The 57,671-nt window shown below is 38.5% G+C and carries 55 protein-coding genes, 4 pseudogenes and 2 riboswitches; of the genes and pseudogenes, 21 read left to right on the top strand and 38 right to left on the bottom strand.

The window, feature by feature from the left end; all coding sequences use genetic code 11:
- Positions 1-157: 157 nt before the first annotated feature.
- From A5N88_RS17710 to istA (A5N88_RS17700), 4 genes are all read left to right on the top strand, one after another.
- Entirely contained in the window at positions 158-1,108 is a 951-nt protein-coding gene (locus tag A5N88_RS17710; protein WP_066268392.1) for a tyrosine-type recombinase/integrase, read from the top strand.
- Positions 1,109-1,200: 92 nt separating this feature from the next.
- On the top strand, positions 1,201-2,406 hold the full coding sequence (locus A5N88_RS17705; protein ID WP_066268388.1) for a glycosyl hydrolase family 28-related protein: 1,206 nt from the start codon (positions 1,201-1,203) through the stop codon (positions 2,404-2,406).
- Between the two features lie 440 nt (positions 2,407-2,846).
- Positions 2,847-3,017, top strand: coding sequence for a hypothetical protein (locus A5N88_RS25050; RefSeq protein WP_157090711.1), 171 nt, complete (start codon positions 2,847-2,849; stop codon positions 3,015-3,017).
- 803 nt (positions 3,018-3,820) lie between these two features.
- Positions 3,821-4,855: an IS21 family transposase gene (gene istA, locus A5N88_RS17700; RefSeq protein WP_260525569.1), complete on the top strand. Its 1,035-nt coding sequence runs from the start codon at positions 3,821-3,823 to the stop codon at positions 4,853-4,855.
- Here istA (A5N88_RS17700) and istA (A5N88_RS25900) read toward each other — a convergent pair.
- The 20 genes and pseudogenes from istA (A5N88_RS25900) to A5N88_RS17590 all read right to left on the bottom strand — a co-directional run.
- Positions 4,849-5,704, bottom strand: a pseudogene (gene istA, locus A5N88_RS25900) (IS21 family transposase); the annotation flags it as partial. The gene istA (A5N88_RS17700) and the pseudogene istA (A5N88_RS25900) overlap by 7 nt on opposite strands.
- A gap of 148 nt (positions 5,705-5,852) precedes the next feature.
- A pseudogene (gene wecB, locus A5N88_RS17680) lies at positions 5,853-6,461 on the bottom strand (non-hydrolyzing UDP-N-acetylglucosamine 2-epimerase); the annotation flags it as partial.
- Between the two features lie 47 nt (positions 6,462-6,508).
- Entirely contained in the window at positions 6,509-8,059 is a 1,551-nt protein-coding gene (locus A5N88_RS17675; protein ID WP_066268379.1) for a lipopolysaccharide biosynthesis protein, read from the bottom strand.
- A gap of 13 nt (positions 8,060-8,072) precedes the next feature.
- The gene (locus A5N88_RS17670) at positions 8,073-9,101 is read right to left on the bottom strand and encodes a glycosyltransferase family 2 protein (RefSeq protein ID WP_066268378.1); all 1,029 of its coding nucleotides are present in this window, start codon (positions 9,099-9,101) and stop codon (positions 8,073-8,075) included.
- Positions 9,102-9,114: 13 nt separating this feature from the next.
- Positions 9,115-10,308, bottom strand: coding sequence for a CDP-glycerol glycerophosphotransferase family protein (locus A5N88_RS17665; RefSeq protein WP_083953204.1), 1,194 nt, complete (start codon positions 10,306-10,308; stop codon positions 9,115-9,117).
- Complete coding sequence (locus A5N88_RS17660) at positions 10,298-11,353, bottom strand: hypothetical protein (RefSeq protein ID WP_157090709.1); 1,056 nt, start codon at positions 11,351-11,353, stop codon at positions 10,298-10,300. Before A5N88_RS17660 ends, A5N88_RS17665 begins: the two co-directional genes overlap by 11 nt.
- Positions 11,354-11,630: 277 nt before the next feature.
- Positions 11,631-12,821 (bottom strand): glycosyltransferase, encoded by a 1,191-nt coding sequence (locus tag A5N88_RS17655; RefSeq protein ID WP_066268374.1) that lies wholly within the window; start codon positions 12,819-12,821, stop codon positions 11,631-11,633.
- 41 nt (positions 12,822-12,862) lie between these two features.
- Entirely contained in the window at positions 12,863-13,993 is a 1,131-nt protein-coding gene (locus tag A5N88_RS17650) for a glycosyltransferase family 4 protein (RefSeq protein WP_066268373.1), read from the bottom strand.
- Positions 13,994-14,780: 787 nt separating this feature from the next.
- The gene (locus A5N88_RS17645; protein WP_066268371.1) at positions 14,781-15,893 is read right to left on the bottom strand and encodes a glycosyltransferase family 4 protein; all 1,113 of its coding nucleotides are present in this window, start codon (positions 15,891-15,893) and stop codon (positions 14,781-14,783) included.
- Positions 15,894-15,959: 66 nt separating this feature from the next.
- Positions 15,960-16,694, bottom strand: coding sequence for a GNAT family protein (locus A5N88_RS17640; RefSeq protein WP_066268369.1), 735 nt, complete (start codon positions 16,692-16,694; stop codon positions 15,960-15,962).
- Between the two features lie 58 nt (positions 16,695-16,752).
- Positions 16,753-16,971, bottom strand: coding sequence for an acyl carrier protein (locus tag A5N88_RS17635; protein ID WP_066268367.1), 219 nt, complete (start codon positions 16,969-16,971; stop codon positions 16,753-16,755).
- A 52-nt stretch (positions 16,972-17,023) separates the two neighbouring features.
- Positions 17,024-17,437 (bottom strand): VOC family protein, encoded by a 414-nt coding sequence (locus tag A5N88_RS17630; protein WP_066268365.1) that lies wholly within the window; start codon positions 17,435-17,437, stop codon positions 17,024-17,026.
- 13 nt (positions 17,438-17,450) lie between these two features.
- Positions 17,451-19,076 (bottom strand): HAD-IIIC family phosphatase, encoded by a 1,626-nt coding sequence (locus A5N88_RS17625; RefSeq protein WP_066268363.1) that lies wholly within the window; start codon positions 19,074-19,076, stop codon positions 17,451-17,453.
- Positions 19,077-19,111: 35 nt separating this feature from the next.
- Positions 19,112-19,729 (bottom strand): sugar transferase, encoded by a 618-nt coding sequence (locus tag A5N88_RS17620; protein WP_066268358.1) that lies wholly within the window; start codon positions 19,727-19,729, stop codon positions 19,112-19,114.
- A 14-nt stretch (positions 19,730-19,743) separates the two neighbouring features.
- A complete protein-coding gene (locus A5N88_RS17615; protein ID WP_066268357.1) occupies positions 19,744-20,961 on the bottom strand; it encodes a DegT/DnrJ/EryC1/StrS family aminotransferase in 1,218 nt (405 codons plus the stop codon).
- 188 nt (positions 20,962-21,149) lie between these two features.
- Positions 21,150-21,497, bottom strand: a pseudogene (locus A5N88_RS24460) (aldo/keto reductase); the annotation flags it as partial.
- A gap of 106 nt (positions 21,498-21,603) precedes the next feature.
- On the bottom strand, positions 21,604-23,433 hold the full coding sequence (locus tag A5N88_RS17605) for a polysaccharide biosynthesis protein (protein WP_066268352.1): 1,830 nt from the start codon (positions 23,431-23,433) through the stop codon (positions 21,604-21,606).
- Between the two features lie 505 nt (positions 23,434-23,938).
- Entirely contained in the window at positions 23,939-24,706 is a 768-nt protein-coding gene (locus tag A5N88_RS17600; RefSeq protein WP_066268350.1) for a tyrosine-protein phosphatase, read from the bottom strand.
- 173 nt (positions 24,707-24,879) lie between these two features.
- Positions 24,880-25,575: a CpsD/CapB family tyrosine-protein kinase gene (locus tag A5N88_RS17595; protein WP_066268348.1), complete on the bottom strand. Its 696-nt coding sequence runs from the start codon at positions 25,573-25,575 to the stop codon at positions 24,880-24,882.
- Positions 25,565-26,302 carry a YveK family protein gene (locus A5N88_RS17590; RefSeq protein ID WP_066268345.1) on the bottom strand — a complete coding sequence of 246 codons (738 nt, stop codon included), beginning with the start codon at positions 26,300-26,302 and terminating at the stop codon, positions 25,565-25,567. The genes A5N88_RS17595 and A5N88_RS17590 overlap by 11 nt, the downstream gene beginning before the upstream one ends.
- Positions 26,303-26,545: 243 nt before the next feature.
- Between A5N88_RS17590 and A5N88_RS17585 the strand changes: the two genes are divergently transcribed.
- The 7 genes from A5N88_RS17585 (at position 26,546) to A5N88_RS26195 (ending at position 31,228) form a co-directional block, all read left to right on the top strand.
- Entirely contained in the window at positions 26,546-27,340 is a 795-nt protein-coding gene (locus tag A5N88_RS17585) for an SGNH/GDSL hydrolase family protein (protein ID WP_066268343.1), read from the top strand.
- A gap of 486 nt (positions 27,341-27,826) precedes the next feature.
- A complete protein-coding gene (locus A5N88_RS17580; protein ID WP_083953203.1) occupies positions 27,827-28,393 on the top strand; it encodes a DUF2238 domain-containing protein in 567 nt (188 codons plus the stop codon).
- A 70-nt stretch (positions 28,394-28,463) separates the two neighbouring features.
- Positions 28,464-29,027 carry a DUF2238 domain-containing protein gene (locus A5N88_RS17575; protein ID WP_066268340.1) on the top strand — a complete coding sequence of 188 codons (564 nt, stop codon included), beginning with the start codon at positions 28,464-28,466 and terminating at the stop codon, positions 29,025-29,027.
- 184 nt (positions 29,028-29,211) lie between these two features.
- Positions 29,212-29,297, top strand: a riboswitch (cyclic di-GMP riboswitch).
- Positions 29,298-29,339: 42 nt separating this feature from the next.
- Positions 29,340-29,483 (top strand): hypothetical protein, encoded by a 144-nt coding sequence (locus A5N88_RS25030; RefSeq protein ID WP_157090708.1) that lies wholly within the window; start codon positions 29,340-29,342, stop codon positions 29,481-29,483.
- A gap of 154 nt (positions 29,484-29,637) precedes the next feature.
- A complete protein-coding gene (locus A5N88_RS26200) occupies positions 29,638-29,772 on the top strand; it encodes a hypothetical protein (RefSeq protein ID WP_260525568.1) in 135 nt (44 codons plus the stop codon).
- Positions 29,773-30,223: 451 nt separating this feature from the next.
- Complete coding sequence (locus A5N88_RS17570) at positions 30,224-30,997, top strand: SGNH/GDSL hydrolase family protein (RefSeq protein ID WP_066268338.1); 774 nt, start codon at positions 30,224-30,226, stop codon at positions 30,995-30,997.
- A gap of 105 nt (positions 30,998-31,102) precedes the next feature.
- On the top strand, positions 31,103-31,228 hold the full coding sequence (locus A5N88_RS26195) for a hypothetical protein (protein WP_260525567.1): 126 nt from the start codon (positions 31,103-31,105) through the stop codon (positions 31,226-31,228).
- A gap of 43 nt (positions 31,229-31,271) precedes the next feature.
- Here A5N88_RS26195 and A5N88_RS17565 read toward each other — a convergent pair whose 3' ends face one another.
- Positions 31,272-31,748, bottom strand: coding sequence for a GNAT family N-acetyltransferase (locus A5N88_RS17565; protein ID WP_066268336.1), 477 nt, complete (start codon positions 31,746-31,748; stop codon positions 31,272-31,274).
- 181 nt (positions 31,749-31,929) lie between these two features.
- On the opposite strand from A5N88_RS17565, the gene A5N88_RS17560 reads away from it, so the two are divergent.
- The gene (locus tag A5N88_RS17560; protein ID WP_066268334.1) at positions 31,930-33,753 is read left to right on the top strand and encodes an acyltransferase family protein; all 1,824 of its coding nucleotides are present in this window, start codon (positions 31,930-31,932) and stop codon (positions 33,751-33,753) included.
- Between the two features lie 36 nt (positions 33,754-33,789).
- Here the strand turns inward: A5N88_RS17560 and crcB (A5N88_RS17555) are convergent, their stop codons facing one another.
- The 6 genes from crcB (A5N88_RS17555) to A5N88_RS17530 all read right to left on the bottom strand — a co-directional run bounded on the left by crcB (A5N88_RS17555) (position 33,790) and on the right by A5N88_RS17530 (position 37,107).
- The gene (gene crcB / locus A5N88_RS17555; RefSeq protein WP_066270650.1) at positions 33,790-34,149 is read right to left on the bottom strand and encodes a fluoride efflux transporter CrcB; all 360 of its coding nucleotides are present in this window, start codon (positions 34,147-34,149) and stop codon (positions 33,790-33,792) included.
- Entirely contained in the window at positions 34,149-34,556 is a 408-nt protein-coding gene (gene crcB, locus A5N88_RS17550; RefSeq protein ID WP_066268331.1) for a fluoride efflux transporter CrcB, read from the bottom strand. The genes crcB (A5N88_RS17555) and crcB (A5N88_RS17550) overlap by 1 nt, the downstream gene beginning before the upstream one ends.
- A 148-nt stretch (positions 34,557-34,704) precedes the next feature.
- A riboswitch (Fluoride riboswitch) is annotated at positions 34,705-34,764 on the bottom strand.
- Between the two features lie 56 nt (positions 34,765-34,820).
- Positions 34,821-35,261, bottom strand: a complete 441-nt coding sequence (locus tag A5N88_RS17545; RefSeq protein ID WP_066268329.1) for an NUDIX hydrolase — start codon at positions 35,259-35,261, stop codon at positions 34,821-34,823.
- A gap of 307 nt (positions 35,262-35,568) precedes the next feature.
- On the bottom strand, positions 35,569-36,018 hold the full coding sequence (locus tag A5N88_RS17540; RefSeq protein WP_066268328.1) for a spore coat protein: 450 nt from the start codon (positions 36,016-36,018) through the stop codon (positions 35,569-35,571).
- Positions 36,019-36,103: 85 nt separating this feature from the next.
- A complete protein-coding gene (locus A5N88_RS25590; protein WP_066268326.1) occupies positions 36,104-36,409 on the bottom strand; it encodes a hypothetical protein in 306 nt (101 codons plus the stop codon).
- A 191-nt stretch (positions 36,410-36,600) separates the two neighbouring features.
- Positions 36,601-37,107: a sigma-70 family RNA polymerase sigma factor gene (locus A5N88_RS17530; RefSeq protein WP_066268324.1), complete on the bottom strand. Its 507-nt coding sequence runs from the start codon at positions 37,105-37,107 to the stop codon at positions 36,601-36,603.
- Between the two features lie 336 nt (positions 37,108-37,443).
- On the opposite strand from A5N88_RS17530, the gene A5N88_RS17525 reads away from it, so the two are divergent.
- Both A5N88_RS17525 and A5N88_RS17520 read left to right on the top strand, forming a co-directional pair.
- Positions 37,444-37,962: a competence protein ComK gene (locus A5N88_RS17525; RefSeq protein ID WP_066268322.1), complete on the top strand. Its 519-nt coding sequence runs from the start codon at positions 37,444-37,446 to the stop codon at positions 37,960-37,962.
- Positions 37,963-38,577: 615 nt separating this feature from the next.
- The gene (locus A5N88_RS17520) at positions 38,578-38,982 is read left to right on the top strand and encodes a hypothetical protein (RefSeq protein WP_066268321.1); all 405 of its coding nucleotides are present in this window, start codon (positions 38,578-38,580) and stop codon (positions 38,980-38,982) included.
- 190 nt (positions 38,983-39,172) lie between these two features.
- Here the strand turns inward: A5N88_RS17520 and A5N88_RS17515 are convergent, their stop codons facing one another.
- From A5N88_RS17515 to A5N88_RS17500, 3 genes are all read right to left on the bottom strand, one after another.
- On the bottom strand, positions 39,173-40,579 hold the full coding sequence (locus tag A5N88_RS17515) for an amino acid permease (RefSeq protein ID WP_083953202.1): 1,407 nt from the start codon (positions 40,577-40,579) through the stop codon (positions 39,173-39,175).
- Between the two features lie 264 nt (positions 40,580-40,843).
- Positions 40,844-41,284 carry a hypothetical protein gene (locus A5N88_RS17510; protein WP_066268320.1) on the bottom strand — a complete coding sequence of 147 codons (441 nt, stop codon included), beginning with the start codon at positions 41,282-41,284 and terminating at the stop codon, positions 40,844-40,846.
- Between the two features lie 603 nt (positions 41,285-41,887).
- Positions 41,888-42,244: an SCP2 sterol-binding domain-containing protein gene (locus A5N88_RS17500; protein WP_066268315.1), complete on the bottom strand. Its 357-nt coding sequence runs from the start codon at positions 42,242-42,244 to the stop codon at positions 41,888-41,890.
- A gap of 191 nt (positions 42,245-42,435) precedes the next feature.
- Between A5N88_RS17500 and A5N88_RS17495 the strand changes: the two genes are divergently transcribed.
- Both A5N88_RS17495 and A5N88_RS17490 read left to right on the top strand, forming a co-directional pair.
- A complete protein-coding gene (locus A5N88_RS17495) occupies positions 42,436-42,996 on the top strand; it encodes a short-chain dehydrogenase (RefSeq protein WP_066268314.1) in 561 nt (186 codons plus the stop codon).
- 15 nt (positions 42,997-43,011) lie between these two features.
- Positions 43,012-43,785 carry a nucleotidyltransferase domain-containing protein gene (locus A5N88_RS17490; protein WP_066268312.1) on the top strand — a complete coding sequence of 258 codons (774 nt, stop codon included), beginning with the start codon at positions 43,012-43,014 and terminating at the stop codon, positions 43,783-43,785.
- 16 nt (positions 43,786-43,801) lie between these two features.
- Here A5N88_RS17490 and A5N88_RS17485 read toward each other — a convergent pair whose 3' ends face one another.
- Positions 43,802-45,010, bottom strand: coding sequence for an MFS transporter (locus A5N88_RS17485; protein WP_066268310.1), 1,209 nt, complete (start codon positions 45,008-45,010; stop codon positions 43,802-43,804).
- 185 nt (positions 45,011-45,195) lie between these two features.
- Positions 45,196-45,771, bottom strand: coding sequence for a DUF2087 domain-containing protein (locus A5N88_RS17480; protein WP_066268308.1), 576 nt, complete (start codon positions 45,769-45,771; stop codon positions 45,196-45,198).
- Between the two features lie 289 nt (positions 45,772-46,060).
- Between A5N88_RS17480 and A5N88_RS17475 the strand changes: the two genes are divergently transcribed.
- From A5N88_RS17475 to A5N88_RS17455, 5 genes are all read left to right on the top strand, one after another.
- Positions 46,061-46,807, top strand: a complete 747-nt coding sequence (locus A5N88_RS17475) for an SDR family NAD(P)-dependent oxidoreductase (RefSeq protein WP_066268306.1) — start codon at positions 46,061-46,063, stop codon at positions 46,805-46,807.
- A 133-nt stretch (positions 46,808-46,940) separates the two neighbouring features.
- A complete protein-coding gene (locus A5N88_RS17470) occupies positions 46,941-47,546 on the top strand; it encodes a TetR/AcrR family transcriptional regulator (RefSeq protein WP_066268304.1) in 606 nt (201 codons plus the stop codon).
- A complete protein-coding gene (locus tag A5N88_RS17465) occupies positions 47,543-47,839 on the top strand; it encodes a putative quinol monooxygenase (RefSeq protein WP_066268302.1) in 297 nt (98 codons plus the stop codon). Before A5N88_RS17470 ends, A5N88_RS17465 begins: the two co-directional genes overlap by 4 nt.
- A 346-nt stretch (positions 47,840-48,185) precedes the next feature.
- The gene (locus A5N88_RS17460; protein WP_066268300.1) at positions 48,186-49,103 is read left to right on the top strand and encodes a MerR family transcriptional regulator; all 918 of its coding nucleotides are present in this window, start codon (positions 48,186-48,188) and stop codon (positions 49,101-49,103) included.
- Positions 49,104-49,453: 350 nt separating this feature from the next.
- Entirely contained in the window at positions 49,454-49,861 is a 408-nt protein-coding gene (locus A5N88_RS17455; RefSeq protein ID WP_066268298.1) for a DUF2512 family protein, read from the top strand.
- A gap of 137 nt (positions 49,862-49,998) precedes the next feature.
- On the opposite strand, the pseudogene A5N88_RS17450 reads toward A5N88_RS17455, so the two are convergent.
- The 6 genes and pseudogenes from A5N88_RS17450 to A5N88_RS17425 all read right to left on the bottom strand — a co-directional run bounded on the left by A5N88_RS17450 (position 49,999) and on the right by A5N88_RS17425 (position 57,101).
- Positions 49,999-50,872 (bottom strand): annotated as a pseudogene (locus A5N88_RS17450) (aminoglycoside phosphotransferase family protein).
- A 21-nt stretch (positions 50,873-50,893) separates the two neighbouring features.
- The gene (locus A5N88_RS17445; protein ID WP_066268296.1) at positions 50,894-51,880 is read right to left on the bottom strand and encodes a quinone oxidoreductase family protein; all 987 of its coding nucleotides are present in this window, start codon (positions 51,878-51,880) and stop codon (positions 50,894-50,896) included.
- A 278-nt stretch (positions 51,881-52,158) separates the two neighbouring features.
- Complete coding sequence (locus A5N88_RS17440; RefSeq protein ID WP_066268294.1) at positions 52,159-53,412, bottom strand: helix-turn-helix domain-containing protein; 1,254 nt, start codon at positions 53,410-53,412, stop codon at positions 52,159-52,161.
- A gap of 317 nt (positions 53,413-53,729) precedes the next feature.
- Positions 53,730-54,605: an SMP-30/gluconolactonase/LRE family protein gene (locus A5N88_RS17435; RefSeq protein WP_066268291.1), complete on the bottom strand. Its 876-nt coding sequence runs from the start codon at positions 54,603-54,605 to the stop codon at positions 53,730-53,732.
- Between the two features lie 257 nt (positions 54,606-54,862).
- On the bottom strand, positions 54,863-55,219 hold the full coding sequence (locus A5N88_RS17430; protein WP_066268290.1) for a PqqD family protein: 357 nt from the start codon (positions 55,217-55,219) through the stop codon (positions 54,863-54,865).
- Complete coding sequence (locus A5N88_RS17425; protein ID WP_066268288.1) at positions 55,212-57,101, bottom strand: OPT family oligopeptide transporter; 1,890 nt, start codon at positions 57,099-57,101, stop codon at positions 55,212-55,214. Before A5N88_RS17425 ends, A5N88_RS17430 begins: the two co-directional genes overlap by 8 nt.
- Positions 57,102-57,671 lie beyond the last annotated feature (570 nt).

The raw sequence follows: 57,671 nt of genomic DNA, 5'->3' as shown, positions 1-57,671 counted from the left end.
CATAAAATTACAACCTGACTCAGATACAATAAGGGTTTAAGAAACTAGAATTCAAATTTTATAGCAAATTACCAAACAACGATTGTTCAGAACCTTCCCTCTTCCAAAAATGCAGATGTATGTAAACTGTAGTACAAAAATTGGAGGGATCATTGTTATGTTCAACGCCGAAATTTATTATGATAAATATATAGTAGATTGGCTCAAAGGAAAACGATACAGTATCAGTCAGCAAACCTATCAAGTTAATGAGTCCTATATTCGAAATCAAATCATCCCACTGCTGGGTGACTATTCTTTATCCCAACTCAATCCGATGATTCTACAACAATTCATCAACGAACTAATTGATAAAGGACTTGCTAATTCTTCCGTCAAACGCATCTTCAGTATTGTTCATTCTTCATTGGATATGGCAGAGAAGATGCAACTCATCCCCAAAAATTACGCATCTTTCGTTCATAAACCAAAGTTAAGACGAAAAGAACTGCAGGTTTGGGATGTTAGGGAAGTTCAACATTTCCTAACACTCGCATCAAAAGATCCCTATACCTATATGGCTTTTCATCTTGCCCTTCTGACAGGCATGCGGCAAGGTGAAATTTTAGGCCTCCGGTGGATCGATATTGATTTTGAGAATCAATTGTTGTTTGTAAGACAAACCTTAAGTCATGACGGAAAAGAATTTATTCCAGGAGCCAAAACAGCTTCTGGTGTTCGTTCGATTGCATTAGATCAAGACACCATTCAACTTTTGAAACGCCACCTCGAATTAGTGGCTACGGATAAAGATAATAAAGACTATAAAGATGGGGGGTTAGTCGTATGCACAAATTTAGGAGAAAAGATTCCCCCTCGAATGATCATGCGTGTTTGGTATAAATTACTTAGAGATTCTCATCTACCTAAAATTACATTCCATGATCTCAGGCATACCCATGCCTCTTTACTTCTAAAGAACAATGTCCATCCAAAAGTTGTATCTGAACGTTTAGGTCACTCATCCATACAAATTACGCTTGATACCTACTCGCATTTACTGCCGAATATGCAAAAAGAAGCTGCAGGGAAATTCTGGCAAACCTTATTGTCTAATTTCACGAATTAACTTAATTGCAATTCGCAAATAAGAAAAAGATTTGTATAAAAACTCTATAAGAAATCGAGGTTTGATGTATTATTTAATACGAGGTGATTATTTTGAATCGGAGAAAATTCATATTAAACTTCATACTTTGGATTCTAGCTTTCTTTTTTGGGTTCACATTCAAAAAAGAAGATGATATTTTTAATTTCAAAAAAAATTATTCGAATTTGGAAGATATTAATGCACAGTCGACGGAAAATATCCAATACCCTATTTTGGATACAGAAACAGGAGTAACAAGTAAAAATTACCCTTATGGAGATGTAAGAAGATATGGGGCAGTCGGTGATGCATCTAAGGATGATACTCAAGCCTTCCTAAACGCTATTAGTTCTACACCTTCTCGGGGTGGAAAGGTTTTTGTCCCAAAAGCAGAATACAAAATAACTGGAACAATCACGCTTAAAAGTGGAGTTCTATTAGAATTAGACTCCCAGGCGGAAATATGGGTCGATGGAGATTTTCATGGTATTCAATTAGCCCTAAATTCAAGGGTTAACGGTGGCGTTATTACGACTTCTTTGTCAAATTATAGTCATGCGTTAATCTATATACCAAGTACCATATACGCAGGCGTTTCTTATCATGTAACAGGTATTCGAGATATGAGTATTTATGGAAACGGAAGCGGTATTGGAATTTTTTTAGATGCTTCCTCAAATTCAGGGTATTTAGATTCTGTTACTTTTGATAATGTTGCAGTTGCAAAAATAGGAACAGGGATTAAATTGTATACCCCATTAGGATCATCAGCTTGGACAAATGGAAACCAATTTACTAATATTTCTATTCAGGCTTGTAAGACTGATATAGACTTGGAAAATTGCGGGGGTAATATTTTTACAGGGTTACAAATTCAACCGTCTTCAGGAATAGAACAAGTAGGGATTAACCTTGTTAATTCACATCTTAATCAATTTTTAGGGCAACTATGGGACCCTCAAAACTATCCTTCAGGATCAGCTATAAAATGCGATACAACATCCCAAGAAAATTTCTTTTCTGTAGGTTTAGACAGATTTAATGCGAATACAATCACTGACAATTCAACTGGTGGAAATGTGTTTATATCACAAACTGGAATTGCCACTAATTGGCTGGCATTAACTAATACATCTTCACTTCCTACAGCAACGTCGCAATTTAGAGGACGGTTAGCGGTTGTTTTTGGGAATGGTTCAACTACAGCCGATATAGTTTATATCTGTTTGGAATCGGCAACAGGAACTTATTCATGGAAACAGTTAATTAGTGGTTAATTCGTATTAGGATGATTATGCGTAACTAGCATGAGGAGATGAAGCTTTCTCCATTTTCTGTAGTGCAGATTTAGTTGATGGTTGACTAACGGGACTATTTAGTTGCATTTTTGAAAGAATTTGATTTAAGGAGGTTACTATCCAAAAGTCCTATTGAATTGCTTGAGACATTTAGTATCGACCGTTTCCTTATGCACGCTATCGAGAAGGGCTTCTCGTTCCTGAAGAACTGGACACTATTTGAATTAATAACAACCTAACTTACGACTGTAAGTTTAACGTCCATCTCCAACCAACCTGCACTTAATCGAATTGGACGGTTGGTTGGAGATGGAACAAATTGTCTAATGCGAATTATCTTTGTGGTTAATACCCGTTCTGCCCATTTGTCCGATTAGGCTGATTTACACTAACGATTAGCATATAAGAGGAGTGCGATCATGAAGGATCAGAAAAAGTCAGACGAAATAGTAAATCAATGTTTCCGACTTATTGCACCACTATTGGCGATGGGGCTTGATCCTGGAAAAGCTAAACAATTAAAGGGACAAATCTGTCAAACTAGTTATCTCTCTGAAAGGACAAAGGAGATACCTTTCTCGATTCCTTAGAGAAGGCTTTGGAGAATTAAAGCTAACAGGGAAAATGGTCCAAAATAAAAGGGCTATTCCACCTGAGTTCTGAAAATAGACAATTTTACTTCGCAATGAAGAGCCTACTCGAAGTGCGCTCAAATTAACTAAATATTAGATTGGAAAGGATTAGATCAGCCAGGCAAAATTGAAGCGTTCCACTCTTCAAGAGAAGCTGAGCGAAAAATGTTATAATTCACAACAAATGAAACTCTATACCCAGTCGGAAATCGCAACTTGCCACTTTCAAAAGAGGTCTAGTAATTAGTTATGGCTATCGGATTCTAAATTTGGGCCTGATTTACCAATTGAACCGAATGGCTCTAAGAAGCAAGTCTATCTCGACGCCATTATTGATGATGCCATTCGGTACAATCTTCACGGTTAATTTTACCCCACATTTGATTCCGTGAATGTGGAGAATTCCTTACGCATAGCCATTCAGAAATTTAAAGCTCCTGTCGCGGTTTACTTTTCACTTTTGCGTCTGCTCATCGCAAAAGTTAAGCGTGGGAATTTTTCGCCCCTATTATACGCAATTCAACTTTGAATTAGCTAATCACTCTTCTACTATTTTTGAAAGAGAGCAACGTACCCATTCATTCCCACTTGATTATTGCAGACAGAACGAGCCATTAGTGCATACTTTTGAGCCACCTTATGCGGATGAGAAAGCCACCAAGTGCGGAGTAGTGAGCCACTTGTGCTATAGAAATAAAACCTCCATGTATAATTGAGAAGCATGCGTTACCGCATGACAATTCTTTTAGGAAGGTTTTTTTGTGATTTATTGTCGGAAGATTCTAGATCTTCATTTGGAGGGGATGAGTCAGCGTACAATTAGCGCGAGCACGGGTCATTCAAGGAATACGGTAGCTAGTGTGATCCAAACGACAAAAGCAAGAGGGATACAATCACTTAACGACACGATGACGGATGCCTGGCTAAATGATTTTCTGTTTCCTGAGAAACAAGCAGTCGAGAAAGGCTATTACCCGGTGGACTGGGAAAGAGTACACAAAGAACTTCAAAAGAAAAACGTTACATTGAAACTATTGCATTACGAATATGCCACTGAAGCACGCTTGGGAAAGAAGATCCCCTATGCGTACCGTACGTTTACTGAAAAATACGGGAATTATGCAAAGAAATATAAAACGACAATGCCGATACGTCGTAAACCTGGTGAAATTATGGAGGTTGACTGGGCAGGATCTACGCTTACCCTTCAAGACCGGGCCACATGGGAAAAGATACCAGTCTATGTGTTTATCGCTACACTTCCTTACAGTCAATACAGCTATGTTGAGGGGTTTATAGACATGAAGTCTCCGAGTTGGCTTACTGCCCACATTCATGCTTTGGAGTATTTTGAAGGCGTACCTGAGACGATGGTGCCTGACAACCTGAAAACAGGTGTGACCAAACCTCTACGAGGTGAACCAATTTTGCAGGAAGCATATCGAGAGCTAGCTGATTATTATCATACAGTGATAGTTCCAAGTCGTGTCCGCAAACCGAAGGACAAAGCAAGTGTTGAAGGAACAGTTGGCTATATTTCAAGACAGATTATTGCTGCTTTACGCCATTATCCTTTTTTCCATTTGGAAGATTTAAACCACCACATATCCGAAAAGCTTGAAGAGATTAATACTACTGCTTTCCAAAAACGCCCAGGGTCTCGTAGAGAGGTATTTGAGGAAGAGGAGAAGCCCTACCTTCGCCCTCTTCCTCGCACACGTTACAAATTGACGGAATGGAAAACAGCGAAAGTTCAACCGAACTACCACATCCAGGTTGATCGCATGTATTCATAATGCTTCCTTTCACTGTCTCCCTCGGCTTTCTCCCATAGCTCTTTATTTAACTTGTCTAGGTCTATGACATGGAGCCCAGGCAAGAGGAAGTTGTTCCTGACATACTTCACCATTGCTTCTACATGACCTTTCTCATTGCCACTGTTGGGGTTACAGAACTCCGGCTCGAAGCCATAATGCAAAACGAAGTTTTGGAATTCGTCCGTTAATTGCCGTTCGCCATTTGGCAATATCTTTTTCACGGCAGGAGAAAGGTTATCAAACCGAATCGTCTTCGGCACTCCCCCCATATGGTGAAACACTCTTTTCATTCCTTCGAGGAAACATTCCTTATTTTGCGAAGGGAAGACTTGAAAATAAAAGGCATTACTAAAAGGAAAGGATCTACTAAGTATGGCAATACCATCTCTTCTCCTCCGTAAACGAACGGAGCTTCCCCAAAATCCACCTGTGAACTGCCTGGGATGGCCTCAAGAGGAATGGCTGCCTCATCAGCCTCATTAAGGAACTCTATCTTTCTTCTAGAAACATAGTCACGGACCGTACGGTCGGATCCTTCGAACTCATGATGTTCTTTTAACAGTTCCCACATCCTCTTGGCAGTCCTGAGGAACTTCTTTTTCCTTTTAAAGTCTTCCTTAATCCATTCATCAAGAATTCCTTTTACCGGTCCCAGAACAGGAGAAAGCCTAGACTGTCTTTCATAGGTTTTTCGTTGAAATCCTCCATATCCGCATACTTCTTGATGGTTCTTTGATCTTTCCCCATCTTCTTAGCTACACTCGCATAGCCGCAACCTTTATTGTTCACTTCATGTCTGATATAATTAATCTCGGCCACTGCCAACATCTCCTTGAATACCTCCTGCACGAAACTTGTACCAACAGGAAATGTATGAGTATTTGATGATGTTGACAAGTGGTCTTTTAATTTATGCAGCCTCGAGGGGCTGCATAAATTAAATGCCACACCTTACATTTTTATAGTGCCATAAACAGTGAGCTGTTAACAGAATAAGTCTGCTCCCTGCTACCCAATGAAGATATTCACTATCGTACTCATCTTTAACTGTTGTTTTAAGTGCATCTATGGCAGTATTGCCAGTTACATATATAGAAGAGGGTTTTTTACCTTCTTTTAAAAGATTTGCTTTTGACATCTCAGTTGGAGCAAAATTATACTTTGCTAAAATCCCTACAGCTTGGCAATTAAATTCTTCTGGGATGGGGAAAAAATATCATACGTTCTTAGTCCAGCCTCAACATGTCCTATAGGGATTTGTAGGTAAAAACAAGCTAATGATGTTACAAATGTTGTAGAAGTATCGCCATGAACTAAAACTACATCAGGATTTACTTCTTCTAAGACAGCCCTCATTTTTTCTAAAATATTTGTTGTTATTTCGAATAATGTCTGTGTTTTTTTCATAATTGAAAGATCATAATCAGGTTTTAAAAGCCTCCAATACCTGGTCTAACATTTCACTATGCTGACCAGTAACACAGACGTTAGCATCAAGTTGTTTTCTGGATTTCAGTTCTTTAACTAAAGGACACATCTTAATTGCCTCTGGACGTGTCCCGAATACCACCAATACTTTTTTCATCTTAATCTACCAACTTCAAATTAATTTTTTAGAGTATTTATAAATGGCTAAACAACTTCTTTGTCATGTTTGTTTACATTTTTCTTCTTCAATATCATAATTACTAAATTCTTAAATGTAACAAATTCATCTAGCTTCCTAAAAAGTATAAAATAAACAATGTTAGGTACAAAAACACAAAGTATAAATTTCAAAACAAAATCTATATAAATATCTTTAAGAGGAAAAAGTTCCATAATACACCATATTGATACAGCTAATAAAACAGCTATAAATGTATATGAAAAATAGCGATAAAAGTAAAATCTAAGTTTTCTATTAAAAATATATCGATATACTAAATAAGGATCTACTAAAAATGATGTCAGCATAAAACTTATAAAGGTTCCTAATAGTACACCAAAAACACCAAATGTTTTTACAAAAAATAGTGACAAACCAAGATTAAGTAAAGATTCAATTATAGGTTTGTATCTATCTTTATAAAAAAGACCCTTTGTTGTTTTAAACATATTTACTGTCTGTCTCATTCCAACAAGATAAAAATTTAAAACGATAAGAATCATAGTACGTTCATCTAATAGATATTTACTCCCAATCCAAATATTAATAAAAGGATTCATAAGATTAAACAAGAATATACAAATAATTGAGTACAGCCAAAAATTTATTAAAAACATAACCTTAAAAACTTCAAATGACTTTTCTTTTGACTCGACAACTAATAAATTTCCAACACTAGCCGTTAGAGATGTGAAAAACTGAGTTGAAAAAGCTGAAACACTATTTATTAACATTGTATAATTCGAGTAAATTCCTACCATTACAATATTAATAAATTTTGATATAACAAGGTTATCTGTTGAGTTTAGGACTACTCCACCAACCTTATGATACATCATTGCTTTTACATTTTTGTATATTATGTTTTTTTCTTTTTTTGTTAACTTAAGATGCTTGTTCTTTTTCAAGAACGGAAATTTCTTATTTGCAATTATTGAAGATACTATGTTATCTGCATATGAAAATATTATTTGTATTATTAAATAACCAATAAAGTTATGAGTTAATACTAAAAAAATTAATTGAAAAGAATTCACTAAAATAACTGTTAAAGCATCAATATTATTAAGTATAAATGTTTTTTGAATAGCTATAAATAGTGATCTTTTATATGCGAAAAAATAAGTACTAACGGTATTCGAGAGATATAGGATATAAATCAATGTTAAATCAGGTATATATTTATTAGTTGTAATTACATTGTCTAAAAATGGTGCTAAACAAAGCCCAATTAATAATATACATATTCCAATAAGTCTATATGAAGTTCTAAAAAAGTTCATTATTGCAGAAACTTTCTTCTCATCGTTTTCAACGATAGGTTTATAAAGGGAATATATTATAGCATCTCCTATCCCTAAATCTGCCAAACTTAAGACAGTTAAAACGTTAGAAAAAAGTCCATTAATACCAAGATATTCAGTTGCTAATGTATGAATAAAAACAGTTCTGGTTATAAAAGTTAAAAATACACGAAAAACCTGATATGATACACCCGTATAAATATTTTTGACTGAATTTCTTGTTCTAGACATTAGCCATTATCCTTTATTTAATTTTTCTTTTAAAACGTGCAGCAGGACCAAACAATAAATAACTTAAAACCGATAGTTTATATTTAATTAATTTACATAGCAATTTTTCCCTTAGAATTTCAGGTTTTTTTTGAATACCAAACCCTTCCTTAAAACGAAAATCATTTAGAATTTCACTAACCTTCTTTACTCTATCAAGAAAACCTGTTCCATCTATGTTATCAAATAACCTAAATAATGAAACTTTTCCATAATGGTAATAAAGTTCTTTTTCAAATATATCTATAAAATCTTCACTTACTGTACTTTTGATTAATTTATTATGAAAAAGCTTAACAATTTCGATATTTTTAAAATAAAAATTCTCAATCGGCTTATAAATTGTTGAACCATTTCTACATGTTCGTAAATAGCTAATAGAATAATCTTCAACAAAACTTTTTGCATGTATTAAATATTCTAAATTAAATAATGTATCTTCACTTAGAGGTATTTCAGGATGAAATTGAATTGAATTATTGTAAATTAATTCTTTTCTATATGCTTTATTACAAACACTAAATGTGTGAACTCCTTTTGCAAAATAATTAGTTATATATTTCTCATTATTTAAATTAAGTTCTAAAACCGAATTATGATTTCCGTATACAGCTATCGTCTCTTTAGTTTCTAAAATATCCTTCCTTTTAAAAATAATATAATCCGGGTGGTAGGTATCAATAGTTCTACAAATTGATGTTATTGTGTTATCTGAATATTTATCATCTGCATCACAAAACATTATATAGTTCCCCGTTGCATTTTCAAGGCCAATATTACGTGCATTACTGACACCTAAATTTTTTTCAATGTTTACAATTTTAAAATTAAGATGATTTAAAGCCTTATCTTCTAGAACAGCAAGAGTACTGTCTGTTGAACCATCATTAACTATAATCAATTCAAAATTGCCCTTTTGTTTGAGTATAGAATCAAGACAACTCCCTATATGACTTTCACCATTATATACAGGGACAATAATTGATATTTTATCATTTTCCATTTATTTTCACCCTTTAAAGATCTAAAATTGCCCTATAATTACGTTCTCTATTATTTTCATCATTTAAATTAAAAAAGTCTTTTGACCTATTAATATAAAAATCATTCATTACAAAACCATTCTCTTCTATCTTAACAAGATTACTTAATAAATCATTTTCAGTTTTAACAATTGGGCCAAATCCTGTTTCCTCATAAGAAAAATACCCTTCATTATAATGAATTTTTCTATATTCTTCATAGTCAAACTGATAATAAATAATTGGTTTTTGCATATATGCGAAATCAAAATATACACTTGAGTAATCAGTTATCAACAGTTTAGCCTCTTTTAATAATGCTTGAATATCATAGTTATTACGATCCGCAATGATTATTCTTTCATTGTTTGTTTTGAATAAATGTAAATATCTTTGTATCTCATAATGAGGATAAAAAAGTAGTTCTAAATTATTTTTTTCTAAGATAAGTTCTAGTTGATGATTATTAATTAAAGATTGGTAAGTTTTATAGTACGTTGAGTCTATAAAATCCCTCTCCATTTTCTCATCAATAACATCATCAAAATAAACGAATAAATTCATTCTGAATGTAGGCATAAGTAATATTTTATTTCCAGGAGTTAAATCATGTAAATTATCAAATCTTGCCATACCTAAATATTTGACTACTTCATTTGGATGACCGAAATTTTCAAGTACATAATTATATTCAGGATAAGCACCACAAACAAATAAATCTAAATTGGCAAAATCTTTAGTCGCACCTTTTATATAATCTTTAGTTATCCCATGTTGTAAAAATACCACTTTAGCGTTTATATTGAATTTTTTATTCAATATGAAATAAGACTTTTCATTAGGATAACAACCATTAATATGAGTGCTAATATGTCTTTCCGCTAAAAAATAATATAATATATGTTTCAATGAACCAAAATTTATTACATTTCCATAATTCTCTACTTTTATTCTATCTCTACAGTTCTTTTGAATGACATAATAAATTTTAACATCCGGATAATTTTCCCGGATGTATTTAAACATGTGATAGCCATTATCTCGAGCTTCATCGCTACGTTCACTAATCAACCAAATTTTGCTGCCTTTTTTATCAATTAATTGTAGTGAAAAATATATTACAATGTACATAAAACAATGATATACAAAAAACATACCACGTTTTGACAAAAGTTTTTTAATTTTCATTCAAAAGCACCTCAAACTTTTTATCAATCTTGCCAGCTTGCAAAGACATCATTACCAAGAAAAGTTGAATTGGGAAATAATCCATTGCAAATGAATCTAGTGCAAAGTTAGGGATAATAAGCATGAGCAATGGGATAATATTTAATGATATTTTAATTTTATTATTTATCGATGTGCTTATTTTTAATGTTTTATACGTATAAACTAACAATATTAAATATATAATTATACCAATAATACCAATTTGGTATAAAGCTAATATATACATATTATGCGATAGTTCTCCATTAAAAAAACCATTCGCTAAGCCGTTTCCGAAAAACAAAATTTTGAGATGCTCTAAAATATCTTGTAAATAGCCGTTCCAAATTTCTGTACGCCCAGTTGTTAAATCTCCTAGAGAATTACCTTGTCCAACAAATCTTGTCAGGTAAGCATTATAAAAATAATTACCAAATTGATTTAAGATAATGATGCTCAACACCAATATACTAGTTAAATAAATAAATGCGTTGAAAATGTTTTTTCTAATAAGCATAAATACTATCAATATATTTAAAATTAGAATTGTTAAAATATACATTTTTGAAAAAGAAAGTAATCCAAAGACAACTAGACTAATTGTAATAATAATATTTAAAGTTCTTCTTCTTTTAACATAAAAAATAACTAAAATATTTAATGATATAGCCAACAAAACTTGAATGGCATAATAATTAGGATCTATATCCAAACCAGCGAATCTTGTATATAATATACCTCCAGTAGAAACTGTATTAATTCTACCCATACTAAGAATAAAGGAGTTAATGGTAGGTATGATATATCCTAAAACTCTGACAATACTTCCCGCTAAAAGTCCTAAAGAATAGTGAATAAACATATTGGAAATAGATGTATTTGGAGTTACAGATATACAAGATAATATTAATACTAAATACCCTAATACGAATTCAAATATGTGTAAGACCGATTCATCAATACCTTGAAATAGTGAAAATGAAATATAAAATAGAAATAGAACAAAAACTAACATTAGGTCCATTGAGAACCTTTTTTTTCTAATTAAAATATGAAACAACGTCAATATACAATAAATACCAAATAATAGTATTAATAAGGAGGACTGATCTAAATTAAACTTAATGACATATACCCATGAAACGAAAAATAATATATAATTGATCCTTCGATCATTCTCTTCTTTCAACAGCCCATAGGTTACTAAAATTAGAAAAGCGGCCAAAAAAATATTGCTGTTTGACAAAATCTTCATAAAAACAAAACAACTCGCAATTAAACTTATGATAATACTCCTATTCTTACTCATCTTTTATCTCCAATATGCTTTTTAATTGTTTTTTAGCCACAGTATTAGAATAAAGATTATTAGAAATGTACCTTTCCATTTTCTCTATCTCGTTTCGATCTTTTAAAATCCTGTGTAACTCATAAAAAATAGAATCCTCATCAAAACTGGTTATTATTCCATTATCCCCATTACTAATCTGTTCTGATGCAGCCGCAAAATTAGTTGTTAGTACTGGAGTACCAAGTATTAAAGACTCACATATCACCATTGGATATCCTTCGAACTTGGATACTAGCACAAATAAAGAACTTGACTTAATATAAGGATATGGATTTGACTTATTTCCTACTAGCTCCACATAATTTCCAATTCCCAAATCTTTGACTCGTTCTGTAATTGAAACTAGATCTGGACCATCCCCTACTACAGTCCACTTAAAATTTTTAATATTATTTTTTACTAGTTTGTTAACAATCTCTGGAATTATATTTATGCGTTTAGTAGTATTGTCAATTCTAGCCACTGTAACCAAAGAAATTTTATTATCTTTGATCTGATTGAGTTTTTCGCTTCCTAAGATTTTAATTTTATTTATTGGAAAAACATTATAAACAGTCTCAACCTTGTTAGCATATTCAGGTAAAAATTCTTTGAATTTATTAGAGCAAGCATTAGATACACATACTATTTGATCGAAATTTTTATATTTAAGCTTACATTCATTTTTATCAAAATTAGCAATTACTGGATCAGTATGAATCCACGCAACTTTTTTTTTCGCCTTTACAAATTCATCAACATATTGGTTGGTACCTTGATTAAAGTAATTGCCTGGAACATCATTAAAATAAGATATTGCTATGTCATATTTTTTTAATCTTTTTTCTTTCTTGAATAATGACTGATATATTGTTTTTGATCCCCTTAATCTAACTTTCACCATGAATGATATTCTAATAAATATATCTAAGACTTTTTTACTTTTATTAACTACGGACATCGGAGTTGTTATTAATCGTAATGAGCGTTTTCCTTGAATAATATTTATACTTTTTGGGACTTCTTTTAAAAGCGGTCCATCTCCAAAAACAAATAAATCAATATCGATATTTGATTCTTCACTTAATATTTCTAACATATTTATTAAAGAACGTTGTATCCCTCCGACTTGAAAATTTTGAGCAACTATTAGCATTTTCATATTTTCACCTATTTTTATTTATATACTAAAAGTGATTCAATTCAGTCTTCTAATTCCCCGTATAATTCCTTGAGTCTCAATTCCATCATTGTCCAACTATAATTTTGGTTATATAGGTCTTTCATTTTTATTGACATACCTGGCCAATCGGACCTTCTTTTAACTAAATTATCAATTCCGTCTTTAAGACTTCTCACGTTATACTCTATTACCTCACCAATGTTATGCTTAGCCACAACGTAATCCATCCCTGTATTTTTCACCATTATTAATGGTTTTCCTAACATTAAAGATTCATAAAATTTATTTGGTGCTGCATAATAATGATTAGGTATATGTGGATCATAAATCGCAACCATTAAATCACAACTTTTTTCAAGTTCTAAAGTTTTTTTGTAGGGTAATTTCCCATAAAAATTTATATTAATATTTTTTTGGGATAATTCCCTGAAATAATCTTCAAAAACTCCAAAACCACCTATGTGGAATTCATATTCCTTATTGTTTTTTATAACTTCGGCAATCTCTTTTATAAATCTCCCAGAAGACAAAATCCCAACATATACGATCTTAATTTTCGTTTTATTCAAATTTAGATCTTTTAAGTCCTCCTTAACATCTTCTGGTGTATTGTGTATAACTAATAATTTTTTGGGATTGGTTCCCTTTATTTGTTCCTTTCTTTTTTCAGAACATATAATTACCGCGTCTGCTGAGTTAATAACATTATGATCTATCTTTTCAATAATTTTTTTAGCGAATTTTGGAACACTAAATGCATCTACATAGTAATCAAATATATCGTAAACGAATTTTTTTTTAAACAACTTAGCTACCTTGCTAGAAAGAAACGCTGTATCAAAATCACAAGCATGAATAACATCGTATTTGCTTTTATTTTTAACTAACCAGCTATATAATCTAATTTGAAATTTAAATAAAGGTATTAAATTTCTTTTAATTCCTCCACCAAATGATCCTGGTAACCCAAACCTATAAATTTTTACTTTTCCGGATTTTAAATCAAGGTAGGATTCTGTTACTTTATAACTATTTTCTCTATCCCAAGCTAATATCTCCACTTCATACCCTAATTTAATAAGACTATTAACTTCTTTTTCTACCCTTGAATCCGGATCAACAGGATTTGAACGTACATATATTACTTTCATTTTCCACCAACTTAAAGTAACTCCTTAAAAATAATTTATAAGTTTCAAACCGGTATAATTAATTATATATTTGCTTTTTAAAGATCTCCTGCATATCTTCAATGTCATATTTTTTCACTTTGAATATGTTTATACCCATTTGTTTTTTATTTTTTAGATAAGTTATTGATTGCTTTGGCAAATCCAATAATATCATCTGTTTTAAAAAAATCCCTTTAACTCGGTAATTAAGTCAATATTCCACGTATATTAGATGAGATGTACGGCAATCTAGTATAATTGTCTCCATCATTGAACGTGGTAATTCTTCTAGAAAAGTGGTAACTCAAAAAGATGTCCAAACAATCCGTCAGCTCCTTGATGTCAATTCTAACAACTAAAAACGGAATTTATTCCTCTACTCCTAAGAAGTGTATTTAATTCAGGTCCGTTACGACATATTAATACTTTAATTTTGGGATTTCGAACTTCGGGAATTCTTTTATAAAAACAGCATAATTTTCTTGATATTTGATCATCCATAAAAAATTGATACTATTGAATCAGAAAAGCGAGCTAGCCATTTTTCTCTCCATTTATACAGTATTGTTTATAAATAGTTCTCCATTATAACAGTGAAAGCCACGAACGGTATATATAATTTTTTTGCCTTTACACCACAGATTCTTCCTACTATACCTCCTAGGTGAATTGCAGTGTATAAAGTCAAGTCTTTTAATATTTACTTAATTTATTAATTACTTATTTGTTAAAACGTTTGGAATTAAATGGATTCTTTTAATGATATCTACAAATTTATATATATTTCACTCAGTTTATCTTTTATAATGCCTATATCAAAATTCATAATATACTCTTTGTTATGTTGCTTCATCTTATCTCTTAACTGAACGTTTTTAATTAGATCATTTATTGCCTGTGCGAAACCATCTATATTATCTGGTTCAATTAAATAACCACCTTCTCCATCATTTATAAGGTCGGTATTCCCCCTTATCTTGGAACAAACAACAGGTAATCCTGCTGACATAGCCTCCATAACGGATAATGGCAGTCCTTCTTGATAAGAAGGAAATAAAAATATATCTGAAGCAAGACTTATTTCTGGTATATCATTCCTAAAGCCCAAAAATCTTACCTTTTTATCGATTCCAAGAGAGACTGAAAGGTTCCTTAGAGGTTCCTCAAGTTCGCCCCTACCACATATTAAAAAAACTATATTTTGTTGCTCGATTTTGGCTAGAGCTCTTAATGCTGTCTCGTGGTTTTTTCTTTTAATCAATTCTCCAATTGATAGAATCACTATTTCGTCTTTTTTTACACCCAGTTGCGTTCTTTTTTGTTCTCTTTCTACTTCTAAACTTTTGAATTTACTCGTATCTACCCCTATGCCTGGAATATAAAAGGTGTTTTTAGCCTTGAATTTTTTAGCACTCGAATAATCCTCTTTGTTAATAGTAATAAGAGCATCTGTAAATCGAGCTAGCCATTTTTCAATAGGATAATAAATTAGCCAATTTTTTAAAGGAGCTCCTTTAAAAAAATGGAACCCATGGGCTGTATATATTACAGGAGATGTCTTTGTCGCATGTGCTGCCAGTCTAGTTAAGGCTCCCCCGACTGGGGACTGGCAATGAATTAGATCATATTTTTCCTGATACATCAGCTTTTTTAGCTTCTTATATGCTTTTAGATTTTTAAAAGAATATGGACTTCTTGAGAAGGGTATGTCGTGTAAGATAAAGTCTAATTTATCTTTATCTGTTGGTTTATCAATCTCTAATTCAAAATTTGATGCAAAATGAACTTCATTTCCCAGTTCTTTATATATCCTTAAATCAGAATGAGAAAAAATCTTCAAATGTCTTCCCATATGGGACACAACTAGTATTTTTTTCAATAGCTATCATTCCTCTAAATAAAGCTTTATTCAATATTAGTAATTGATCTACTCATTCAATAACTTTTATCTTAAGTTTATATGTCTAACCAATACATAATTAATTGATTGCAACTCATAGCCTAATGCCAAATGCAACCTTAAAGAAGCTGTATTATTGGAGGATGTTCCTGTTTCTATTATACGACCACCTCTTTTAAATGCTTCTACAATCGGTGATGACAAAACAGCAAAACCCATATTGGACTTACTATGTTCAGGGTATACCCCTGCCAAAAATGATTCATATAAACTTTCTGAATGTTTTCTAAGAATAAAAAAACCAATATCCTTTTTATTCATTGAAACAACATATCCTTGTCCATCACTACTCAAAACATCTTTAGCCCAATAATAGTATCTGTTAGCAGAATGTTTAGGAGAAAAATGAGGATCTAATGCAACTTTATCTGTTGTAAATATACTGTTATTACGGATAATATCTAAAAATGGCTCATATTCCTTCTCAGTTATAGATCTATATTCCACTTTTTCTTGTAGTGATGAAAAAGGCTTTGGAAGAGTATTTCTTGTTAACTTTTTCGTAAAATGAATGTTAGATTCAATAAATGTAAAACCATGCTTTTGTAACTCAAATAATAAATCTGTACGACCTGAGGGAACCTTTATTATTTGATATTGAGCCGTTAATTCTTCACTGGCTAAAAGAACTGATTCCAAAAGGTCATCACTAGTAACTGTAAGTTCTTCACATGTTACACCAAGATTTCGTTTTTCCCAATTCGCAATTATTGTTTCCATTTTAATTACCCCAATAAAATTTTATAAATGATAATCCACTAGAAGCTATGATTAGAAACTATTTTTGAATAAATTCCAGAAAATCTCCTATTTTTTTAATCTCTGAAATAGAGTCAAATGGTATTTCACATTCAAATGTCTCTTCTATCTCAGATACTAGGCTTATTTGTGCCAAAGAATCCCATTCTGCTGTATCTTCATTTGTTGTTTCTAGTGATAACTCTGAAATATCAAGATTAAATGTTTCTGCACAAATTTCAAGTAATTTTTGTTCCATGGCGTTATACCCTCTCTTTATAAAATCAATTTATTTTTAATGAAACAATTTGCTATTTTGTATTCCTATCAATTATTTCAATAATCCCCACATGTTTATTATAAAAAAACGTTACGTTGTCACCATTAATCGCTGGTGCAGGTTCTGAAGGAGTAATTTGAATATACCCTCCACCAATATTTTTTTTATCTATTAATTGTTTTTTTGTTTTATCAAAATCATTTGTCTCAAAACAGATATGATAAGGGCCGCTCCCCTTCTTTTTGAGCAATTCAAAAAATGGTGATGTTTCATCTGTAGGACAGATTAACTCAATCCTCAAATCATCTTTAATCATAAACACTATGTTGACTTTTCTTTTTGAATCATATATTTCTTCTGTTTCCTTTTCAAACCCTAAAAAATGGTACTTTTCTATAGAATTATTTAATTCGCTAACTAAACAACCTGTGTGATGAACTTTCAAATAATCACGCCTTTCACTGAACCTTTTCTAATTCCGCAACTATAAAACTTCTTTTAGGCCGTTTTTTTAAAACTAGTCTATATTTTTTCTCGGTGTCAGTTTCAGAGAAACATTCATATCCTAATCCATCAAAGAAGTCCATAACAGGCTTACTTTTAGGAGTGAACACATACTTTGACAAAATAGCTTTGAAACCTTTATCAATTAAATCTTCCTCTACAAAATTGATAATATAGTTCTCTATTTTTCTACCCATTATTCGACAACTCATAATAAATAGCTCTATACTAAATGATTCCTTATTAAATAACACTAGAGCAGTTTGTCCATTATCCCCGAAGCAATCACTTACATTAAATAAATAGAATAAATATGTTTCATCCTCAAGCATACGATTAACTTCGGCTAGAGTATACCTTTGGGTTGTCAAATTAAACTGATTTGTTTTATTAATTAACTGATGAATTCTAGAAACAAATTCTTTATTATTTTCAACAAGATCAACTTTAATTTTTAAACTTTTAAGGAAGTCATCAAAATCCGAGAACTTTTTTTGGTTCTCTTTACGATTAAAATTATCAGCATAATTTTTGGCTTTTGCCAAGTCATCTGTAGTAACTCGCAACTTTGAAAAATACCTCTTAAAAAGATCGTTAGCAAAGGAGGTTAATTTTGAAACATCAGGTGGAAATTCCGGTACTGTTATTCCTGTTACTTGCGTGGAAACTTCTTTTCTCTCAACTGGATTGTCGTCTATAAAAACAAAAGAATCAGGTGATAGATTTAATTCACTAGCAATATCTAATATATTCTTACTCTTCCGTTCCCAATTTGCTTTTACAACTGTAAAATCATCCAGAGTCAATATTATTTCAGGATGCTTTTCAAAAGTCTCTTTAACGTCATCATAATTATTTTTTGATACAATGCACAATAAAGTACCAGCTTCTTTTATTGCCTTAATTTTCTTCTGAAAATAATAAAAAGCTGCTCCTTTACCTTCTTTTCCTAGTTGAATTCCCCCTAGTCCATCTTCACCAATTACGCCACCCCAAAGTGTATTATCTAAATCTAATAGGAGTACCTTCTTAGATGGTTTAATTAGAAGTTGAATCATTAACTCCATTTCTTCTATTACAGCCTTTTCACCAAAAGAAGAAAACGGAACTTTACCTAGAAGCCAAACCTTATCTGAATAAATATTACCCCGTCCATATTCCTCAATAATTGATTTGAAGTTAAAAGTGTAGCAATTGTTATATTCATCGCATAATGAATTTAATTCAGTGTTCCACTTATTTTCAAGTTCTAGTGACAATGAGATTCCATCATAGCCCGTCGAATAACCGCCACGCCAGTCTGCATTAAAGATGAAGTAAGTACAATCTCTTTTTAAAACAGATTTAAAATCACTTAACCACTGTTCTATGCTAGCTAGATTATCCCCACTATCCGTTAATTCCCATAAATCTATATATAAAAAAATGGTATCTATACCCTCTACCCACAAATTTGAATTTGGGTTGATTAACTCTTCTAATACCACCCCATAACCAGTTGGAGTATAAATATCTACTTTCTTCCTCAGCTTTTTTCCAATGGAATCAATATTTACATTTGACATTAATGCTAGTTTCATATTGAATCCTCCTCTTATAGTAATTCTCGAAAATTTTATAGAATATTTTTTGACCGTTCATTCTCATTAGAAATATAGACATTTTCCCTTTTTAGTACTCCAAATACTGTTCTAAAAAAAATCTTTAAATCAAGTAATAATGACACACTTTCAACGTAATAAACATCGTTTGAAAATTTATCTTTTAAAGTATTACTATTCCTGAAATACGCCTGGTTATATCCAGTAATTCCTGGTCTAACATTAAGCTTTCTTCGTTCATAATCCGTGAAAACATCTATAAACTCTGGTAAGTCTGGTCTCGGTCCGATTATACTCATATCACCTTTGATAATATTTAACAGTTGTGGTGTTTCATCAAGACTCGTTTTACGAATAAACTTTCCGATTTTGGTTAATCTCGGATCATCTTCTGAATTAAAGGTTGATCCATCTTCATTTCTTAGGTCCAGAGCGTTCATCTTCATAGAACGAAATTTATACATTTTGAATACTTTTCCATCCTTACCTAAGCGTGGAGCATTATAAAAAATAGATCCTCTATCTTGAAAATAAATTATTGGTCCAATTATTAATAGGATAATTAAGAAAAATGGAAGTGCTATTAAAGCTAGCATTAAATCAAAGATTCTTTTTAAAAAATACTTATACATTCGCTAAGCCCACCTTAAATTTCATTTAAATTCCATTTTAGGTTACCAACCACGTACTCTACATCCTCATCACTCAACAAAGTATGAAGAGGAAGCGTAATTTCATTAACGTACTGATTGTAAGCATTCGGATAATCCTTAATATCAAAACCTAAATTCTTATAAGCTGTAAACATAGGCAGTGGTTTATAGTGAACATTACACGCTATTCCAGCCTCAGCCATCTTAACAATGATTTCATTTCTATGCTGTTCGTTAATTTCAGGTATTCTTGCTAAATAAAGATGGCCTGAGGAAGAAAAATCTTCACCAAAATGTTGTATACTTTGAACGCCTATTGGTGAGAGGGCCTTATCGTACATTTCAATTATCTCTCTACGTCTTTGTAATAACTTTTCATATCTATCTAACTGGATTAAACCAATACTAGCCATAATATCGGTCATATTACATTTGTAAGCAGGATAAACAATATCATATTCCCAAGCACCCTTTTGTGTTTTAGCTAGGGCATCTTTAGACTGTCCATGGAGACTGTATATCATGAATTGTTTATAAAGCCACTCATTATCTAATCCAAAAATATCTCGCCAAACAACTGCCCCACCCTCAGCCGTTGTTAAATTCTTTACAGCATGAAAAGAGAAAGTAGTAAAATCAGCAACTTGTCCACACTTCATTCCTCTTCTTTCAGCACCAAATGCATGAGCAGCATCTGTCATAACGATCACTCTATTAAATAACCCTTGAAGTTCATTGTTAGAGTTAAAAAGTTCTTTCTTACTTTCTACTATTTCAAAGATAGTGTCGTAATCGCACATCTTCCCTGCAATATCTACAGGAATAATCACCTTAGTTTTTTCTGTAATAGCTTCAGCTAATTTTTTATAATCCATCTCAAATGAATTTGGAGCTGTATCAACTAATACAATTTTTGCTCCAACATGCTCTATTATAGAAGCAGATGCTGTATATGTGTAAGCTGAAGTTATGACTTCATCTCCAGGGCCTACACCCAATATTCGAAGGGTTAGTTCCATAGCAGCTGTTGCAGAATTTAGACAAACTGCTTTATTTACTCCAACATATTCAGCTATTTTTTTTTCAAATTCTTTTGTTTTTGGTCCGGTTGTGATCCAACCAGATTTCAAAGTTTTTATGACCTCTTCAATCTCCTTTTCTGTTAAATCTGGAGGAGAAAATGGAATATTTCTAAGTTGAGTTGAAATCATGTTATCGTCTCTTTTCTATTCTTAGTTTGAATTAAATAAAATTCCCTTTTAATTTTTATAATAGTTAACCACTACACCCTCAATGTAGTGATAATCTTTTTCCCATGAAAATTAACATAAACCTCACGAGATCTTCTATCATTCGAGTCAAATTTTGTATCAATATTATATTTTCCTGTTAAAATCCCTTAACCTAAACTCCCCCAAGTTAATAGAGTTAATTCTAATGTTTTTGATAAGTTAAAGAAATCATTTTCATTTTTTCTACAAGCAAGGCTATACTCATCTTGAAAGCTGACAAATCTACCTTTAACCTCTTCCAAATCCTTAATATCTTCTTGGTGTATGTTTGATAACCCAAAGTATCTAATAAGACCACGTTCTTTAAATCTTTCTAAAGACTCAATTACATTGACTATAGGAGTCTTGTTATCTCGATAATGAACTTGATACAAATCAATATAATCTGCGCCTAATCTATTCAAGCTTTTTTCTACTGCCGTGTTTATCCATTCCGGGGAATTATCATAGAAGGTTTTACCATTTTCTACACGAACTCCAAACTTGGTCCCATCCTATGTAATTACTAATTGGTTTTACATTAAGGGATTATCAGAAATTTTATAAAGCGTCTTTGCTTTCTTACCCATTACTTGCTAATAAATCTTTATCTTTGTTAAATTTAGTGTTGGCAACAGAAACAAGAATTTCCTTAACTTCAGATATTCCTTTTGAATTTAAAGAATCAATAATATCATACAATTCCACTTTACCCATAGGTTCTGCCTTTCCAATGTGAATCTTAGGAAACACTCGTTCCTTCTGCACCTCATTTTCGTTCAACAGCTCTTCAAAAAGTTTTTCTCCTGGACGTATTCCTGAAAACTCAATTCCAATTTCCTCTTCCGTATATCCCGAGAGAGAAATGAGATTTTTCGCCAGGTCTACAATCTTCACAGGTTCCCCCATATCGAGGACGAATACTTCTCCACCTTTCGCCAAAGCACCAGCTTGAATCACTAAGCGCGAGGCCTCTGGAATCGTCATAAAATATCTTGTCATTTCAGGATGGGTAACAGTTACCGGCCCTCCTGCTTTAATTTGCCTTTTAAAAAGAGGAATGACACTTCCTCTACTACCAAGTACATTTCCAAATCGAACGGCAACAAAATTAGTTTGGCTTTCTTTTGCTAAGTTTTGAATAATCATTTCTGCAAATCTCTTTGAAGCACCCATTACATTTGGAGGGTTCACAGCTTTATCCGTTGAAATCATGACAAAACTTTTTACTCCAAATGCATTTGCTGCTTCTGCCACATTCTTAGTGCCAAAAATATTATTTTTAACTGCTTCCATTGGATTATATTCCATTAAAGGTACATGTTTATGTGCTGCTGCATGATAGACGACATCAGGTTGGTATTGGTCCATAATGTCAAAAATCCTTGTACGATCTTGTACATCTGCAATGATTGGGACAATTTTAATCGTTTCGCTATAGCTCTTTTTCAATTCCATGTCAATTGTATAAATAGAATTTTCGCCATGACCAAGTAATAGAAGCATCTCCGGTTGAAATTTGCAGATTTGCCGGCATATTTCTGAACCAATTGATCCTCCGGCACCTGTAACTAAAACTGTTTTACCAGTTAACTTTTTCGAAATACTGCTCATATCTAGCTCAATCGGTTCTCTACCAAGCAAGTCCTCAACTTCTACATCTCGAATTTGGTTAATTGATATTTTTCCAGTTGCTAAATCTTCTATCATCGGCATGGTTTTTGTTGTTGCTTTCGTTCTCGTACATTGCTCATAAATCCTTTTTAATTGGTTTCTTTTCAAGGAAGGAATAGCAATGACAATATTTTCAATATCTAAAGAACTAACCAGTTGCGGTATTTCCCACGTATTCCCTTCAACTTTCATATTATATATTTGTAACTTTAATTTTTTGATATCATCATCTACAAATGCAATAGGATACAAATCAGTACTAGAGCTCTTTAACAATTGTCTTGCAATCATGGTGCCCGCTGCTCCGGCTCCTATAATTAACGTTCGCTTCTTATTAGAAGCGGAGACGACATAATGTTCTCGAAAAACCCTCCAGGAAAACCTTGATCCCCCGATTAATATGATATGCATCATCCAAGTTAGTCCTAGGACTCTAATGTAAATATCATGGGTAATTAATACTTGAACAATTGCAGTAGTTATTGCTGAAAAGGTAACTGCCTTTACAATTGCTAATAGTTCACTAACACTGGCATACTCCCATGCCTTTTGGTACAAACGATAAATCGAGGAAAATAAATGATGGCTAAATAGTAAAGTAATAGCACTGACCCACAGCATCGGAATTGTATACACATGCATATAAGGATTTAAGACAAAATAACCAACAAAAATTGAAAATAAAACAATTGTAGAATCTAGTAACACTAACAGCGGTAATCTACGTGTATAAGCCACTCGCAACCCCCTCTTTATCTTGAATTTCAGTTTTTCACTTTGCAGGAAATTAAGATTTGTTCTAAAAAACTCAACAACTTCATCTCTAACTATGTAAAGCTAAGTTGATTGTTGTCTTTACAAAGACAACTTTCTCCCCAGTTACAGGTGAATGTATTTCCTCCTATAACAAAGTGGTATTTCATCTACATTTTTTAAAAATAAATATCTAACGGAAAGCGACGGCATCCGTCCTCTTCCGTTAAATATTTATGGCTTCTTTCTTCTATCTTTATATTTCATTATTTTTGATTCATTTATAATAGTTTTAGTAAAGAAAAAATAAAGAGTTTGGGCATCTAACCCCTCCTCACATCATGCTTCTGACGACAGGCGTCTAAGGTAAGTTGATTTCCCAGCTCACCCACAGCATGACCGAGTGCCTCCCCTGATATCGGAGTAGGAGACATGTCCGTTATGTATAACTTATCTGCTAAGTTTAATCGGTTTTATTCATATCCGAAGATCAAAAGATCCCCAGAAACCTCTTTGTTTTAATTGGCTCAGGTACTTCCCTGTAAATGTGTTGATTCTTTAATACCAATTGAGCATTCTCTGTTAAGTAATAAACCATATCTGTTCCAAATTTGCTTTCTACTACATCTAAGGCATCATCCATTTTGAATGACCTTGTATGGACATTATGGGCGTCAGAGGCAATAAAGTGAGTGAGGTTTGCTTCAATTAACTGTTCTGTAAATCTCTTAATCTTCTTTCCAAAACTGCCTGTCACGCTGGCTGCAGTAATCTGCGTAGCAGCACCGTTTTTAACAAATTCATATAACTGATTTGGATTTTCAATGAATTCTGCATTTCGTTCGGGATGCACGATAACCGGTGTTAATCCCTTTCGTTGGATATCGTAGAGTAATGGTTTTGCATAACGCGGGACATGCCCGGAAGGAAATTCAATTAGAATATAAGAGGAATGGTCAGCGACCGTAAGAATCTCATCATTTTCATAGTCTTCGAGGATTTCACCAAAAATTCGATTTTCCTGCCCCGGTAGGACAGTAAGATGAATATTATTTGCTCGGAGATAGGAGTTTAATGCCGTTACTTTCTCTTGGATGGATGTCTTTCGATTTTCAAACTGGCCGTTCATATGATGAGGAGTAGCAACAATGGTATGAATGCCTTGGCTGACAGCCTGCTTAGCCATTTCAAGGCTATCCGCCAGATTCTGAGCTCCGTCGTCTACCCCCGGCAGAATATGACAATGTAAATCAATCATGTTGCACTCCTCCATCCTTCATATGTTTTTTATTGGTATATATATTTCGTAAGTAACATTTATTCGTTATTACTTATTTACAAAACATTTACATAATAGTATTTTTTTACTACCTACCTTATTTTATCCTCTTTGTTCGTTATAAGGAAGGGGTGAAAATTGTCGAATGGTAACTATTTTTTCCCATAGTAATAATAGTAATTTGTCCCCTTGGTCTTTTTGTTGTTCAACACAACACCAAGGACTCTTGCTTTAACCGATTCCAGCTGCTCTTTTGCTTTTTTGGCTGCTTCGATTTCGGTACCACCACTTAGCACAACCAGCACGGTTCCATCACACTTATTTGCTAAAACCTGCGAATCGGTTACTGCTAGCACTGGCGGTGTATCAAAAATAACCATATCAAATTCTGCATACACCTCTTCAAAGAAATGATCCATCGCCCTTGAGCTTAAGAGCTCAGCAGGGTTTGGAGGAATTGGGCCACTCGTTAACAAATAAAGATCTTTCACATCGGTTGTATTGACGGCATCCATTAAAGACATTTCCCTTGTGAGCACCGTTGTTAAGCCAAATGTGTTCGTTACTCCGAACGTATAGTGAGCCGTCGGCCGGCGTAGATCAGCATCGACAAGCAATACTCGCTTTCCCTGCTGGGCAAACACAACAGCAAGGTTAGACACTGTAGTAGACTTTCCTTCCATTGGACCGGAAGATGTCACCAATAGAGAGCGAATCTCTTTATCAATAGCAGAAAAGTTGATATTGGTCCGAATTGTTTTGTATTGCTCGGAGATCGGTGATTTGGGATGGAATTTGGTTATTAATTTTTTACGGGAGTTCAGCAATTCCTTTTTCTTAGACGCCAAGTGATTCACCTCTTCCTACTGATTTTCTTGCTGCTTTTGGTTCTTGCTGGTCCTCAATGCTTCCGATAACACCCAAAACAGGCAGCTCCAAAAGTTTCTCAATATCCTGTTCGTTTTTCACAGTGTTATCAAGATATTCCAATAAGAACGCAAGGCCGATTCCTGCCATAAGGCCGACAACGAGAGCAATCGCAATATTCATTAATGGTCTTGGTTTAACCGGTGCCTGGTTTGTAGCTACGCTGGCTTTTGAAAGAATGCTGACATTGTCCACATTCATAATCGTTTTAATATTCTCTTGAAAAACGGTTGCGACGGTATTGGCAATTTTTGCGGCTGTATAAGGGTTTGGATCTTCTACGGCTAGAGTCACTACCTGGGAATTGGTTTCATTTGAAACGGTGATTTTCTTGTTTATTTGGTCAGCTGTCAGTCCGGAGTTTAATTGCTGGCTTACTTTGTCCAAAATTGCGGGACTTTTGATGATCACATTGTATGTATTAATCAGCTGGAGATTGGTTTGAACCTCATTGGGATTATAAACACTCTGATCGGTTTTTGATGATTGGTTGATCAAAATTTGCGTGGAAGCCTGATAAACCGGTGTAATCACAAAATAACTGACGACCCCGCTGGCAATAACGGCAAGCAGTGTAATGAAGATGATCATGCCCATTCTTTTGCGGAGCGTCTGCATTAATTCCTTTAAGCTAATCGTTTCTTCCATGATTTCCTCCTTAGGTATTTCATCTCAATTAACTACTGATCTAACAAAGTACTATTTTTTAAAAACTTCAAAATCTGTAATATTATAGCACAGTCTTGTTGTTAATTAATAAATTTTTTGACATAATTTTAATATAAATCCCTTTTTCTATTAAACAATAAAAAAAATGGTTTTAAAACATATTTTTTGAAATTTAATGATACTAAAGTTTACCATTTTGAATACTACTAAAGGATGATGAGCATGAAAAGATTTTTGACCTTTTTAGGCATCGTGTTAACGGTGACGATTTTGATACTTGGAAAAGCCCATTGGAGCAAACAAACAGCTGTGTCCGCTTTTGCGTCTGATAAGGAGTCTGTCTCTGCCACTCCGGCACAAACCAGTAAACCGTCAATGACGACGGATGGGGATCAGCAACTACTAAATCAGACGAAGCATTGGCCAAAAACTGCCCAGGAGGAATTCAAAAAAGATATACAGGCTGGATTGAAGTTTAAGGTGGCGATAGTTGGCTCCACATCCATCGGTTCCAATACAGGCGGGATGGCAGGAAAGCTGAAAAAAGCACTTTTAGCCGCCTATGGAAACAATCATCTTGACGTCCAGATATTCTCGTATAACACCATGTCTAACCATTTCCTTGGTGAAAAGCTGGATCAACAGGTGTTGACAATGAAACCTGACCTGGTATTGTGGGAGCCCTTTATCTTAAACGATACCGGAAATCTGACTGACGCCGATATGCACAAAAATATACTGGCCTTTTTTCACGAGGTGAAGGCACAAAACAAAAAGGCGGTTGTCCTGCTTCAGCCAGCCCAGCCATTATACAAGGCAACCTTTTATCCTCAGCATGTGCTGGCATTAAAGAACTTTGCGAAGGAACACCATATCCCGTATCTTGATCATTGGAAAGCCTGGCCGGCTATAAGCTCTTTGAAGTTGAAGAAGGATCTTACTGTGGACAACCAGCCGAATGCAAAAGGAAATCAGATTTGGTTTACGTATTTGAAACATTATTTTATTGGAGCATAAGAAAAGCGCAAGCGCCTTGCTCATCGGTGTACGGATTCCGTAGTCTTTGACTGAGATAAAGGAAACACAGCGAGGAACGAGCTGATGGTGACTTCTCGTAGTAGGGAAAAGACGGAGAAATCCGCTAGCCGATAGGCGCTGGAGCTAGACAGAGACGACATTAATTAAGTCATTTATTATATAAAAAATCTTAAACAGAAATAAAAAGAACGACTCAAGAATGAGTCGTTCTTTTTTTGTGTATATATAATAGAAGGAACTCGACAAAAACCAACTTTTTTCGACGGAATTCTACAAATCTTTCAGTTCCTGCTAGTCCATTTTAATCAGGTTTTTTTCAAGTAATGTTATCTATTCCAATTATCGGTTTGATTTACATTTTGTTTAATTTTTTCTTTTTTAAACCATAAAATGTTTGGATTTTGCATTTCCTTCCCTTCTATGGGACACCTTAATGGTATCACGAATATTCGAGGTGAATGTTCTTTGAAACGCACGGTACTGATTACGCTGGCTGCAGCCTTTATGCTGTTTATGGCCATTGTGATGGTCATTTTTATCATCAAGGGAGAAAGAACACAATGGCTATTGGCGATGAGCGGGATCATTGTAGGGTCGCTTCCGCTTGGGCTGCTGTTTGCAAAAAGGATTCCCTTCCCTACTCTCGCCATCATCGGCTTTTACTTTTTTATGGTCTGGTCCCTGTTCTTCGGTTCGATTTTGGGCTTTTACACGAAATATAAGTGGTGGGATACTCCCATGCATTTTTATAAGGGCGCTTATTTAAGCCTGATTGCCATTACGATTTATAAGCTGCTCATCCCTTATTCTGAACGGAAAAACCTTTCCAAGTGGGCACTTTTCCTGTTTTGCTTAGGCCTTTCGATGGCGGCCAGTACCCTTTGGGAGATTTGGGAATATACCGGTGACCTACTTGTGACAAACATTATGCAGCTCGGAGGCAACTTCGATACGATGGAGGATTTAACCGCTGGCTGTATAGGGGCTATGCTGGCATCCATTTATGCAGGAGTGCGGAAACAACGGGTGTAATGCAGAAAACATTCTGTTGCTTTGCCGCATATAAAGGACTGTACAATTAAGCTGGTATGGGAGTGACAACATGAACCGGACCTTCACCGTTGTTTTGAGCACCGCCTTTATGATTTTGATGGCAGGTTTGGCTATTTATTACTTCGCAGCCGGGGCCACTTTAAAGGGCTGGGTCGGCATCGGCGGCATTCTTTGCGGATTGTTCCCTCTTCTTCTCGTCTGGATTACAAAGCTTGAGTTTAAGCGGCCTCTTATTACGTTTTATTTTGTTTTTCTGCTGGGCTGTTTTTTATTCGGCGACATGCTGCAGTGGTACAGCCTCGGCTGGTGGGATACGTTCCTGCATTTTATTAGCGGCATCCTCCTTGGGTTTACAGCGATCGCCTTGTATGAAAGGCTGGTTCTCCGAAAAGCAGGCAATGGCATGTCGGCCTGGTTTGTCTTTTTGTTTGTGCTGGGAATGGCGACACTCGGCGGCGTTCTCTGGGAAATCTATGAATTCAGCGGTGACCATCTTGCCCATACGCATATGCAATACGGAAATACGGATACCATGAAGGATTTGATTGCGGATACTGCTGGAGGATTGATTATTGCTTTGTGGTCAGGGATCCGTACGAAGAGAAAAAAGTAGAGGTTTTTTAAAAAACTATAAAGATTTCGACAAAAAAGCCGATATTAGATTATAATCGGCTTTTTTTCATTGAGAAAAACTCCGATGAACTACTTAGAAAATTCGACATTCATTGTCAAAATAAGTCGAATTACCCACTACATTTCGCTATTTCTTTGGTACTATATATTTTGAAGTAAACTATCGTACGAAAGGGCAGCACCATTGAAAGATGGTTACGCAAAACTACAGGGGCTAAGGTCTTTGGGACTATGCTTGCCAGATGCCGAATACAGATATATCCTCCGTACGATGGCACAGGAGGGGAAAAAATTGAATCGAAAAAACATGCGAAAAAATGCTCCAAGAACAAAATGCACCTACTTAACAGCCAAGGAACGAAAGATTGTGGAATGGTATGAGAGCAAACGGGTAGAAGCAAAGCAAAGAGACATGGCAATCCATGAGAGCCGATAACTCTGTAAGCGTATTTAAAGGATGCCTGTGGGGAACGATTCTCTCTCTCCCAATATGGATCTTTTTCATCACGCTGTTTGTCAAATTATCTTCATAATCGACTAAAATGAGGCCTTTTACGGACTTGAAAGGCTATAAAAAAGGGGAACCGCACATGTCTCAACGTTACCTGATACCTGAAGAAGCTGCTAAACGAAAGCAGCGCAAGAAAAACATGCTCTTAGCTGGATTCTGCATCATCGTCGTGGCACTTGGCGCACTATTGCCATTTCTTGCGAGCAAGCTTTAATTCTTGATGAAAGAAACACCGGCTGCCGCCTTTGGACTAAGCCGATTCGATCAGATTCGCTTTTGTCCAAACGGGTATACTCTCTTAAAAAGGATGGGAGAATCGCCATGTCTTTTTCAGCAAGATTAAAGAATCGCTGGCATTGCTTACGAATTCATTATATCCAAATGCTTTTGAACGATTGTTTGGATGCTCAGATAAAAAGTACGCTAGAGGCGAAGCTGTCGTATCATGTTGATAAGCTCTATTCATAAGTTTGCGGCAACATCAGGCATGGACAAGCTGGAGCCATAAAAAAGCAAGACAAAAAATCGGTAAAGCATTATAGGCTTTGCCGATTTTTTTCTCATTTTGTTCGTTATAACGCAAAATTTGACGAACGAAAGCTGCTTTTCCATTTCCAATTAGATGGTAGAATAGAACCAACATTCTAATACATACGAGGTGGAAGATGAGACAAGCAATAAACAAATCACTATTCATTACCGCAATAGTAGCTGCCCTTTTCGTTGTAGTATATGGGCGCTCACACTATCAGCATCGATTGCAGCAAACAGCAGAAGCCGCTACGATCTCCGTTGAAAAAGACCAGCAAAACCAAGAACAAACCCAAGCAGCCGCTTCCCCATGGGAAAATAAAAATTGGTATGCAATTGGCGACAGTCTTACCTCCAGCAACAAATATCAGAATATAGTGAAAACGAGTTTACAATTGAAATCTGTACAAACAGATGCGTCAGCCAACGAGCAAATCCAAGCAATGGCGAATCATGTTACCAAGGACAATCTAAAGAATATCGACCTGATCACAGTGTTCGGTGGAACGAACGATTACGCCAATAACAGAGAATTAGGAAAGCTAAGCGATGATAAAAGCAAAGCGACATTTTACGGCGACCTCCAATTCGTCATCAGCAAGCTCTCCGCCCTTAAACAGAAAAATGCCAAAATCGTATTCTTCACTCCATTAGTTAGAGGAAATGTCAAAGGCCAGCCGCAATATCCAAAGAAAAACTCGGCGGGCTACAAGCTTGAGGATTACGTCAAGGCAATCAAGGATGTCTGCCAGCAGCATTCCATCCCTGTCATCGATCTCTTTACAGATAGCGGACTGACCACAAGCAATCTGAAAACCTATACCACAGACCAGCTGAATCTGAACGATGCAGGCTATCAAATGGTGTCAAAGGTAATGGCAAAGGAGCTTGCGGCCATACAGCCTTGATTGAATGTAGGATACTAGCACCCTTTTTATCGGGTGCTTTTTTATTTTCTAAGGAAGGAGTTTCACGGCAGTGCAGTGAATTCAACCTTGAACAGGAGGTGCTGCATGGATCTTTTACAATTTAATCAAACGATTGATGAATTAGTTAGCAAGGAGCTTTTGAAGAGCATTTTGAGCTGGGGGTTTTTTAAAGCTCCAGCTTTATTTTTAATTCCACTCCAGTCAGTTTGAGGAAGAAACTCTCCCCTTCTATACGGAAAGGCTTTTTCGTTTTTTACCGCCCCGCTGCCTCAAACTCCTGCACTGTTCTTCCTTCTTCCCCTGGACTCTCGTTGTAATGCCCATGAGTGTATTCGCAAATCACCTTTCGCCAAAAGATGCGGGCCGGTTCATTTTTCGCAATCTGCCAGACCTTCCATTTGCCTGGGAAGCGGTCAAACAGCTGAAGGGCTGCCTCCCTGCCTATGCCCCTTCCCATGAATTTGCGCATGATAAAAAATTGCTCGATGATGCTTGGTTCCTCCTTCGTTCCCTCCTTTACCAGTGCCAGTCCGGCCAGTTCCCCTTCTTCACGGATGATAAAGGCATGAGAGTGCAGATCCTCCCTATATTTTTGAAGATCAAAAGGCTGGTAGGTTCCATCGGGCTCAAGCTTAATATCCGGAACAAACTGGCTGAATTCATAAATGTAAAATTGCAAAAGGTTTTTTAGAATGGGTTTATCCTGTTCAGTCACCGTTTGAAGTTCCATTAGCTCTTACTCCTCCATTCTTTTTATCAGATTTTTCTCTATCTTTCTACTAAATAAATAATAAAATACAATATACACGGCATGCACTTTATGTAATAATGTAACAGTTACTTAACACAAATGACATATTGTAATAAATTTGAAATAATGGGTTTGAAAGTATTTAGGAGGTTTACTAGTTTTGGAGAAAGCAAGGAGTCACAGATACATACATAGTTTAGACGGATTACGCGCCTTGGCAGTCATCGCCGTCATCACCTATCACTTTAATCCCACCTGGCTTCAAGGTGGATTTTTAGGCGTCGACCTGTTCTTTGTTTTATCAGGATATTTAATTACATCCATCCTTCTCAACGAATACAATCAGAACGGAAGGCTCAGCCTCAAACGCTTTTGGATGGGACGCGTACGGCGCTTATTCCCTGCAGCTTATACCATGATCATCCTGGTCGTCATCTTTTGCCTGCTGTTCAACCGGCATTTACTGGCACTGCTAAAAGGGGATGCCATCTCTTCTCTCTTCTATACTTCTAATTGGTGGTTTATTTTTCACAAAGTCTCCTATTTTGATAGCTTTGGTTCACCTTCACCGTTGAAAAATTTATGGTCTCTGGCCATTGAAGAGCAATTCTATCTAATTTGGCCCTTTTTATTGCTGTTAGGCTTTGCTTTTTTCAAAAAACGTGCCTTTGCCTTAATCATCCTGTGCGGCGCATTTTGTTCCGCTGTCTGCATGTTCATTTTATACCACCCGGGAGCAGACCCGAGCAGAATCTATTATGGCACGGACACTCGCTCCTTTGAGCTGTTGATCGGCGGCTATCTGGCAATGGTATGGCCTATAAATCAGCTGACGTCCAACAAACTGCCTGTCCCGGCAAAAATACTGCTGGATGCAGCAGGCACAGCATCTCTTGTCATCCTGCTTTACAGTTTAGTAGATACGAATGAATACACACCGTTTTTATATGAAGGCGGCATGTTTCTTTTCAGCATCAATACAGCCATCTTCCTGTCCTGTATCAGTCATCCAGGCAGCTTCCTTGGAAAAATATTTTCGTGGAAACCGCTTCGCTGGATTGGAACAAGATCCTATGGCTTCTACCTATGGCATTATCCCATAATTGTGCTGACAACACCAGTAAGTGAAATCGGGAACCCGGTCATGTGGCATGTGATTTTACAGATTATCGCAACCATACTTATTACCGAAGCCTCCTACCGTCTTATCGAGCTGCCAATTCGAAAACAAGGCTTCAAGCCATTCCTTCAGGCTTCTTTTGGAGGAGCTTCCGTTCATAAAACAACTAGATTTTTGATTCCAGGTGTTCTTTTCCTTTTTATCATCGGACTGGCGATTCCGGCATCCGTATTTAAAGGGCCGCAAGTCCAAACGGATCACCAGCCGGTGCAGCTTGCCATCAGCCATAATAGTCTCGCCGACAATCACGATTCAGGTACAAAGCTTGAAGTCCCCCAAAACGGAAAAAGCAGGGATGAGAAAAAGCAGGCAGGCCCTGAGAAAATTCTCGCCATGGGGGATTCCGTGATGCTGGACATTACAAAGGATTTATTGAAAACACACGGCAATATTACGATTGACGGCAAGGTCGGACGTCAGGTTTCAGATGCGCTTAAGCTTGCGAACGACTATCGTTCCTTTAATTCTACGAATGCCGCTGTCGTGATTGAGCTCGGGACGAATGGATATTTTACATCGGATCAAATCCATTCGCTGCTCGATGATTTTCATCACGCTCACATTTTTCTCGTTAATACCAGGGTTCCAAGGCCTTGGGAGGCAGCCGTAAACAAATCCTTAAGCCAGGTTGACGACGAGCTGGCGAATGTAACGCTGGTTGATTGGCACGCTGTGGCGATCAGCCATCCTGACTATTTCACCCCGGACGGCGTGCATTTAAATACAAAAGGATCCCTTGCCCTCACCAAGCTGATCAACAGCACGATGGCCAGCTTTTATGTGGAAAAAAATACCGTCGGATAAATGATAAAATGCCATGCATCGTCTGCATGGCATTTTTCATTGGAGCCCGCCCAGTTTCATTCCGAGAAAGGCTAAGAGGATTCCGAAGGTGTAGCTGATCACCAGGTAGGAGACCAAAATGCTCCATTTTTTATCGGCGTGCAGCTGGATGTTCTCAAGCTTAAAGGTGGAAAACGTCGTGAAGGCACCCATGAAGCCTGTGCCGAGCAGGAGCTGCCAGGATTGGCTGAGCCCTTTGCCGACGATGATACCGAGCAGAAAAGCACCTGCTAAATTGATGAGCAGCGTTGCAATGGGAAAGCTTACAGGGAGATGTTTTTTAAACCAGTTGCTAATTCCAAAACGTGCAATGGCCCCAAAGAAGCCGCCGACAGCGACCAAGATAGAATGCAGAATCATTTCAGGCTGCCTCCTTCTGATTGGTTTTTGCCATAGATTCTGCTGCCGAGACGAAATCCAAGATAGCTCATGGCAAGGCCGCCCCACAGACTGAGCATGACGTAGAGGATGGCCGCTCCCCATCTGGACGCATGAATCAGGTTCACCGTTTCGACGCTGAAGGTGGAAAACGTCGTAAAGGCTCCGATCAGCCCGGTTCCAAGCCCCGCTGCCAAATGGCTGTGGATGAGATTTCGTTTAAAGACAAATGTGGTCAGCCAAGCAAGGGCAAAGCTGCCGATTAAGTTAATCATCAAGGTTGCGACCGGAAAATTGGGATGCTGCCACTGCCCTACAGCGAGCCCAATCCAGTACCGCAAAAGGGCACCGATGATGGCGGAGATTCCTACGATGATGTATGCCATATAATTCACCTCATTTTTATGGTAAAGGCTCTTTTGTTTCTATTGGAAAACGTGTAAAGAATATAAGAGAAGATGCCACGAAGACAGACAACACACGGAATCTCTGCGAAAACAGACTTGATAAAAAACAGACTCCTACCAGTTTCAAGTACTGGTAGGAGTCATCAGCCCACAGGCAGTTTCGGCGAACTCCATCGCCTCTTCGATTTGATACCGCTATTGTAACAGAATGTATGAAACATTTCCATACGGGTATGCTGTGCTCTATTCCAGATAGCGGGCCAGCACTTTTTTCGTGATAGACGATAGCTCAGGAAGGTCGTGCAGGCTCCAAAATTGCTGCTCTGAGCTTTCGCCATCAGATATGTACAGCTCACCTTCATAGTCATCACATATATACACGGCTAAGGCATTGTAGCATTCATCCCCGTGTGGATAGCGGTGATAGTATTCTTTTCCCGAAAACAGGCTGAACAGCTTTATCGATTTGATGGTGAGTCCAGTTTCTTCTTTTACCTCTTTTATTGCCGTTTCCTCAAACGAATCCCCTAGCTCCATGCCGCCTCCGGGAATTCCCCACAGACCGTCGTCTACTCTCTTTTGCAGCAGGATTTCCCCTTTTTCATTTAGTATAATCACAGCCGAACCAGCCAGAATGATTGGACTTGTTCCCACGTACTGGCGAAGCATCCGCATATAGTTCATAGATCTGCACCTCTCTTTTGTTTCTGGTAGAATTCGGCAAGTCCGTGCTGATTTCCTGCTTGGTTGAATGGGTGTTATAGGACTTTGTGCCTCTTTTACCCGAATCAGTAAAGGTTTTGCCCGATTACGATAGAAATTTACCCGATTAGCCTGCGTATTTACCCGATTAAGGGGTGTTTTTAGCCGATTAGTCTATGCTTTTGCCCGATTAACAGATGGCTGGTTAATTACTTCGTCCATTTGCCTGTATGTCTTCTAGCAAAATAGGAAAAAGCCCTCTTCTGCTAGAAGAGAGCTTGCAATCAATTTACAGAATTTCAAGAGAAATAAGCAATGCGACAAGGATTTGAAGAAGCAATTGGATGGAAACTGCAACATCTGTGTCAGTAGCTGTAACTGTGACGTTGCGAGAGTTGTCGATGACGACGCTTTTGCGTGTAGATTGGCTGATTTGAGAGCTTTGAAGCAATTCTTGGGTAACTCTGTCAGCTTCATCACCATCAAGGATGGAGATACGGATTACAAGAGCGATCGCTACCTGTAAAGCAGCTTGAAGGGACACAGCTACTTTTGTGTCTGTGCTGACTACACGGATGTCGCAAGAGTTCTTGATTGTGATGCTTTCATTAGTAGATTGCACCATTTCCTGTTTTTGTTCTGCCGCTTGTTCAACTGTTGGCTGTTCTTGGCAGAAAGCTTGCATTGGGTGAGTTGAGCTAGGATCTAACGCATTCCAGCTGTTAATTCTGTTTGTCATTGTTCATTTCCTCCTTTCAATACTATATTAAATGCGATTCTAGAAGAAGTGTCTGGACAATCACACTAGGAAATTTGCGTATTTTTTAGTTTTCTGTCTCGTTTCTTCTTCTCCAGTTTTTCCTTCTAGAAGACGAAGCTGGCTTTTCTTCTGGTTGTTCTTCTGCTGTAGGCTCTACTGTGATTGGCTCTGACTTTGCGTTTTCTACAAAGCTTTCAACCTGTTTTTTCAAGTCCTCTACCATTTGCCTAAGCTTCGCTTTTTCTTCGTCAGAAATATCTTTGTTGAGTTTCGCGTTATTGCGCTTTAAAATGCTGCCTACCATGACGTTCATCACGCTCTGGGAAATTTCATTCATTTGGTCCTTCGCGCTTTTTGGTTCTTCTGTCATTCTCTTTCCTCCTTTCACGCTCTCTATTACTGTGTATTCATCTTCTGCCATTTGGTAAAGGCAGTCCCCCATTTTCCGAAAAAAATCTGGTTTCCTGTTCTGATCATGGGGGCTTTTTCCATTCAATCTGCGGTTTTGCGACGGCTGTTTACGCAAGCCTGTTTGCTATTTTAAGGATATGTTTGCCGCACTTAAAAGGGCTCGTCTCTTCTGTTCTGCTCAATGTTTTGGCGTATCCTTTCGAGGGCAAGCCTTTTCCATTTTTTCACCGCTGAAATGGTCACTTGTTCGAGACTGGCAATTTCCTTGACGGACATTCCATGGTAAAAAGTCAGGATCGTCCACTTCACCTGTTTTTCCGTCATTCCGATGCAATAGAGATGGAGAATATCAAGCTCGAGCGGTGTTTCCTCACTGGTGTTTTCCTTGTGCATCCAAAATTCCTCGTCCGGGTACACGTTTCGCTCCTCCAGCCGCTTCTTTTGTTTTAAAAGATCGAGCATTCTGCCTCTCACCAACGCATACGCGTAGCTGAGAAAGGCCGCCTTTTGATCATCAAATTTTTCATAGGCTTCCCAGAGGGCAATCAAGCCGGTTTGGTAAAACTCCTCCTTGTCACGGTAAATATGGAGCTTGTTGATAAGATGGTAAATCAGCTCTTGATATTGTTCAGCAATTTCGGAAAATGGGGCTTTCATGCTTTTGCAGACCTTTCTGAAAGCGCGCTGTCCTTGTATTCCCGGGTTGGTTTAACTGTACATCGGTTAGAGAAGAGCTGTCGAAATGCGATTTTAAAAGTATGATTGGCGTTAAAGTGGAATTTTGTATGTTTCTGGGTGAATTCTTCACGTTTGGCGGCAGGAACGGAAATTTTAGCAGTTTTTGAGGTTTTTTGAGGAAATTTTTTGATAATTTTAAAAATATGTAGATATTACCATAATTTTGTAGTATTATTGCCCTAGTTAGCTTGTTGAGCCAAAAGTCCTTTTCTCGGCATTTGGTGAAAGCGGCTGGCATATGATTAGGGGGAGGTAATGAGCAATATGAATGTAATCGAGAACGGGGCGATCACCCATAAGACAAAAGCGATTACAGAATTTCATCATCCAGAACTCCGCACAAAGATTTATGATCAAAATGGGATTTTTTATAGCCGGAAGAGCATGAGGCAGCTGCTTGAGGAAGCCTGCATCCGGTACTGCACCAGCTATCAGGGAAGGCTCGCGGCCGTTCGCAAGGCGTTTCGCTATTCCAAGAAGACGCCGTTGATTATCAGCCCGGAGGAAATGCTATGTGCCATTCCAACAGCATCTCCTGATAATATGGAATGCCAATGGATCTTTATGGCCCATATTGAACGGTACATGGTGCAGGGCGGCCAGCTCTTTGTCAAATTCAAGGATGAGACGGAGCTTAAATTAAATTGCTCCCGCTACATTTTTACTCAGCAATTTGAAAGAGCGTCGGCGTGCCTCTTTTACTTTGCCCACTTGAGGCTCCTCGGCCCAAAGCGGGATAAAGCTGGGTTTACGCTGGACCCTTGGTGGGATTGAGGAAGGGGCTGTGGTTTGTTGATGTTTGGTGTTTGGTGTGGATATTTTTGTGAGGTTGATTGTACATGTGAAAAGAAATTTAGGGGTTTTGCAAGTCTTTACTATATAAAGGAACTTTAACGGAGGAGGCTCAGCTAACTGAGTACTTCCCACTACAGATATAAAAATGAGTAATATAGAAACAGAAACAGAGCTCAGGGGGACATGAGCTCTTTTAATTTTGCTTTAATATGCTAAAGGGGGGGTCAGACCCCTATCGCGCTTTAAAGTATTAACGCAAACCAGGGGCCTGACCCCTTTAGTGCTTTAATGGATTAATTTGTTGCTAAAATACTGGTATACATACTGTGCATTTTCTTGAATCCTTAGTATTGAATGTGTAGGTTTGCAGTGAGGTGGAAAGGATAGGAAATAAAGAACATGGAAAGATACCGCTGAGTTGTTCCTTAGAACAGACTGATGAGTTTTAAGGGGAATTTTTCCTGACATCTTTATTAAGAGCTATTCTTCTGTTGCTTTTTCATAACACTGGCCTTTATGCTGTTTACCGCGCAATTTATGGTCATAAAAAGAGATAGATTAGTTTCCTAAATAATTTTTAAAAGGAGAGTCAACGTGGAATTCGCTGCGATTGTTTACTATATTTTAGTTGTATTATTGGTGCTGGGATTGCCAAGGAAGATTAAAGGGTGGTTTCTTGGCCTGAATGGCGGGCTCGTACTGGTGTTTATCATAGGAGCTTTGACGATAAAATTTCGAACAGGGTATTTTCAAGATCGTTCACGCTGGATGAATCAGCATGGTTCGGTGGTTTTAGGAAGCTGGGTTTTGCCTTTTTTCTTATTGTTTGCGATTGCCCTCCTTGCACTTATTGACTATCGAATAATCCGCAAGCTGGGTACTTTTGACCGGACTGGAAAATGGGTAGTGGGCATTTTCACAGTACTCTTTGATCTGATCTATCTTGGTGGAGTTTACATGTGCCTTTATTTCTTATCGTTTCTTTTCTTAGCTCATTAAACCTGTATTGTATAGAGTGTAACAGCTTAGGATCGTGCACTTTAGCGCATTAAAGTAAAGAAGGGGTCAGACCCCTTCTACAAACTAACGCGTTACTGCACTCATGGGGTCTGACCCCTTTAGTGCAGTAAAAAAGTCCAGCAAGAGGCTTTTGCCTTTTGCTGGACTTTTTGCTTTTGCATATTTGCGGTTATCTTTTGCTTGGTACAAATTTTGATTTAAACATGTAGTAGCATAGCGTGAGAACTGCATACCAGACGATTCCTACATAGATGGCAATCCGGGTATCAGAAGACCAGGCAATCAGCCCAACGACAATAACCAGGAAGACAAGCGTCAAGTAAGAACCAATCGGAAACATTGGTGTTTTATATTTCAAGCTGGACGCCTGTTCAGCTGACATCTTCCGCCTAAATCTAATTTGCGATAGCAGGATGACAGCCCATGTCCAAATGGCTCCCACAGTGGCGATACTTGTAATCCAGGTAAAGGCTTCGGCTGGAACAGTTAGGTTCAGAACGACACCAATTAGAAGAGCAATACTGGAAACGATAACGGCTTTGGCTGGAATGCCGCTTTTGGTTACTTTTCCTAAAGAACGGGGAGCCTGCCCCTGCTCAGCAAGGTTGAACAGCATGCGCCCTGTACTGAATATCCCTGTGTTACAGGAAGAAAGAGCTGCTGTCAGGACCACGAAATTAATAATCCCTGCTGCACCGCGTATTCCCAATTTTTCAAATGTAAGAACGAATGGGCTGTTCGTTGTGCCAATTTCATTCCATGGATAAAGCGACATCACCACAAAAAGAGTTCCTACATAGAAGATTAAAATACGCCAAAAAACATTATCAATGGCTTTGGAAAGGGTTTTTTCCGGATTTTCCACTTCTCCGGCAGTCAGTCCAATCATCTCAATACCTAAGTAAGCAAACATGACAATTTGGAAAGAGAAAAGAAATCCTTTGAATCCGTGTGCGAAGAATCCGCCATGGGTCCATAAATTATGTATGCCTGTTGCCACACCGCCATTGCCAATCCCAAATAGGATGATCAAAAGACCCATTATTATCATTAAGATAATTGTGACAATTTTAATGAGAGCAAACCAGAATTCAAATTCACCATATGCTTTTACATTGATAAAATTCACTGCTGACATAATGACTAGCGCCGCCAGTGCCCAAATCCATCCAGGTGTGCCTGGAAGCCAATAATTCATATAAACGCCAATGGCTGTAATTTCACCCATACAGGTAACAACCCAGACAAACCAGTAGTTCCACCCTGTGATAAATCCAGTCAGCGGACCTATGTGATCCTGCGCATAACGGCTGAAAGAGCCTGCTACCGGGTTTTGTATGGCCATTTCACCAAGGGCGCGCATGATAAAAAACATAGCAATGCCCGCCACAACATACGCCAATAAAATAGACGGTCCTGCTAGTTTAATAGCTGTTGCAGAGCCTAAAAAGAGCCCAACTCCTATGGCAGATCCCAGTGACATAAGCGTAATGTGCCGCTGTTTTAGTCCCCGATGCAGAGGTGTGTTTTCATGTACTTGATTAGGTCCCATGTTCAATTTTGAATTTCGACTCATAGCACTACCCCTTTTTCTCTTTTCTAGTTGTTTTGACAAAATAAAGCAACCGCTTACAAAATCTGCAGTCTACGGATATTATAGCATGACCGCTTTTATTTTTCTAAGACTTCCGGTTCATTTGGGTAAAATAGATTAGAATAAAAAAGAGGGCCATTAGTCTTCTATATACTAAGTGGCCCTTCCATTATGCCTCTATGAGAAAAGATAGGTCTATGTGTTTTTACCCTGTTATAGGACCTTTAAACCTTTTTTTAAAAAAATTTAATGTTTTACATGCATATTTCTAATAGAACGATCGGTTATATAAAAAACTTTCTTCCCTTTTTTTATACCAAAACAAGAAAACAAAGATGCTGCTATTTGAGTTGACAGCATACGATTATGGCTCTCATCCTGTTCCAGGTATATTTTTCGTTCGCGAAAATCGAACACAAATTGTATGTGAAAATCTTTCTCCCCTTCTTTAATAACAATGTTTACTGCTGTCTTTTCATGGAGTGGTGTCATGATGACATAGGAATGGCTAAAAGGATGATCCTGCTCTGAAGTACTGGTCTGAAGGGCGTGATGCATGGAAAAATGGGAACTGATTTTAATTTTATTTTCTGCAAGGAGCAATCCATTACAAACTAAAAATACATCATCATTTAATTGATATCCATGAGTGGTTACCTCTCGAAAACTAACAAAAATCTCCGCCAACTATATCTCCCCTTTTTAGGTATATTTTACCACAAACTTTCAATTTATTAATAGTCCAAAAAATAAAGAAGTGTATTCCATTCCTTTAGAGCACTTTACCTACCTTGTTTTGGGTAAGGAAGCAGGCAAGGAATATTCGCGGATTGTTCTGCGGGAGAGGGTTGAAGATGCAGAGAATTTGACCATCTTCGAGAGGTTTGTGAAGGAGCCGGAGCTTAAAAATGCGCTTCGCTATCTGTCACTCATGCCTGAAAAAGAGCCATCCAGCACATCATTAATTTGATTAATGTCGAAAATAGCTGATTTTTATAAGAGCCCCTATTTACTAGAGGCTTTTTATATTTGGCTCTATTAACCTTGTGTGTTGATTTTTGCTGCAGTCACTCGCTTTTCCGAGAAACTGGAGGCTTCTCATCCCTTCTTTTAAGCCTGCTGGTTCTATCACTGCCACGCTTGTCCCAGAGGACTCGTTTCTCGCTAAAAAATACTGCTTAAGGTATATTGCAGTTTTTTATAGGTGAGGCAGTCTTAGAGACCAATAATGTGTGATAATGTGGCTGATGCTTTATTAAAGTCTCTTTTTAAGAGAGGAAGAAACAGATATTATTCAAATTCATATTTTCCTAGAAGAGCATCCAGCTTGAGTGCCAGGCTGATGTTTCCTTTTACCTTAAGCCTTCCCATCATAAAAGCAGCTGTACTGTTCATATTGCCAGAAAGGAATTTTTTAAAGTCGGACACCTTCATTTGAAGGGTGCAGGAAGGTTCCAGCTTTTCTCTTTCTGAAGTACTTGCTGCACCGTTTTCCAGCTGGAGCTGGTATGTCCCTCCATCGTCGCCCGCCAAATCGAACTGGTAAACCGCATTTAAATTGGCATACGGCTCAGGGTTTGCATTCATCTGCTTCTCGATTCTCTCCCAAATCTCCCTCACCGTCAGCTCATTCAAATCAATTGCCATCTCAAACTCCCCTTTCAGATTTCCAGCAAACTTCCACCCTACCATCATACAGTATTTTAAATTATTAGACAATTGGGTGTACTCACTTTAATATAGTAGTGTGGGAAAGGGGTCTGACCCCTGCAGCACTTTAAATCATGAAAGGGGCCTGACCCCTGCACTGCTTTAATGTACGAAAGGAGAGAATGGATATGCATGCTATGGTGATTGGCGGGACAGGGATGCTTTCGGAGGTGTGCTTGAATTTGCTGCAGGCGGGGTATGAGGTTTCTGTGATTGGACGCAGTCAGGAACGGCTCCAGCAGCTCGCTCAAAAAGCAGATCCCAGCGAAAAAAAGACCAGCAGCCGATGCTTGTCTCTCATCTCGGTCGATTACCGCAACAGTACGGAGCTTCAAGCAATGGTCAGGAAATCCATTAAAACACACGGCCCTATTCTCCTGCTGGTTTCTTGGATCCATTCCACAGCGCCCCTCGCCCTGCCGATTATTTTGCAAGAAGCGGCGCACACTAAGGAGGAATTCCGCCTGTTCCATATTCTTGGCAGCAGCACCGATCTGGCTGAAATGAAGTCAAAAATAAACCCACCCGCTCACTGCCATTATCGGCAGGTCAAGCTTGGATTCATCCTGGAATCACACGGGTCCCGATGGCTTACAAACCAAGAAATAGCCAGCGGCGTTTGGAACGCGATCAGAGAGGATACGTCATCCATCATCGGCGTAGTCGAGCCATGGGAAAAACACCCCTAAGAAAGAGGGATAACTATGCAAAAAAGGATTGAAGAAGAACTCGCCTCGATTGAGCATACTCATCAGGTTAAAGTGATTTATGCCTGTGAAGCCGGAAGCAGAGCGTCCGGTCTCGCTTCGAATGCAAGCGATTATGATGTGCGCTTCCTTTACCTGCACCCAAGCGACTGGTACTTGTCCATTCAGGAAAGGCGTGACGTAATTGAAGTTCCCGTCTCCAGCACACTCGATATAAGCGGATGGGATCTCAGAAAGGCACTGGCACTTTTACGAAAATCAAACCCCGGCATTCTCGAATGGCTGCAGTCCACTGTCATTTACCTAGATAAACCGATCATCACTGGGCAAATCAAAGCACTGGCCCAAGAAACTTTTTCCAAAAAGGCCTGTATGCACCACTATTTTTCAATGGCCAAACGGAATTTTAACGATTTTCTGAAGGGAGACGAAGTCCAGATAAAGCGGTACTTTTACGTGCTCCGCCCTATTTTGTCATGCATTTGGATGGAGAAAAAGCATACCTTTCCGCCGCTGGATTTCCACGTTCTTTTAAAAGAGCTCCCGCTTTCTCCATCACTTAAAAGCGAAATGGCGAAGCTTGCAGCGAAAAAGGCAATCTCTGCTGCAAAAGAGCGTGAGCCCAAAAATGCCGTCGTCTTTTCTTTTTTAGAAGAACAGCTATTCAGGCTGAAGGATGCCCTTTTAACCGTAACCGCGACAAAAAAAGATTATGCAGAGGAGCTTGATGGCCTTTTTCGCATGGCATTAACGGAGGCTTGGAAAAAATAAGCCGACAGATGGCTTATCAGGCTCTCTGCCTATGTGTTTTTTTCACAAAAATCAACCCCATAAAGCATAGGCCGACAACCATTAGCGCAAGGCCAGCTGAAAGACCCATCACCCTTGGAGGGACAAAATCAAGGGCAGCACCGGCGGCCAGCATGGCTATGCCAATAATGGTGTTACCGATTGTAGCCAGAAGTCCAAAAATCACTCCCTGGTGCTCTTTTGGTGTTTCCTTCATCAACACGCTGTCAAAACAAGTTCCCCCTATTCCGCCCATCCACGCATTGCAGATAAAAAAGAGAACAGCAAGTGCCGGATGTTTCACCTGACTGAGGATGACGATGGAGAGCCCTTCAAGAATCATAAATACAGTTCCCGGTGCCAGCAAGTTTCCTTTCAAGCGATTCGCAGCCAATGAACTGAGCATCAGCCCGATGCCGAGTGCGCCGTAGAAAAGTCCCACCCCCAGGTCTCCCAGCGCATATACTTTGACCGCGTACACACTGATTAACACGTTATCAAACCCGCTTATAAAAGGCAGGACCATTTCGGCTAAAAAAAGGATCTGCAAGGCAAAGGATGAAAACAGTACTTTTTTTACCGTCCAAAAAGCAGGACTTTGCTTTGTTTCTGTCTTTGTCTGTTCGAATTGCTGTTTTTCAGGAAACGGTATGGTAGATAGGATTCCAGCTGCTAGTAAAAAGGAAAGCGCGTTGAGCAGAAAAGGGATTTGGGGGCCGAAAAAATAGGCCGCGATCCCTCCTGAAAAAGCACCGCCGATCAGTACTGCCCCAGTCAGCACCTGTTCCATGCTGTTCACCTGGACAAGGTTTATCTCTTTGACCAGCTGGGGTATGGAAGATTTTCGTGCAGGTGCATAAATGGCTTCACCGATTGCAAGCACAAAAGAGCTGACGTATATAATCCAAACATTTTCCTTGTTATGGACGAAAAGAAAGGATAAGGCGAACAGTATTCTTACAAGGTCTGTCACGACTAAAATGGTTTTTCTCGGCAGGCGGTCGGCCAGAATTCCACCAAGTGTACCGAAAAAAAGAAAGGGAACGAGTCTTAAGCACATCGTAAGCCCTACGGCAAATCCCGAGCCGGTAAGCTGAAGCTGAAGTCCGAGCATGGCCACCTGGCTGAAGCGGTCGCCTATTCCATTGATAATCCCTGCGGCAAACAGCTTTCTGTAACACTTTTCCTCTTTTAAAATGGAAAACATCCTAGTACTCTCCCTTTTTATATTCGTCTAATTTGATTTATATCTAATTAGATATGTAAAAAGAAATGCCAGCGTGCAGTCATTGTTTTGTTTCGCTGGCACTTATCGTAAACTTTTCTCCTATTTGCGGTAAAAGAACTTCCGTGTACAGGATGCGAGAAGCAACATCTGTAAGAAAGCGGTCCTTATTTTAACACCCATAATTCCGGCGGATTAAGCTCGTATAGGTTATTTTCCCGGTACATGAATTGGCAAATGATTAATTCGCGGCGAAGCGTGGCATAGTCATCAAAATACTGCTTTAGGTATTCATTGATTTCTTTTTCCGGATACACCCTTCCGAATTCCAGCCCCTTTACTAAAAGTTCAAGTACAACAATTTTCTTCTTTCGCTGGGCCGGGTAGTTTTTCAGCTTGCCGTCATGCGTGAAAAAGCTCTTTAAAATACTTGCTCTTTCTTGATCTGTGACTGCAAATTCCACGTTTGTAATCTCCTTTCCGATCGTCAAAATCGCCTGGGCGCTGCCTTCCAGTATTTTGGTATTGAGGGAAAAATAGATCGTATTTTTGTCCCGCTTTTCCTTGATCAGCCCTACTTCGCGGAGCTTGGCGATGTGATGGGTAATGGTCGGCGGCTTAAGCCCCAGCTTTCCTGCGATAGCCTGGCCGTGAAGCGGGCCCTGCTGCAGCAATGCCACAATCCGGACCCTCGTCAGGTCTCCCAATGCCTTATGAAACTCAACAATTTTATTTAACTGCATATCTACACCCACTAATTTAAAGTTTATCTAATTAGATAATAATCAAACACACTGATCGATGCAAGCATTTTTTAGAAAATTCTGTTCTATAAACAGTTTACCGCATTAAAGCACAAAAGGAGTCTGACCCCTTTTGCGCTTTAATGTGAAGAAGGGGTCAGACCCCTAAGCGTTATTTTTGTTGCTTTTTGGATATGGCAGGATTATAATTTCCCTAAAAGTGAGTAAGTACTTACTTTTCAAATTATTCATTTATGTAAACGCTTAATTTGAATTGGAGGAATAAAAAATGTCAGCAAGAGTTGCAGTCGTTACAGGCGGCGCCAGCGGAATCGGCCGTGCAGCCAGTTTAAAGTTTGCGAGTAAAGGCGATAAGGTGGTTGTGGCGGATTTAAATGAAACTGGCGGCCAGGAAACCGTTGAAATGATTAAGTCCTCTGGCGGAGATGCTATTTTTGTACCCACCAATGTTGCCATTTTTGATGATGTGGAAACATTGATTGAAAAAACGGTTGAAACTTACGGAACTCTTGACATTATGTTCAATAATGCAGGCATAGGATCAACATCCCCTCTTTTAGATACAACACTTGAGGATTATCACCGGGTGGTCAATGTGAATCAGCATGGCGTGGCCTATGGAATCATGGTAGCAGGCCGCAAGATGCGTGATCTTCATGTAAAAGGCGTAATCATTAATACAGCCTCTGTCTTTGGGTATCTTGCCAGCCATGGAACGTTTGCTTATCAGGCAACAAAAGGCGCTATAAGGATGATGACACAAAATGCTGCGCTGGAGCTGGCACCCTACGGCATCCGGGTTGTTGCAATTGCTCCTGGCGGTGTGGATACGCCCATAATTCAGGACTATAAGGACGCCGGTCTTTTAAACCATATGAAGAAACAGCAAATGCGAAAGGAGCTCCTAACTCCAGAAGCGATTGCGAATGCTGCCTTTCTGCTTACCCTTGACGAAGCCGATGCAATTAACGGCAGTGTGGTTATGGTGGACGACGGATATACCTCATTTAAATAAATCATTTTAGGGATCAGCGTTGGCTGGTCTTTTTTAAAAGTTGTAAAAAAACTTGTGAACTGCTTACGAAAGCTTATTCCTGTATGAAAAGCAACTATCTATACGAAAGGCTATTTAAAAAAGGGGGATCTATGTGGGCAAGGGGGAAAGCACCAAACAATTGATTATTGAGCACTCCAGGAAACTTTTTGCCAAAAAAGGGTTTGATTCTTCAAAAACGAGCGAAATTGCCAAAGCATGCGGTATATCGGAGGCCACCATTTACAAATACTTTACAAGTAAAAACGATTTATTAATGGCTTGTGTGACACCTGACTATGCTGATGGCAATGAGAAGAAATTTTTTCAAAGCGATCTTAGCGATGTCCCGTTAGAGGAGCTAATAAAGGGGTATGTAACTGATAAACTGAATTTGATTGTCCAAAATCGCTGCCAGTTTGAGATTTTATTTAATGAGACGCTTCATCATCCAGAGCTATCAACTGAATATGTGAAGCAGTTTTATCAGCGAAATGACGCTGAAACGGAAATTGAAAGGCGGATTGATCAAGGCCTTATTAAAGGGATTTCCGATTTTTTCCTTTTTAGGGTAGGGCTGATTTCAGCCATTTTAGCTGTGATGAACCAGCATGAAATTCATGACAAGGAAGCCGGCACTTACTTTACGCCATCCAAGATCGCCGAATTGGTTGAATTTGTTTTGTATGGCATATATGGAAAACGGGAGGAATTAGGATGATCATGGTTCATGGCTTAATAAAGGTAAACCCTGAGTACCGCGCCGCATTCCTTGAAATTGCCGGCCGTGCAGTTGAGCAATCGCGGGCAGAGGAAGGCAATGCAGAATACCGCCTCTTTGAAGAAGTCGATCAGCCGAATGTCTTTTTGACACTGGAACAATGGGTCGATCAAACGGCGTTGGAATCGCACAAAAAAGGTTCCCACTTTAATGAATTTGTAAAATCCATCGAAGGCTTCCTTATAGAACCACCTGAAATTCAGGTGATCCCAATGCAGAACAGTGGGATCTAAAGAGCTTTAACACTTTAAAGGGCAGAAGGGGTCTGACCCCCTCATTGCTTTAAAGCACTAAAAGGGTCTGACCCCTTTAGCACTTTAGTGTACAAAAATGCTTTTTTCTTGCACTTTCTCCTCCACCATAACTCTACTCTATTGAACTTAGCTATGGTATTGGGAATAAATATGGTAAAATAACGTTTATGGTTTTATTTAAGCGTAACTATTTTTCCTTTTATAAAGGGACTTTTAGGGGGTATTGTAAAATCCCCATACCTTTACGAGTAGACTATTTATTATTACATCATTTCAGTCATCTTGACTTTAAGCTTATACAATGAGTTGAAAGAGAGTGGTTTCGGTGTTTGGCATTAAAAAGGTAGCGGAGCTCACAGGTATTCCGCCTGTTACATTGCGAGCCTGGGAAAGGCGGTACGATGTCATTAAGCCTACCCGGACGGAAAAAGGGCAGCGAAGATATTCACAAAAGGATGTGAAGGATCTTCTTTGGGTTAAGCATCAAAAGGAAGATTTCGGCATTCCCGTACATCAAGCAATGGAGCTCTTAAAAAACAAAGTAGATGAACCATTGCTCTCTCTTCCGGAACGGGAAGCAGAACCATCGATCAAGGAGCAAAAACCAAAGGATTTGTACGAAATTCACATTGACCGTATCCTTGAGGCGCTGGTTCACTATGATACAGGGGCAGCCAATCAAATGATTAATCTGTGCTTTTCCATGTTTGACTTTGAAGATGTATTTCATTATATAATTGTTCCGATTCTAAAAAGAGTTGGAGATGAGTGGGCGCAAAATAGATTATCCGTAATCCAGGAGCATTTTATCAGTCAATTTTTAGAGAGAAGGCTTCTGTCCTTTTTCCAGGATTTAACCGTCAATACCAGCAATGTGCGGGCTGTTGCCTTTTGTCCGCCAAATGAGCACCATCATATTGGCCTGCTGCTTTTTTCTTTATTCTTAAAGCGGCGCGGGATTGATGTATTGTTTTTGGGAGAAAATACGCCAACCGAAGATCTCCTTCCACTTATTCAAATGAACAATGTAAAATTCATTTGTATGTCCGTCACTTACCAAGACCATGCCAAACATCTTGAAAAAGTCATAAAAGAGCTATCTGACAGTAAACTTGGGCTTACCTTTATTATTGGAGGCCAGGCTTCCCCTGACATTTCCGAGACCCTGCGGCCTTACGTTCTTGCTAATGACCTGGCCTCTTGGAAAAAATGGTTTCATACAATTGCTCCTCATTCATCTTGAGGAGTTTTTTGCACATTAACGCGTAGAAGGGGTCAGACCCCTTCTACGCGTTAATGTGCAAAAGCAACGTCGCATGAGCAGCTTATTCGTTTGCAGGCGAAAAAGCTTTTATTGCAGAAAGTGCTTGTTGTAAGTTCATGACAATAAGCGAAGAGGATGCCAACTACCCCTATATTAAGAAGAATCAAAGGTGCATACGCCTGACCACTCAAATCTGCCCCCAAGACCTGCTTTCGACCACATGCCCTTACCTCCTAACCGCTTCCAATTTTTTTCATTCCACCTAATCTATGCATCCCCATTCATGACAGGGGTATACAGTATATATAAAAAAATAGGAGGGATTGAAAATGAATCAGATGAAAGCGATCGCAATGAAATTCGTGATGATTGCTGTAGTTCTCGGTGTCATTTTAAGCGGAATTTTTCAAGCTGATTTTGGACAAACACTCCTTATTAGCCTTGTGCTCACCGTGCTAGCCTACCTCTTTGGAGATCTTGCCATCTTCCGGCATTCGGGTAGCCATTTAAACTATCGCAAACGAAATGTTATGGCTACCATTTCCGATGCTGTCCTTGCATTTTTGGTCATTTGGCTGATGGGCGCTGCGCTCCTTGGCAACGGACATCATATTGTGATTGCCTCTATCATTTCTACTATCGTCATTGGTGCTGGAGAATGGTTTTTCCATTACTACCTTGAGAATCATGTTTTTGGAGAAAAACATCGCCATTCCAATAAACTTAGTCATCCTTGATAAAAGAACCCCCTTCATTTTAAGAAAGGGGGTTTTACTTAGAATAAATAGAGATATTGCTAGTAGATTGTGACACTGGTAAAAATTCTGCGTACTGCTCTCCGGAAATGCAGCGTGCAACTTTAAGGAATCAGCCATCACGTTCTTTTGTACTCTTCCATTATTGTGAAAATAGTATTAAACGCTTCTTTTGCTTTCCCTGTATCAGAATCTTTGTAGGCATCATATGTTATCAATGCCTTCCAAAGAGCCCACCCTCGTGCTCTACTCCAAGTCTCCTCGTTAAAATTTAATTCACTCTTAAACACTTTTCTACTTGTATCATCAAAGAAAGTCCAGGCGATTGCCGCATCACAAGAAGGATCTCCTGTTCCTAAAATGCCAAAATCGATCACTGCACAAAGCCTTCCATCCTGAACTAACAAATTCCCTGGCGCGATATCTCCGTGTACCCAAACAGGCTCTGATTCCCATTCAGATTCTAAAGCTAAGTTCCATATTTCACTCAGCAAGCCGCTATCAAACAATTCTTTATTGTTTTCGATGGCCATTTGAGATTCACCATTATAAATAGATAACGACCCGCCTCTATAAAAATTATGCTTGCCAGCTAAAGGACCTTGACTGGCATCGGTAGCTTGTAATTCTTTTAAAAATAACCCCAATTCCTTTGCTATATGATTGCGGTTAACACTATTGACACGAGATAGAGGGTCACCATCAAGCCACTTATAGATGGACCATGACCAGGGATAAACTCGGATGTCCTTTTGCGATGGGAACGGAAATTGGCAGTGATAGTTTTTCAGCTAAAATCGGCAGCCACTTTTGCTCTTTTTCCACTTGGGGTGCATAACCTTCCGCACTTGGCAGCCTTACGCTCATATGATCACCCAAATGAAAAGTTCGGTTATCATTTCCGCCATTTTTCACAGGGGTAATAGATAAATGAGACCATTCTGGAAACTGTTCGTTTATTAGACTTGATACTAAATTGATATTAATAATCATAAAAATCTCCCCTGCACTTTTTCACAACTCTGCTATCTGCAGCAGAACTTTCCCGGTACTTTGCCTGCTTTCCACCCATCGATGGGCATCAGCAGCATCCTTCAGATCAAAGATTTTGCCGATTTCCATTTTCACCTGTCCCGTTTCAAGATAGCGAAAAACCTGCTTGGCTGTTTCCTGCAATACATGCGGCCTCTCTTTCCTGGTGGTTCCGAGACTGAAGCCGAGGACCGAACGGCAGCTTGAATGAACATCATTTGTGGTAAAGTTCCCGCTTTTTCCAGAGGAATTTCCAAACTGCACAAGGCGCCCGTATAACGCCAGGCAATCAAGGCTTTTTTCCGTTATGGTACCGGCAAGTGAATCTAAAATAATGTCAGCACCTTTTCCATCTGTCCATTCCTTTACCTGCTCAGCGAAACGGTCGTTTTGTTCATAGGAAAGCACATAGTCCGCCCCTGCATCAAGTGCAGTTTGTGCCTTTGCCCGGTTTCCTACTGTGCCGATCACCATGCCAGCCCCCAGAGCTTTGGCGAACTGTATCGCTGTTGAGCCTACTCCGCCGGCAGCTGAATGAACCAAAACTGTTTCTCCCCGTTCCATTCGTGCGATATTTGCGAGCAGCTTATAAGCAAGGAAAGCTACGGTTGGGCAAGCTGCTGCTGTTTCAAAATCAATGTTATCCGGCAGCAAAAAGGTTAGCTGTTCATCGGCAGCCGCATATTCGCAATACGATCCACCTGCAGGAAAAGCAATTACCCTCTGTCCCTTCTTAAAATGCTGCACTTCCGTTCCTACTTCTACAATGGTACCTGCTAGATCTAAACCAGGAATAAAGGGCAGGGTGCCTTTTCCCTTATTTCCTCTCCGGGCTTTTATGTCTGCAAAATTTACACTCGATTTCTCAGCGCGAATCAGCACCTGCCTTGAGGAGATTTTAGGAATTTCCACATCTGTGTACTCCATTTCTTCTGCCCCGCCAAAAGCTTTTACAATGACTGCTTTCATTCTGTATCCTCCTCCGATTTCTTTGTATAACATGGTTTCGCTTTCACCTGTCAAAATTCCTTGTTTCAAAGGGAAATACATGTCACCTTACTTCGTCACATTCCGCGCCTCTCTTAATGGATAAACAGAGTCTCTCTCTGCATTGTGAACTTTTCAATCAAACGTTTGACTTATTTCCGCGGAAATAGATTTCCCCGAACGATGTCGGATACTGGCTTTTTTTAGAGGAGATTTTTCACTTCATATAAATAAAAAAAGGAGCATGGCGCTCCCATTTCTCACCTATGATCGTAATAGCTTTTCTGCGATTCGATCATGGATTTTGCCAGCTGAAAGGCATCTTCTGATCTTTCTTGGCTCATATAATAGTGAAAAAGCTTCTTTTCATAGTGGTCTATCATTATCATTTCCCCGCTTTGTCTGAGGTAGGGCAGCGCTTCCTGTTCAATCAGCTGGTAGTATTGCTCGAAATCTTCTTCCAAAAGACATATATGCATCTTAAAATCGATGCATTTTCTTGTAAATTTCCCTTTTTTTGCTTCGTACAGTCCTTCCCTTGCCAGCTCCAGCAGGCGTTCCTTGGAAAGAAGCTTGCCCCTATTGCATGCCTGGAGATATCCATCTAGCGCAATCAAATAAAAGGGATTTTGCTTTTCCAATAAGCTCATGGCTTTTTCATACAGCTTGGCCGCCTCTTGATCTTTTTCTCTTCTGAAGCATTCAAAAGCATAATTGTTATAAAGCTTTGACTTCCTTTCAATGCTGTTATGGCAGATATCACAGCTTTTCAAAAGGATTTCGTATTTTTGCCTGGTATCTTCAAAATCATGAAGCTCCTTTGAGTTCAGTTCAACAAGCATGAGCGTCTCCGTATCAATAATCCGCAGCATATTCAATGTTCTGCGGAAAAAGCGCAGCGCCTTTTCTGCATAGTAATAGGAAGTGATATTGGCGTGAATGGAATGGTAGGCTAAAGCCAAATGATAATAATACTCTTCATTGTCATATTGTGCAGGGTCAATCGCCCCAAGACTTTCAATCCCTGAGTGGTACTGGCCGGTTAAAAAATAGTAGATACCGAGTAAATGCTTGACGAGATGGCTGTCATAAGGAGAATGACTGAGATCCTGGCGCTGGATGTCCGTAAGCCGGCTATAGGCCTGCTCCAGCTTGTTCGTAAAAAGTTCATAACGGCTTAACAGCAGCTGATAACGCAGGAGAAAATCTGGAAACTCCTTCATTGGATCACGCTCTATCTCTATTTTCAGCTGATCCGCATCCTCCATCCTTTGCATAATCATGGCCTCATGCCAGTCCTTCAGCCGTTGGCTTAATCGATGGTAATTTTCTACTTCTTTCTGAAGATCCCTGTTCAATCGTTCTGATAGCATCCTCGTAATTTCAGGAGAATACTCTGTAATGCCTCTTTCAATCTTGCTTAAATGAGTAATCGAGCATATCCCCTCAGCAAGCTGTCCCTGGGTAAGCCCCTCTTTTTCTCGATAAAACTTTAAAATATACCCTTCTTTCATGCTGATCCCCCAAGCCCACATTTTCTACCATTATACGAAAATGGCGGACTCTTTATCTAGAGGAACACGCTAACATATTAGTACTCTAAAGCACGAAAGGGGTCTGACCCTTTTAATGCTCTAAAGCGTATAAGGGGTCTGACCCCTTCTACACTTTAACGCATAAAAGCACCCTAACCCTCCACCCCCAATGTACAGGACAATGACAAAGAGAGCTGAAAAATTTCAGCTCTCTTAATCCTCTGGCATTGGCCACTCTTCAACTCTATCAGCTCCATGTTTTGACTACTAACAGAGATGTTCCTGCTGCTATTAAATTATCCGTTAAAAGTATACGCAGGCATTCCCTTAACCTCCGTTTTATAGCAAAACAGCCCGCCTGAATGGGGATACTGCTCCATCTCCGCCTCATCCAGCCCTTGTCTTGCTGTGGTGATATACAAGTCTCTTAAATCTTTTCCTCCAAACGTACAGGAGGTCACATTTTTCACAGGCAGGACAACCTCTGTCAGCTTTTTGCCTGAAGCCGGATCCCATCTCGATACTCTACCCCCTCCCCAATGGGCAATCCACAGCATCCCCTCTTCATCAATGGTCATACCATCCGGCATGCCTTCCTCACTCTTAAATGAAATAATCTCTTTAGAGTTTGATATTTCTCCAGTGTCTAATTGATAGTCAAATTGAAGTACTTTTTCCGTCGGTGTATCGATGAAATAGAAATACCGATTATCTGGCGACCAGGCCAGCCCGTTCGATATTCCAAGGTCTTTCAGCTTCGTCTCCACTTTAAGCCCTGGCGTTAAACAGTAAAGAGCCCCCTGCTGAGCGGAACCTGATTTCACCATGGTGCCCGCCCAAAATCTGCCTGCAGCATCGCATTTTCCGTCGTTAAAACGGTTATTCGAAATATTCCTCTCGGGATTGAAAATTGGCTCCAGCTTTCCCGTCGCCTCATCTAAGAAAAAAAATCCGTTCTCCAGTGCTGTGACCATTCCCCCTCCTTTTATTGGAGCCACCGCCCCTATCAATTGATCCAGCTGGATTTCTCTGTCTTCATTGGTTTCAGGGCGATAAAAATGTATTGTCTTTTGGATAATATCCACCCAATACAACTGCTGTCTATCCTCATCCCAGCAAGGGCCCTCTCCCAAAACAGCCTTTGCATCTACTTTCAGCTCCAGTTCGGTCATCCATAACCCTCCTGTAAGTATATGTACTTTACTATGCCCATTCCCCTTTCTTCCTTGCTCCAAAACCAAAAAATACAATAAATGACTCGCTTCAAGCTGCCATATCCTTTACTTTACTAAAGGGGTCTGATCCTTTTACCACACTAAAGCGCAAAAGGGGTCTGACCCCTTTTGCGCTTTAGTGTACGAAACCACTCCCAAGTATATAAAAGAAGTGCGGGCCAACATTCTCCGCACTTCCCTTTTTGCTATGTTTTTTAGTGGGTCTCTTCCCATTTAATCCATTCATGCGCTTCCAGGGTTTGCAGGAACTTCAGCAGGCGTGGCAGCGCCGGCTCTGCTTCCTCGCCAAACTGCTGCTGCATTTCCTTGGTGATGACATCGACCGTTTTATATTCTTCAAACTGTTTTACAGTGAAGGAACCAAATTTGTCCAGATGTATTTTTCTCACAGAAGGCTGCTTTAAATACTTGATAGACAGCCGTTCAAGAAAAGAGGTACGGTCAATGACCAAGCAGCCGCTTTTCCCTTTTTCCTCATGATAATGGACCTTGGTTTCCAGAACGGGAACCATTTCAAGCAAATTCTGTTCCTTGTTTACCCGTTTAAACATGTCGCTTCTTTCCTCGAACCGAGACAAAATACAACAGGAACGACAGTAGAATAAAGATGATAAACGGCAGTAAATTGCTTGCAGACAGTGCTGCTTCAGGTACAGGGACGCCTGCGTAAATCAAAATCGCAATAATGACACCGACAAGCGATTCACCTGCAATTAAACCGGATGCAAACAGGATCCCTCTGTCCACTTTATCTCTGCGGTCCTCTTCTGATTTTGAAAAGCGGTCAATAAAGTAACGGACAAAGCCGCCAAACATGATTGGCATACTTGTATGAACCGGCAAATAAATCCCTACAGCCACTACTAGTGAATTTAATCCAAAGAACTCAAGCGTAATGGCAATGGCTGCACCGATAAAGATTAAGTTCCATGGAAGATTTCCACCCAGTACACCTTCAGCCAGAATCTTCATTAGAGCTGCTTTTGGTGCAGGAAGGGCTGCAGATCCCATATGATAAGCATTATCCATTAAAATCAGGATGAACCCAATGATAGAACCAGATGCCACCACCCCGATCATCATCGCAATCTGCTGCTTCCACGGTGTTCCTCCGACGATATAACCTGTTTTTAAATCCTGGGATACATCCCCAGCAACGGCAAGTGCAGTACAAATAATCGCTGCCACAACCAACGCTGCGACCATACCTTCTTTGCCTGTAAAACCAGTCGCTTTATAAAGAAGCGTAACTATCAGCAAAGTAGCAATCGTCATCCCTGATACTGGAGAAGACGAGCTTCCGACAATCCCTACAATTCGGGATGCAACGGAAACAAATAAGAAACCAAATACCGCAATACAAACCGCTCCGATAATTCCGACTTTTGTGACCGGAACAAAAGCGATGATTAAAATAATAAGGATGATTCCAATCCAAACATACTTGGCAGGCATATCCTGCTGTGTGCGAAGCGGATCAGCCTTAATTCCCCCTCTATTTTCTGTAACTCCGCGGAATGTCGCAAAGGCAGATCCAAATAGGCTCGGCAGAGATTTTACAAGTGTAATCAATCCTCCCACTGCCACAGCTCCTGCACCGATATAACGGATATAGTTATCCCAAATGGCCCATGCATCCATTTTGCTTACTGGAATGGAGGCCGGGAAAATCGCGTGTGCGCTTCCGCTGCCAAAAAAACTGATCGCAGGAATGAGCACAACCCATGCAAGCAGACCGCCGCCCAGCATTTCTCCTGCTACACGCGGCCCGATAATATATCCCACACCTAAAAGGGAAGGAAGCGTATCAAGGCCGACAAGGGCATTTTTAAAGTTGCCAATTCCCGTTTCCACTTCTGTTTTAAATAATTTAAAACCATCACCAAGCCCTTTAACTACTGCACCGACACCAAGGCCGATACCAATAAGCTTCGCGCTGCTTCCTCCCTGCTCACCGGATTTCAATACTTCCGCACAAGCCGTACCCTCCGGATATGGAAGTACCTCATGCTCTCTTACAATCAACAGCTGGCGCAAAGGCACCATCATGAAGACGCCAAGGAAGCCGCCTGTTAATACGATAAAAATAAATAAACCCTGACTTACATGAACATGCCAGAGAAAAAGTGCAGGCAATGTAAATACGGCTCCTGCCCCGATTGCTTCCCCTGCTGTCGTCATGGTCTGAACAATATTATTCTCCAGAATGGAATTGCGGCGGAACAGCCCCCGCAAAATCGCCATGGAAATGACCGCAGCCGGTATAGAGGCCGACACGGTTAACCCTACCCTAAGTCCTAAATATGCATTTGCCGCTCCGAAAACAATCGCCAATATAATTCCCAGAATAATGGCTGTAAGCGTCATCTCCGGAAGAGACTTTGATGCAGGTACATACGGGACAAATTCTGTTGTTTTTGAATGATCTGACAAATCCCCTCACCACCTATTATCTATTTATTTGAGAAACGCCTTTCCTTATGGATTGTCAATTTGCTGCATCCTCGTTACAAGGGATTTCTCAGCTTGTCTGCAGCACAATCAAATAGGTCAGATTCGTTTCTCCCCCTTATTTTACCTAATTCGATAAGAATCATCCAAAACCCTTTTTTATTACATTCAAAGATTGACAGAATTCGCAGATAGAGTTACTATTCTTGTTTTCCCTTTTTTAGCTCCTATACAGCCATTCTTTTACTTGTTTCTGAAAATCAAGAACAATTTGTTAGATTTGTTTACTATACCGCAGTTTTTACAAGTGCTTTACATTTTCAATGGCTATTTTCGTATAGATTGTTGTTTTTCGCAAAAGTGTTAAATCTGTATTAAGAGAGTCATCGTGGCATCTTTTCGTCTTAAGGAATTTAGTTTGCAGGCTTTGAACCCTGTGTATCCAATATTAATTGATACAAATAGCAACAAAGTATACGAAAAGAGCCTTTTCAATTTTAAAAAACAGTAATATTTATCCAGTTATATCTGTATTTAATCTGATAGGATATA

Source organism: Heyndrickxia acidicola (assembly GCF_001636425.1).
Taxonomy (GTDB): domain Bacteria; phylum Bacillota; class Bacilli; order Bacillales; family Bacillaceae_C; genus Bacillus_AE; species Bacillus_AE acidicola.
The sequence above is the reverse complement of the archived record's forward strand: the minus strand, read 5'-3'. Positions and strand labels throughout refer to the sequence as shown.

Bases quoted from the DNA above. Each gene is read 5' to 3' on its own strand.
- A5N88_RS17495 (WP_066268314.1), top strand. From the start codon at position 42,436: ATGCATGCTATGGTGATTGGCGGGACAGGGATGCTTTCGGAGGTGTGC.
- A5N88_RS17615 (WP_066268357.1), bottom strand. From the start codon at position 20,961: ATGATTTCAACTCAACTTAGAAATATTCCATTTTCTCCTCCAGATTTA.
- A5N88_RS17655 (WP_066268374.1), bottom strand. From the start codon at position 12,821: ATGAAAATGCTAATAGTTGCTCAAAATTTTCAAGTCGGAGGGATACAA.
- A5N88_RS17465 (WP_066268302.1), top strand. From the start codon at position 47,543: ATGATCATGGTTCATGGCTTAATAAAGGTAAACCCTGAGTACCGCGCC.
- A5N88_RS17525 (WP_066268322.1), top strand. From the start codon at position 37,444: ATGAGCAATATGAATGTAATCGAGAACGGGGCGATCACCCATAAGACA.
- A5N88_RS17590 (WP_066268345.1), bottom strand. From the start codon at position 26,302: ATGGAAGAAACGATTAGCTTAAAGGAATTAATGCAGACGCTCCGCAAA.
- A5N88_RS17515 (WP_083953202.1), bottom strand. From the start codon at position 40,579: ATGAGTCGAAATTCAAAATTGAACATGGGACCTAATCAAGTACATGAA.
- A5N88_RS17635 (WP_066268367.1), bottom strand. From the start codon at position 16,971: ATGGAACAAAAATTACTTGAAATTTGTGCAGAAACATTTAATCTTGAT.
- A5N88_RS17620 (WP_066268358.1), bottom strand. From the start codon at position 19,729: ATGTATAAGTATTTTTTAAAAAGAATCTTTGATTTAATGCTAGCTTTA.
- A5N88_RS17455 (WP_066268298.1), top strand. From the start codon at position 49,454: ATGAATCAGATGAAAGCGATCGCAATGAAATTCGTGATGATTGCTGTA.
- A5N88_RS25050 (WP_157090711.1), top strand. From the start codon at position 2,847: ATGAAGGATCAGAAAAAGTCAGACGAAATAGTAAATCAATGTTTCCGA.
- A5N88_RS17500 (WP_066268315.1), bottom strand. From the start codon at position 42,244: ATGGCAATTGATTTGAATGAGCTGACGGTGAGGGAGATTTGGGAGAGA.
- A5N88_RS25590 (WP_066268326.1), bottom strand. From the start codon at position 36,409: ATGACAGAAGAACCAAAAAGCGCGAAGGACCAAATGAATGAAATTTCC.
- A5N88_RS17710 (WP_066268392.1), top strand. From the start codon at position 158: ATGTTCAACGCCGAAATTTATTATGATAAATATATAGTAGATTGGCTC.
- A5N88_RS17670 (WP_066268378.1), bottom strand. From the start codon at position 9,101: ATGGAAAATGATAAAATATCAATTATTGTCCCTGTATATAATGGTGAA.
- A5N88_RS17665 (WP_083953204.1), bottom strand. From the start codon at position 10,308: ATGAAAATTAAAAAACTTTTGTCAAAACGTGGTATGTTTTTTGTATAT.
- A5N88_RS17675 (WP_066268379.1), bottom strand. From the start codon at position 8,059: ATGTCTAGAACAAGAAATTCAGTCAAAAATATTTATACGGGTGTATCA.
- A5N88_RS17640 (WP_066268369.1), bottom strand. From the start codon at position 16,694: ATGGAAACAATAATTGCGAATTGGGAAAAACGAAATCTTGGTGTAACA.
- A5N88_RS17475 (WP_066268306.1), top strand. From the start codon at position 46,061: ATGTCAGCAAGAGTTGCAGTCGTTACAGGCGGCGCCAGCGGAATCGGC.
- A5N88_RS26195 (WP_260525567.1), top strand. From the start codon at position 31,103: ATGGATCTTTTACAATTTAATCAAACGATTGATGAATTAGTTAGCAAG.
- A5N88_RS17585 (WP_066268343.1), top strand. From the start codon at position 26,546: ATGAAAAGATTTTTGACCTTTTTAGGCATCGTGTTAACGGTGACGATT.
- A5N88_RS17570 (WP_066268338.1), top strand. From the start codon at position 30,224: ATGAGACAAGCAATAAACAAATCACTATTCATTACCGCAATAGTAGCT.
- A5N88_RS17440 (WP_066268294.1), bottom strand. From the start codon at position 53,412: ATGAAAGAAGGGTATATTTTAAAGTTTTATCGAGAAAAAGAGGGGCTT.
- A5N88_RS17600 (WP_066268350.1), bottom strand. From the start codon at position 24,706: ATGATTGATTTACATTGTCATATTCTGCCGGGGGTAGACGACGGAGCT.
- A5N88_RS17650 (WP_066268373.1), bottom strand. From the start codon at position 13,993: ATGAAAGTAATATATGTACGTTCAAATCCTGTTGATCCGGATTCAAGG.
- A5N88_RS17480 (WP_066268308.1), bottom strand. From the start codon at position 45,771: ATGCAGTTAAATAAAATTGTTGAGTTTCATAAGGCATTGGGAGACCTG.
- A5N88_RS17545 (WP_066268329.1), bottom strand. From the start codon at position 35,261: ATGAACTATATGCGGATGCTTCGCCAGTACGTGGGAACAAGTCCAATC.
- A5N88_RS17435 (WP_066268291.1), bottom strand. From the start codon at position 54,605: ATGACCGAACTGGAGCTGAAAGTAGATGCAAAGGCTGTTTTGGGAGAG.
- A5N88_RS17625 (WP_066268363.1), bottom strand. From the start codon at position 19,076: ATGAAACTAGCATTAATGTCAAATGTAAATATTGATTCCATTGGAAAA.
- A5N88_RS17565 (WP_066268336.1), bottom strand. From the start codon at position 31,748: ATGGAACTTCAAACGGTGACTGAACAGGATAAACCCATTCTAAAAAAC.
- A5N88_RS17540 (WP_066268328.1), bottom strand. From the start codon at position 36,018: ATGACAAACAGAATTAACAGCTGGAATGCGTTAGATCCTAGCTCAACT.
- crcB (WP_066268331.1), bottom strand. From the start codon at position 34,556: ATGGCATACATCATCGTAGGAATCTCCGCCATCATCGGTGCCCTTTTG.
- A5N88_RS17660 (WP_157090709.1), bottom strand. From the start codon at position 11,353: ATGGACCTAATGTTAGTTTTTGTTCTATTTCTATTTTATATTTCATTT.
- A5N88_RS26200 (WP_260525568.1), top strand. From the start codon at position 29,638: ATGTCTCAACGTTACCTGATACCTGAAGAAGCTGCTAAACGAAAGCAG.
- A5N88_RS17485 (WP_066268310.1), bottom strand. From the start codon at position 45,010: ATGTTTTCCATTTTAAAAGAGGAAAAGTGTTACAGAAAGCTGTTTGCC.
- A5N88_RS17445 (WP_066268296.1), bottom strand. From the start codon at position 51,880: ATGAAAGCAGTCATTGTAAAAGCTTTTGGCGGGGCAGAAGAAATGGAG.
- A5N88_RS17575 (WP_066268340.1), top strand. From the start codon at position 28,464: ATGAACCGGACCTTCACCGTTGTTTTGAGCACCGCCTTTATGATTTTG.
- A5N88_RS17430 (WP_066268290.1), bottom strand. From the start codon at position 55,219: ATGTTTAAACGGGTAAACAAGGAACAGAATTTGCTTGAAATGGTTCCC.
- A5N88_RS17490 (WP_066268312.1), top strand. From the start codon at position 43,012: ATGCAAAAAAGGATTGAAGAAGAACTCGCCTCGATTGAGCATACTCAT.
- A5N88_RS17530 (WP_066268324.1), bottom strand. From the start codon at position 37,107: ATGAAAGCCCCATTTTCCGAAATTGCTGAACAATATCAAGAGCTGATT.